Annotated in this window: 55 protein-coding genes (2 of these 55 running past the window's edge); 24 read left to right on the top strand and 31 right to left on the bottom strand. The window is 47.4% G+C overall.

Annotated features, from left to right (window positions below):
• Nucleotides 1–808, top strand: the end of a protein-coding gene (locus A7981_RS02640) for a family 2A encapsulin nanocompartment cargo protein cysteine desulfurase (RefSeq protein ID WP_067263639.1). Its footprint begins 1,019 nt before the window's first position; 808 of the gene's 1,827 nt are visible here — the last part of the coding sequence; its start codon lies beyond the left edge, outside the window; its stop codon occupies nucleotides 806–808.
• 65 nt (nucleotides 809–873) lie between these two features.
• Here A7981_RS02640 and A7981_RS12050 read toward each other — a convergent pair whose 3' ends face one another.
• From A7981_RS12050 to A7981_RS02670, 7 genes are all read right to left on the bottom strand, one after another.
• Entirely contained in the window at nucleotides 874–1,035 is a 162-nt protein-coding gene (locus A7981_RS12050; protein ID WP_165595531.1) for a hypothetical protein, read from the bottom strand.
• Between the two features lie 133 nt (nucleotides 1,036–1,168).
• Complete coding sequence (locus A7981_RS02645) at nucleotides 1,169–1,384, bottom strand: molybdopterin-binding protein (RefSeq protein ID WP_067263642.1); 216 nt, start codon at nucleotides 1,382–1,384, stop codon at nucleotides 1,169–1,171.
• A 69-nt stretch (nucleotides 1,385–1,453) separates the two neighbouring features.
• On the bottom strand, nucleotides 1,454–1,813 hold the full coding sequence (locus A7981_RS02650; RefSeq protein WP_067263644.1) for a DUF2325 domain-containing protein: 360 nt from the start codon (nucleotides 1,811–1,813) through the stop codon (nucleotides 1,454–1,456).
• 69 nt (nucleotides 1,814–1,882) lie between these two features.
• Nucleotides 1,883–2,893, bottom strand: coding sequence for a sulfate ABC transporter substrate-binding protein (locus tag A7981_RS02655; protein ID WP_067263647.1), 1,011 nt, complete (start codon nucleotides 2,891–2,893; stop codon nucleotides 1,883–1,885).
• 32 nt (nucleotides 2,894–2,925) lie between these two features.
• On the bottom strand, nucleotides 2,926–4,359 hold the full coding sequence (locus A7981_RS02660; protein ID WP_067263650.1) for an OprO/OprP family phosphate-selective porin: 1,434 nt from the start codon (nucleotides 4,357–4,359) through the stop codon (nucleotides 2,926–2,928).
• 61 nt (nucleotides 4,360–4,420) lie between these two features.
• Nucleotides 4,421–4,642 (bottom strand): YezD family protein, encoded by a 222-nt coding sequence (locus A7981_RS02665; protein ID WP_067266396.1) that lies wholly within the window; start codon nucleotides 4,640–4,642, stop codon nucleotides 4,421–4,423.
• Nucleotides 4,643–4,875: 233 nt separating this feature from the next.
• Nucleotides 4,876–5,421, bottom strand: coding sequence for a cob(I)yrinic acid a,c-diamide adenosyltransferase (locus A7981_RS02670; RefSeq protein WP_067263652.1), 546 nt, complete (start codon nucleotides 5,419–5,421; stop codon nucleotides 4,876–4,878).
• A gap of 96 nt (nucleotides 5,422–5,517) precedes the next feature.
• Here A7981_RS02670 and murI point away from each other — a divergent pair, with 96 nt between their 5' ends.
• Nucleotides 5,518–6,324: a glutamate racemase gene (gene murI / locus A7981_RS02675; RefSeq protein WP_067263653.1), complete on the top strand. Its 807-nt coding sequence runs from the start codon at nucleotides 5,518–5,520 to the stop codon at nucleotides 6,322–6,324.
• A 130-nt stretch (nucleotides 6,325–6,454) separates the two neighbouring features.
• On the opposite strand, the gene A7981_RS02680 is transcribed toward murI, so the two are convergent.
• The 3 genes from A7981_RS02680 to A7981_RS02690 form a co-directional block, all read right to left on the bottom strand.
• Entirely contained in the window at nucleotides 6,455–7,945 is a 1,491-nt protein-coding gene (locus tag A7981_RS02680; protein ID WP_067263657.1) for an ankyrin repeat domain-containing protein, read from the bottom strand.
• Nucleotides 7,946–8,227: 282 nt separating this feature from the next.
• Nucleotides 8,228–8,419 (bottom strand): zinc-finger domain-containing protein, encoded by a 192-nt coding sequence (locus A7981_RS02685; RefSeq protein ID WP_067263659.1) that lies wholly within the window; start codon nucleotides 8,417–8,419, stop codon nucleotides 8,228–8,230.
• 12 nt (nucleotides 8,420–8,431) lie between these two features.
• Nucleotides 8,432–9,346, bottom strand: a complete 915-nt coding sequence (locus A7981_RS02690) for a branched-chain amino acid transaminase (protein WP_067266398.1) — start codon at nucleotides 9,344–9,346, stop codon at nucleotides 8,432–8,434.
• A 253-nt stretch (nucleotides 9,347–9,599) separates the two neighbouring features.
• Here A7981_RS02690 and A7981_RS02695 point away from each other — a divergent pair, with 253 nt between their 5' ends.
• The 9 genes from A7981_RS02695 (at nucleotide 9,600) to A7981_RS02735 (ending at nucleotide 19,144) form a co-directional block, all read left to right on the top strand.
• Nucleotides 9,600–10,268 (top strand): OmpW family protein, encoded by a 669-nt coding sequence (locus tag A7981_RS02695; protein ID WP_067263662.1) that lies wholly within the window; start codon nucleotides 9,600–9,602, stop codon nucleotides 10,266–10,268.
• A gap of 109 nt (nucleotides 10,269–10,377) precedes the next feature.
• Nucleotides 10,378–10,953 carry an SCO family protein gene (locus A7981_RS02700; protein WP_254258479.1) on the top strand — a complete coding sequence of 192 codons (576 nt, stop codon included), beginning with the start codon at nucleotides 10,378–10,380 and terminating at the stop codon, nucleotides 10,951–10,953.
• Between the two features lie 81 nt (nucleotides 10,954–11,034).
• Nucleotides 11,035–12,474 carry a cytochrome-c oxidase, cbb3-type subunit I gene (gene ccoN / locus A7981_RS02705; RefSeq protein WP_067263665.1) on the top strand — a complete coding sequence of 480 codons (1,440 nt, stop codon included), beginning with the start codon at nucleotides 11,035–11,037 and terminating at the stop codon, nucleotides 12,472–12,474.
• 28 nt (nucleotides 12,475–12,502) lie between these two features.
• Nucleotides 12,503–13,243, top strand: a complete 741-nt coding sequence (ccoO, locus tag A7981_RS02710; protein ID WP_067263669.1) for a cytochrome-c oxidase, cbb3-type subunit II — start codon at nucleotides 12,503–12,505, stop codon at nucleotides 13,241–13,243.
• Between the two features lie 21 nt (nucleotides 13,244–13,264).
• On the top strand, nucleotides 13,265–13,453 hold the full coding sequence (locus tag A7981_RS02715; RefSeq protein ID WP_067263673.1) for a cbb3-type cytochrome c oxidase subunit 3: 189 nt from the start codon (nucleotides 13,265–13,267) through the stop codon (nucleotides 13,451–13,453).
• Nucleotides 13,450–14,388: a cytochrome-c oxidase, cbb3-type subunit III gene (gene ccoP / locus A7981_RS02720; protein ID WP_174545131.1), complete on the top strand. Its 939-nt coding sequence runs from the start codon at nucleotides 13,450–13,452 to the stop codon at nucleotides 14,386–14,388. Before A7981_RS02715 ends, ccoP begins: the two co-directional genes overlap by 4 nt.
• Before the next feature lie 90 nt (nucleotides 14,389–14,478).
• The gene (gene ccoG / locus A7981_RS02725; RefSeq protein WP_067263676.1) at nucleotides 14,479–15,906 is read left to right on the top strand and encodes a cytochrome c oxidase accessory protein CcoG; all 1,428 of its coding nucleotides are present in this window, start codon (nucleotides 14,479–14,481) and stop codon (nucleotides 15,904–15,906) included.
• An 18-nt stretch (nucleotides 15,907–15,924) separates the two neighbouring features.
• Nucleotides 15,925–16,713 (top strand): FixH family protein, encoded by a 789-nt coding sequence (locus A7981_RS02730; protein WP_254258480.1) that lies wholly within the window; start codon nucleotides 15,925–15,927, stop codon nucleotides 16,711–16,713.
• 19 nt (nucleotides 16,714–16,732) lie between these two features.
• Complete coding sequence (locus A7981_RS02735) at nucleotides 16,733–19,144, top strand: heavy metal translocating P-type ATPase (RefSeq protein ID WP_067263682.1); 2,412 nt, start codon at nucleotides 16,733–16,735, stop codon at nucleotides 19,142–19,144.
• A gap of 9 nt (nucleotides 19,145–19,153) precedes the next feature.
• Here A7981_RS02735 and A7981_RS02740 read toward each other — a convergent pair whose 3' ends face one another.
• The 6 genes from A7981_RS02740 to lnt all read right to left on the bottom strand — a co-directional run bounded on the left by A7981_RS02740 (nucleotide 19,154) and on the right by lnt (nucleotide 25,769).
• The gene (locus A7981_RS02740) at nucleotides 19,154–19,864 is read right to left on the bottom strand and encodes a M48 family metallopeptidase (protein ID WP_067263686.1); all 711 of its coding nucleotides are present in this window, start codon (nucleotides 19,862–19,864) and stop codon (nucleotides 19,154–19,156) included.
• A 1-nt stretch (nucleotide 19,865) separates the two neighbouring features.
• Nucleotides 19,866–20,576 carry a 1-acyl-sn-glycerol-3-phosphate acyltransferase gene (locus A7981_RS02745; protein ID WP_067263689.1) on the bottom strand — a complete coding sequence of 237 codons (711 nt, stop codon included), beginning with the start codon at nucleotides 20,574–20,576 and terminating at the stop codon, nucleotides 19,866–19,868.
• A 1-nt stretch (nucleotide 20,577) separates the two neighbouring features.
• Nucleotides 20,578–21,123, bottom strand: a complete 546-nt coding sequence (gene gmhB / locus A7981_RS02750; protein WP_067263692.1) for a D-glycero-beta-D-manno-heptose 1,7-bisphosphate 7-phosphatase — start codon at nucleotides 21,121–21,123, stop codon at nucleotides 20,578–20,580.
• A 4-nt stretch (nucleotides 21,124–21,127) separates the two neighbouring features.
• Nucleotides 21,128–23,221, bottom strand: a complete 2,094-nt coding sequence (gene glyS / locus A7981_RS02755) for a glycine--tRNA ligase subunit beta (RefSeq protein ID WP_067263696.1) — start codon at nucleotides 23,219–23,221, stop codon at nucleotides 21,128–21,130.
• Complete coding sequence (gene glyQ, locus A7981_RS02760) at nucleotides 23,218–24,150, bottom strand: glycine--tRNA ligase subunit alpha (RefSeq protein ID WP_067263699.1); 933 nt, start codon at nucleotides 24,148–24,150, stop codon at nucleotides 23,218–23,220. Before glyQ ends, glyS begins: the two co-directional genes overlap by 4 nt.
• 146 nt (nucleotides 24,151–24,296) lie before the next feature.
• Entirely contained in the window at nucleotides 24,297–25,769 is a 1,473-nt protein-coding gene (gene lnt, locus A7981_RS02765; protein WP_254258481.1) for an apolipoprotein N-acyltransferase, read from the bottom strand.
• Nucleotides 25,770–25,943: 174 nt separating this feature from the next.
• On the opposite strand from lnt, the gene mscL reads away from it, so the two are divergent.
• A complete protein-coding gene (gene mscL, locus A7981_RS02770) occupies nucleotides 25,944–26,357 on the top strand; it encodes a large conductance mechanosensitive channel protein MscL (RefSeq protein WP_067263702.1) in 414 nt (137 codons plus the stop codon).
• 132 nt (nucleotides 26,358–26,489) lie between these two features.
• Here mscL and A7981_RS02775 read toward each other — a convergent pair whose 3' ends face one another.
• The 5 genes from A7981_RS02775 to miaB form a co-directional block, all read right to left on the bottom strand.
• On the bottom strand, nucleotides 26,490–26,855 hold the full coding sequence (locus tag A7981_RS02775; protein WP_067263704.1) for a hypothetical protein: 366 nt from the start codon (nucleotides 26,853–26,855) through the stop codon (nucleotides 26,490–26,492).
• An 81-nt stretch (nucleotides 26,856–26,936) separates the two neighbouring features.
• On the bottom strand, nucleotides 26,937–27,797 hold the full coding sequence (locus A7981_RS02780) for an HlyC/CorC family transporter (protein ID WP_067263707.1): 861 nt from the start codon (nucleotides 27,795–27,797) through the stop codon (nucleotides 26,937–26,939).
• Nucleotides 27,790–28,260 carry an rRNA maturation RNase YbeY gene (gene ybeY, locus A7981_RS02785; protein WP_067263710.1) on the bottom strand — a complete coding sequence of 157 codons (471 nt, stop codon included), beginning with the start codon at nucleotides 28,258–28,260 and terminating at the stop codon, nucleotides 27,790–27,792. The genes A7981_RS02780 and ybeY overlap by 8 nt, the downstream gene beginning before the upstream one ends.
• 11 nt (nucleotides 28,261–28,271) lie before the next feature.
• Complete coding sequence (locus A7981_RS02790; RefSeq protein WP_067263712.1) at nucleotides 28,272–29,252, bottom strand: PhoH family protein; 981 nt, start codon at nucleotides 29,250–29,252, stop codon at nucleotides 28,272–28,274.
• A 1-nt stretch (nucleotide 29,253) separates the two neighbouring features.
• Nucleotides 29,254–30,615, bottom strand: a complete 1,362-nt coding sequence (miaB, locus tag A7981_RS02795; protein WP_067263716.1) for a tRNA (N6-isopentenyl adenosine(37)-C2)-methylthiotransferase MiaB — start codon at nucleotides 30,613–30,615, stop codon at nucleotides 29,254–29,256.
• Nucleotides 30,616–30,830: 215 nt separating this feature from the next.
• Here miaB and cysG point away from each other — a divergent pair, with 215 nt between their 5' ends.
• A complete protein-coding gene (cysG, locus tag A7981_RS02800; protein ID WP_067266415.1) occupies nucleotides 30,831–32,225 on the top strand; it encodes a siroheme synthase CysG in 1,395 nt (464 codons plus the stop codon).
• Nucleotides 32,226–32,247: 22 nt separating this feature from the next.
• Here the strand turns inward: cysG and A7981_RS02805 are convergent, their stop codons facing one another.
• Complete coding sequence (locus tag A7981_RS02805; RefSeq protein ID WP_067263720.1) at nucleotides 32,248–33,525, bottom strand: sensor histidine kinase; 1,278 nt, start codon at nucleotides 33,523–33,525, stop codon at nucleotides 32,248–32,250.
• Between the two features lie 85 nt (nucleotides 33,526–33,610).
• On the bottom strand, nucleotides 33,611–34,339 hold the full coding sequence (gene ompR / locus A7981_RS02810) for a two-component system response regulator OmpR (protein WP_067263724.1): 729 nt from the start codon (nucleotides 34,337–34,339) through the stop codon (nucleotides 33,611–33,613).
• Nucleotides 34,340–34,628: 289 nt separating this feature from the next.
• On the opposite strand from ompR, the gene A7981_RS02815 reads away from it, so the two are divergent.
• On the top strand, nucleotides 34,629–35,222 hold the full coding sequence (locus A7981_RS02815; RefSeq protein ID WP_067263725.1) for an EF-hand domain-containing protein: 594 nt from the start codon (nucleotides 34,629–34,631) through the stop codon (nucleotides 35,220–35,222).
• 28 nt (nucleotides 35,223–35,250) lie between these two features.
• On the opposite strand, the gene A7981_RS02820 is transcribed toward A7981_RS02815, so the two are convergent.
• Together A7981_RS02820 and A7981_RS02825 are read right to left on the bottom strand one after the other, a co-directional pair.
• On the bottom strand, nucleotides 35,251–36,900 hold the full coding sequence (locus tag A7981_RS02820) for an electron transfer flavoprotein-ubiquinone oxidoreductase (RefSeq protein ID WP_067263727.1): 1,650 nt from the start codon (nucleotides 36,898–36,900) through the stop codon (nucleotides 35,251–35,253).
• A 63-nt stretch (nucleotides 36,901–36,963) separates the two neighbouring features.
• On the bottom strand, nucleotides 36,964–37,881 hold the full coding sequence (locus tag A7981_RS02825) for a LysR family transcriptional regulator (RefSeq protein WP_067263730.1): 918 nt from the start codon (nucleotides 37,879–37,881) through the stop codon (nucleotides 36,964–36,966).
• A 123-nt stretch (nucleotides 37,882–38,004) separates the two neighbouring features.
• On the opposite strand from A7981_RS02825, the gene A7981_RS02830 reads away from it, so the two are divergent.
• The 5 genes from A7981_RS02830 to A7981_RS02850 all read left to right on the top strand — a co-directional run bounded on the left by A7981_RS02830 (nucleotide 38,005) and on the right by A7981_RS02850 (nucleotide 42,176).
• Nucleotides 38,005–38,754, top strand: a complete 750-nt coding sequence (locus tag A7981_RS02830) for an electron transfer flavoprotein subunit beta/FixA family protein (RefSeq protein ID WP_067263732.1) — start codon at nucleotides 38,005–38,007, stop codon at nucleotides 38,752–38,754.
• Nucleotides 38,751–39,677 carry an electron transfer flavoprotein subunit alpha/FixB family protein gene (locus A7981_RS02835; protein WP_067263735.1) on the top strand — a complete coding sequence of 309 codons (927 nt, stop codon included), beginning with the start codon at nucleotides 38,751–38,753 and terminating at the stop codon, nucleotides 39,675–39,677. Before A7981_RS02830 ends, A7981_RS02835 begins: the two co-directional genes overlap by 4 nt.
• A gap of 25 nt (nucleotides 39,678–39,702) precedes the next feature.
• Nucleotides 39,703–40,479 (top strand): ferredoxin--NADP reductase, encoded by a 777-nt coding sequence (locus A7981_RS02840; protein ID WP_067263738.1) that lies wholly within the window; start codon nucleotides 39,703–39,705, stop codon nucleotides 40,477–40,479.
• Nucleotides 40,480–40,566: 87 nt separating this feature from the next.
• A complete protein-coding gene (locus A7981_RS02845; RefSeq protein ID WP_067263740.1) occupies nucleotides 40,567–41,703 on the top strand; it encodes a GNAT family N-acetyltransferase in 1,137 nt (378 codons plus the stop codon).
• A gap of 179 nt (nucleotides 41,704–41,882) precedes the next feature.
• Nucleotides 41,883–42,176: a hypothetical protein gene (locus A7981_RS02850; protein ID WP_067263741.1), complete on the top strand. Its 294-nt coding sequence runs from the start codon at nucleotides 41,883–41,885 to the stop codon at nucleotides 42,174–42,176.
• Between the two features lie 67 nt (nucleotides 42,177–42,243).
• Here the strand turns inward: A7981_RS02850 and A7981_RS02855 are convergent, their stop codons facing one another.
• Nucleotides 42,244–43,287 carry an LLM class flavin-dependent oxidoreductase gene (locus tag A7981_RS02855; RefSeq protein ID WP_067263744.1) on the bottom strand — a complete coding sequence of 348 codons (1,044 nt, stop codon included), beginning with the start codon at nucleotides 43,285–43,287 and terminating at the stop codon, nucleotides 42,244–42,246.
• Nucleotides 43,288–43,446: 159 nt separating this feature from the next.
• Between A7981_RS02855 and A7981_RS02860 the strand changes: the two genes are divergently transcribed.
• A complete protein-coding gene (locus tag A7981_RS02860) occupies nucleotides 43,447–44,280 on the top strand; it encodes a helix-turn-helix domain-containing protein (protein ID WP_067266420.1) in 834 nt (277 codons plus the stop codon).
• A gap of 5 nt (nucleotides 44,281–44,285) precedes the next feature.
• Here A7981_RS02860 and A7981_RS02865 read toward each other — a convergent pair whose 3' ends face one another.
• From A7981_RS02865 to A7981_RS02880, 4 genes are all read right to left on the bottom strand, one after another.
• On the bottom strand, nucleotides 44,286–45,470 hold the full coding sequence (locus A7981_RS02865; protein ID WP_067263747.1) for an efflux RND transporter periplasmic adaptor subunit: 1,185 nt from the start codon (nucleotides 45,468–45,470) through the stop codon (nucleotides 44,286–44,288).
• A 23-nt stretch (nucleotides 45,471–45,493) separates the two neighbouring features.
• Nucleotides 45,494–48,667, bottom strand: coding sequence for an efflux RND transporter permease subunit (locus tag A7981_RS02870; RefSeq protein WP_067263752.1), 3,174 nt, complete (start codon nucleotides 48,665–48,667; stop codon nucleotides 45,494–45,496).
• 353 nt (nucleotides 48,668–49,020) lie between these two features.
• The gene (locus A7981_RS02875) at nucleotides 49,021–49,485 is read right to left on the bottom strand and encodes a cytochrome c (protein WP_067263756.1); all 465 of its coding nucleotides are present in this window, start codon (nucleotides 49,483–49,485) and stop codon (nucleotides 49,021–49,023) included.
• A gap of 58 nt (nucleotides 49,486–49,543) precedes the next feature.
• Entirely contained in the window at nucleotides 49,544–51,367 is a 1,824-nt protein-coding gene (locus A7981_RS02880; protein ID WP_082889251.1) for a methanol/ethanol family PQQ-dependent dehydrogenase, read from the bottom strand.
• Between the two features lie 329 nt (nucleotides 51,368–51,696).
• Between A7981_RS02880 and A7981_RS02885 the strand changes: the two genes are divergently transcribed.
• Nucleotides 51,697–53,598 (top strand): sigma-54-dependent Fis family transcriptional regulator, encoded by a 1,902-nt coding sequence (locus tag A7981_RS02885; protein ID WP_067263763.1) that lies wholly within the window; start codon nucleotides 51,697–51,699, stop codon nucleotides 53,596–53,598.
• A 64-nt stretch (nucleotides 53,599–53,662) separates the two neighbouring features.
• Here A7981_RS02885 and A7981_RS02890 read toward each other — a convergent pair whose 3' ends face one another.
• Complete coding sequence (locus A7981_RS02890) at nucleotides 53,663–54,547, bottom strand: PA4780 family RIO1-like protein kinase (RefSeq protein ID WP_067263764.1); 885 nt, start codon at nucleotides 54,545–54,547, stop codon at nucleotides 53,663–53,665.
• A 224-nt stretch (nucleotides 54,548–54,771) separates the two neighbouring features.
• On the opposite strand from A7981_RS02890, the gene A7981_RS02895 reads away from it, so the two are divergent.
• From A7981_RS02895 to A7981_RS02905, 3 genes are all read left to right on the top strand, one after another.
• Nucleotides 54,772–56,529 (top strand): PQQ-binding-like beta-propeller repeat protein, encoded by a 1,758-nt coding sequence (locus A7981_RS02895; protein ID WP_088178041.1) that lies wholly within the window; start codon nucleotides 54,772–54,774, stop codon nucleotides 56,527–56,529.
• Nucleotides 56,530–56,610: 81 nt separating this feature from the next.
• Nucleotides 56,611–56,820 (top strand): hypothetical protein, encoded by a 210-nt coding sequence (locus A7981_RS02900; protein WP_067263765.1) that lies wholly within the window; start codon nucleotides 56,611–56,613, stop codon nucleotides 56,818–56,820.
• 241 nt (nucleotides 56,821–57,061) lie between these two features.
• Nucleotides 57,062–57,671: the 5' portion of a hypothetical protein gene (locus tag A7981_RS02905; RefSeq protein WP_067263767.1), read on the top strand. 392 nt of this gene lie beyond the right edge of the window; only the first 610 of its 1,002 coding nucleotides appear in the window; its start codon is at nucleotides 57,062–57,064; the stop codon falls past the right edge of the window.

Consider the following 57,671-nt stretch of genomic DNA (forward strand, 5'->3'; position numbering starts at 1 on the left):
AGTGGCACCAGTCGATGATAGCGGCCAAGTCTTACTTGCTGAGTATCAACAGCTACTGACTGCTAGAACCAAGCTTGTTTCATTCACGCAGGTGTCCAATGCGCTTGGCACGGTTACGCCTGCGCATGAGATGATCGAGATGGCACATCGGGCAGGTGCGAAAGTATTGCTTGATGGCGCACAGTCAATATCTCACATGCATACTGATGTATTGGGGCTGGATTGTGACTTCTTTGTCTTTTCAGGACACAAAGTGTTTGGCCCAACTGGTATCGGTGCGTTGTATGGAAAATCCGATGTGTTGAACGATATGCCTGCTTGGCAAGGTGGCGGCAATATGATTCAAGACGTCACTTTTGATAAGACCGTTTACCATGAAGCACCAGCAAAGTTTGAAGCAGGTACGGGCAATATTGCCGATGCTGTTGGGCTTGGTGCTGCGCTTGAGTACGTTGAGCGTTTGGGCATTCATAATATCGCCAGATACGAGCATGAATTGCTTGCCTATGCCACTGATGCCATGTGCAAAGTAGCAGGCTTGCGCTTGATCGGAACGGCTAAAGAAAAAGCCAGTGTCTTGTCATTCACGCTAGCAGGCTATCAGAGTGAAGAAGTTGGCGCTGCTTTGAACAAAGAAGGCATCGCTGTTCGCTCAGGGCATCATTGTGCACAGCCTATCCTTCGTCGTTTTGGACTGGAAAATACAGTGCGGCCATCTTTAGCTTTTTACAATACGACTGCTGAGGTTGATGTATTAGTGAACGCCTTGCATAAGCTATCTTCTGCAAAAGCGATCACTGGGTTATAAGCTCAAAAGTTTGTAGATTGTAATCACTAGACATGGCTTACGAGATATTCGTAAGCCATGTTTTTTTACGCCGACTTTTGTGAAATAACAACGCGATGGTGCGTTGCGTGTTGTGAGTATCCCGCTTCTAATGAGCCAGCATAGTGCTGGATGACGGGAATGAAGAATGCTGAGCCAACAGCAAGAAAAGTGGCAGTGTCAGTCAAAAATAGAATAATACGTCGCATATGGTTCTCCAATCATCATTAAGTAAGTGTGTTCGTGAGACATGCAACAACAACTTACTTGTGCTGGAAAACTAATAAGCGCGCTTTGTGTGATTTCTGTTTTCATTATTTGTGATAATTGCTTAATTCTAATTTAGATCTTAGCAATAGAGACTTCAGTCGATTTTACAAGTGCAAGTACTTCTGTGCCTACTTGCAATCCCAGCTCATTGATAGAGCGGGTGGTAATGACTGACGTGACAATGCCAAAGCCTGTTTCAACATCTACTTCTGAAACAACTGGGCCTGGGACGATCTCTTTGATGCGTCCGCGGAATTGGTTACGTACATTGATTGCGTGTATCGCCATGATATTTCTCCTGAATATGGTTTAAATATTAAGCGGCTGCGCTAAAGAAAGTATTTTAGCGAAAGAGGTTTAGTGAAAGCTCAGCCACTGATTGAGTGATCGATTATGTTTGAATGTCTTTCGACAGGCACTCTCCGATACTGTTCGGTCAGCAATGCCTTTCAGGCGTGCACGTAATGCAGCAGGGCCATTGGGGGTATAGACGATCTTTACGCCACGCTTTGCAGCGTTCTGTTTGATCTTGTGTGTGAATGTGTGGCTGATCCAGTCGGTGATCAGTACGATCAATTCTGTATCATGCGGGATAATCTTTTTGCCATCGCCAACCTTGCGGCCAGACCAGTGATTGATATGGGTAATGCCGTGATTTGATAATTCCTGTTTGATGCCATCGATTTGGTCACCACCTACGATTAATGCTGTACTCATTTTGCGAGTCTCCTTAATTGTTGCGGCGAAACCAGATTTTGTCCGGTTCCGCCAGCAGGTTTTTAATGCTTACTTCAGGTAAATCTGGTCAAACGTACCGCCATCTGCAAAATGCTCTTTTTGTGCCTTTTGCCAGCCACCGAACTCTTTGTCGACTGTGATCAAAGTTACTTTAGGGAATTGCTTCTCATATTTCTTGATAGCAGCCTCACCAGTTGGGCGATAGTAGTTCTTACCAGCAATGTCCTGACCTTCATCAGAGTACAGGTACTGCAAGTAAGCTTCTGCTACAGCACGTGTCTTGCGACGATCAACAACCTTGTCTACAACGGTGATGGTTGGCTCAGCCAATATCGAAAGTGAAGGCACGACGATATCGAATTTATCTGGACCCAATTCTTTTTGAGCCAAGAAAGCTTCGTTTTCCCAAGCCAGCAAGACGTCGCCGATACCGCGCTCTACGAATGTCGTAGTAGATCCACGAGCACCAGTATCAAGCACAGGCACGTTCTTCAAGATCTTGCCTACGAACTCTTTAGTCTTGTTTTCATCGTTACCATATTTCTTTTGAGCATATGCCCATGCAGCCAAGTAATTCCAACGTGCGCCACCTGATGTTTTAGGATTAGGCGTAATCACGGAGATACCAGGTCTAGCAATGTCATCCCAATCCTTGATGCCTTTTGGGTTGCCCTTGCGAACCAGAAACACAATGGTGGATGTGTATGGTGCGCTGTTGTGTGGCAAACGAGTCTGCCAATCCTTAGGGATTAACTTACCCTTCTCATAAAGTTGATCAACGTCAAAAGCCAGTGCTAGTGTCGCTACGTCAGCATCAAGACCATCGATGATGGCGCGAGCCTGTTTACCTGAACCGCCATGTGAAGCCTTGATCGTGACATTGTCACCCGTCTTGGCTTTCCAGTACTTCGCAAATGCAGCGTTATAGTCCTGGTAAAGTTCACGTGTCGGATCATACGAGACATTAAGCAATGTCACGTCTGCGGCACTTGCGATGATTGGATTCGCAAGTGCCAGCGCCGCTATCAGTGCGCTTAAGCCTAAAAATAATGTTTTCATTTGTATTCCCTAATGTTAACTAAATAAGTTTTTTAGAACGCTACTTGGAATCGAGTGAACAATGCCTTTTCGTCTGCGCGATCAGCTACGCCAGCGAGTGCACTGTCAAATTTTGTCTGGCTATAAGTAGATTGGATCTTAACGTTCTTGTTGAGATACCAATTCACGCCTAAAGACCAAGTTTCAGCAGATTTTGTGGCTGATGCTGCATTAGCAAATCGCACACCCGCTGCACCATCGAATAACTTATCGTCAAGATTTAGCTCTGAGTAACGTGCACCGATTTCCCATGCACCCCAAGTGCCTTTTTCCAGATCGAATTCACGTTTTGGTGTGATGCCTTTGAACGAGTTGTCTTCACCAGTAAGAAGATAGGTAACGCCGAGTTGCCAGGCATCGTTAGCTATATTTTCTTGACCAAGTGTTACTGTTCCAGCTCCATTCGTTCTCTTGATATCTGACTTAACTTTGGCGTATTCACCTAAGATACCCCATGGACCATTGTAGTAATAGAACTGAGGTACAACGCGAGTTTGCTTGCCATCACCTACGACGTTGGCAGCATATTGATAAATAGTTTGCTGGCCTTCTGATCGGTAGTTTGTATTGGCCAAGCTACCTGCAGTTTTGCTAAAGTCGCCTGTTGTGCCGGCAATACCGAAGCCTAGCCCTTCCAGAAAGCTATCAGTTCCCTTGAATGGCTCAGCAAAAATTCTAGCAGCGTATTCTTTGTCCTTATTGGTATCCCCATTGTTCGAACCGTTGCTGCCAACACTACCGCCATCTGCTTGACCATCGAACACGCCAACGGCATAGGTCAATTTGCTTTCAAGCAAGTCACCATGAATTTGAACACCAGTATCGCGGTTAGGCACTAAAGAGTTTGAAACATAACCACGCTCTACGAAACGAATATCGCCACCGCTTTGTAAACGTTCTAAGCTCACAGGGACCTTGAATTTACCAGCCTGTACCTTGAACCAAGGAAGGAAGCGCGCATTGATGAATGCATCTTGCACGTTTGCAGCGTTTGGCGCGAAATCAGGTGTAAAGCGGAAGTCATACTTGCCAAATACTGTGCCTGAAAAAGTCGGACGAACGCGGCGTAATAGGTAATCGTCGCTTAGGTTGGTACCAGCAACGCCTGCTTCTGTGTCGTCGTCAAAAAATGTACGTTGATCAGCTTGTAACAAGCCGCTTAACTTGAATACGAATTTCTTATCTGCAGATTGCAAACCAAAACCGCTATCGCTAGCTACAACGACGGGCGTTGTTTTCTTGGCGGCTGCAGCCTCTTCTAAAGCGATTTCATTCTTACGTTCAATGATCTTGATCTTTTGGTCAAGCTCTTCAATAGTTTTGCGTAGTGCGTCAATGTCCGCATCCGCCGCGATTGCAATATTGCTACTTAGCAATACGCCGCTGGTAATGAGTGCGTAAGTGATATGTTTGATCTTAAATTGCATGATGAACCCCTTATAAATTATTTACTTCCGGTGGTCCGGTCAGTTCATCGATTTGTAATATTTAGATAGTGGCCGCTGTACTGACGGTATGTTGAATACCAGTAGCAGTAGGCTTGATACGGGTTGTTTCCTGAGCAAAACGTAATTTTTCACGTTTCTCAATCTGGGTAACACGTCCCTCATGAAGAGTGATCTCGATTGATCCATAGCGTAGCTGGCTGATCGCACGCAGAATCTCTTCCACGATTTCATTGCTTACTTGTACTGTGCTTTCGGTTGGCATGGCATTGTCTTTCTTGAAAAATTCATGAGATGAATGCTGCGCACTGTAGCAACGCATTTAAATAAGTAAAAATAATATTTATAGATATGTATATAACTAATTTACATATAAAGAATATGGCAGTGATGCTTTGCGTCTCTAGTGCGATGGGATAGGGTTTGCCGAATGCTGGACATGAAAAAAGCCAAGATTTTTAGTCTTGGCTTCTGTATCTTTTTTACAACAATTGCTGGCTAACTTTTATTTTTCCATAATACATCTGGATGGCCAGCACGCATATTGATCACTCTCGCTATTACGAATAACAGATCAGATAACCTGTTCAGGTATTTGATGGAGGTTGGTGTTACGGGTTCTTCACGATTCATACGTATAAGTTGTCGTTCAGCACGCCGGCAAACAGTACGAGCTAAATGGCAATAAGCTGCGGCCTTGGTACCACCCGGCAGAATAAATTCCTTTAATGGCGTTAGTGACTCATTCAATTTATCCAGTGTTTCTTCCAAGCCATCTATTCTTGATGCTTCGACTTTTACGTAGCCAGGGATGCAAATTTCCCCACCCATATCAAAAAGATCATGCTGCACGCCTGTTAGTGTGTTGATAATATCTTCTGGTAAATGCTCAGTTAGCATCATGCCGATGACAGCATTCAGTTCATCCACTGTGCCCATGGTCTCGACGCGCAAGCTATCTTTATTGACGCGCGTGCCATCCCCAAGGCCTGTTGTGCCATCATCACCTGTACGTGTGTAGATCCTGCTTAATCTGTTACCCATTCTGCCTCCGTTTAGACCATATATTGTAATCTATACAGCGAGTGGTGCATGGCAAGAAATAATGACTTCAGCTACACTGATTAAGATGCGTAGGGGATGTATGTTGTGGGCGAGTTAAATAGTGATGCACCTATTGGGGTGTTCGATTCCGGTGTTGGTGGTATTTCAGTACTGAAGCATATTCATGCGATATTGCCGCATGAGGATCTGCTTTATTGTGCCGATTCAAGTTATGCACCTTATGGCAATAAATCTCCGGAATTCATCTGTGAGCGTGCTATTTATCTGGCCGATTTCCTTATTGAGCGTAATGCCAAAGCCTTAGTGGTGGCCTGTAATACCGCTACGGCAGCAGCTGTCAGCACCCTGCGGAACAATTATCAGATACCCATCATCGGCATGGAGCCCGCAGTCAAGCCTGCAGTCGCCATCACTAAAACAGGTGTGATTGGCGTGCTGGCGACGAGTGGTACGCTTAAAAGTGCGCAATTCGCCGCATTGCTTGAGCATTATGGTCACCATGTCACAGTAGTGACTCAAGCATGCTATGGCTTAGTCGAGGCTATCGAGCACGGTGAGCTTGATGCAGCGTCAACTACGCAGCTGCTAAAGCAATACCTCGAGCCGTTACTGTTAGCGGGGGCTGATACTATCGTGCTAGGTTGCACGCATTACCCTTTTGTTAGTGCTAGCATCCAAAAGATTGTTGGAGAGTCTGTCGCGTTGATTGATACAGGTTCAGCGGTCGCCAAACAACTGCAAAAACGTTTATATGATAAGGCGTTGCTTCAATCGCCTGAATTGAACGGGCAAGTATCGTTCTGGACAAATAGTGATTCGGCGCATGCTGAAGTTGTGATTTCACAATTGTGGGGTCACTCTGTGCAAGTGGAAAATTTTTGAATTCTGTGTGGCGAATCAGGAGTATTGTGGCTGATAAAAGAATTGAGATCACTATGTTATCGAGGCAATGTGTTCAAAATAGTCATGCGTTAAAGCAGCTATTGGCATGCAAATGTCAATAGCTGCTTACTCACAAATGGGCTCCAGCCTTAACCAAGAGATCTATCATGGGGTCAGTGCTTGGCGCTTTTGATGACATTACGGGCAAAGGAGGAAGTGTACGGTAGTTAGGGGGTGACAATCTTCGCCATGTCTCTCCATCCCTTCCCGATGATGGGGCGGTTGCGGGCATTGGACGTTCTGGCATGGGTGCCTGTTCAGGTGTAAAAACCTTTCCGTCGTAAATAATCGGTTTATTTGCGTATGACTGACTATTACTGATGTTTTCGTAGCGTTGCTTGGCATAGAATAATGCGGTATGTCCATTAATATCTTTTGCATTTATATTTGAATTCCACTCAATTAATATACGGGTGAGGTCGATCGCGTTGTTTATTACCGATCTGGTTAGAGGTGTTTGTAATTGAGTATTGGTAATATTTGGGTTAGCGCCGTTAACTAGAAGTTGTTGCATTACTCCACCGTTACCACGCAACGTTGTTAAGAACAATGCCGTATCACCATTATCATTCTTGGCATTCACATCTATTTTTCCTGAAGCAAGCAACAAGCTCAATATTGATGAATTGTTACTAATAATAGCTTGATGTAGCAGAGTCGAACCATTAACTTTTACGTTTAGGTTAGCACCATGTTTAATCAAAAGATTGAATGTTTCTGGATCGTATAGGGAGCTAATAATGACAGTCTGGCCACTGCTATTTGAGATATTGGGATCAGCGCCAAGATCAAGGAGCGCTTCAATCATCGGGTACTGACGGGTCGAGCATGCAATTGTGAGGGCGGTATAGCCAGTCTTTGTTTGAGCATTTACATCGACTCCTGCCTTTACAAGTCCTCTTGCTCGTTCGATCCGGTCGGTTTTGTTAGAGCCGTAATAGTTTTGGGCTATTGCCATAAGGGCAGTGTAACCTTCCTTATTGCGAGACTTAACATCTGCGCCTTTTTCTATTAAATAATCGGCAAGCTCTGTTTGATTCGAGGCGATGGCAGTAAGAAACGGCCCGCCTTTATCACCCTGTAAATTAACATCAGCTTTGTGCTTAATCAGTAAAGTCGCCATTTCTATAGAATGATTAACGCCATCTTTAGATATACCCCCAGATTTTGCTACATACCATAATGGTGTATTACCTTCTTCATCCTGGATATTAATATTGGCGCCTTGCTCAATAAGAGATTTTGCCATGGTTGTCCGTCCTTGACTGGCAGCGCAATGCAACGCGCTCTTAGGCATGCCATCATTTTTACCAGGAGCCGCCAATACATTGATGTTCATGTCTGCCTGAACGAATAATTGGACTGTCCCTTGATCACCATTACATGCACTCTCTACAAATTTTTGTTCGGAGAATGGAACACCTATTTTCTCTAGGTCATGCTTTGCGCTATATATGGTAAAAGCAGGTATTCCGAATTTATATCCGATTGCTAAGATGAGAAGAGTTCCAAGTGCTTTCAGAGCATCATGTTTTGTAAATTTATGTGTTTCTTTTGTCATCGCTTTCTTCCCTGATGGCGTTTATTTTTTGTGAGATAGGTGTGACTTGACACCTTTATCTTGTGCACCATAAATATTTACATCGGTGTACCGATGACTTGATTTAAGAGCTATCCTACACCGAAACTTTTTAATATATACCTGCAGTATACTAAGTTAATAAACGATCAAATAGCTGTTTGCAGTTTACGAGGAGCTAGCAATTTTATGACATTAAAAAAGCGGAGCATTTGCTCCGCTTTTTTAATGTAAGTTCTAAGCTTAAATGACTTTCATGCTATATCAATGGTGACCAATCACTTCGCCCGCTTTTAGCTTGTACTTTGTACCGCAGTATGGGCAACTTGCTTCGCCGCTGGCCGTTAAATCGAGAAACACGCGTGGATGTGAACACCAAAGTGACACCGCATCTGTCGGACAGTGTAGTGGCAGGTCTTTGGCCGATACTTCGATCTCGCGTGATTCGTTAGCCATCGCTTATCTTCCTTAAACTAAAGTCAACCAGTGTGCATGTTTAGCTGATTTTCCTGTGACTGCATCAAAATACATCTTCTGCAATTTTTCAGTGACAGGGCCGCGTTTGCCTATACCAATCGCACGATTATCCAGCTCACGGATTGGGGTGACTTCAGCTGCTGTACCAGTAAAAAATGCCTCATCAGCAGAATATACTTCATCGCGCGTGATACGCTTTTCGATGATATTCAGGCCGATCTCAGCCGCTAATTGAACGATGGTGTCGCGGGTAATGCCTTCGAGCGCACTCGTCAGGTCCGGCGTGTAAAGCTTGCCATTGCGAACGATGAAGACGTTTTCGCCAGAGCCTTCTGCAACAAAACCGTCGACATCCAATAGTAGTGCTTCGTCATAGCCATCAGCAGCGGCTTCTTGGTGTGCAAGAATCGAGTTCATGTAATTGCCATTGGCTTTGGCCTTACACATCGTGATATTCACATGGTGGCGTGAGAATGAGGATGTCTTGACGCGAATGCCTGCTTCTAAGGCTTCTTCGCCCATATAAGCACCCCATTTCCAAGCGCCAACGATCAGATGCGTGGATAAGGTTTTAGCCGAGATGCCCATCGCTTCTGCCCCATAGAACGCCATTGGGCGTATGTATGCAGATTCCAGATTGTTTTCGCGGACAGCTGCTTTTTGCGCTTCTGAGACCGTTGCCTTATCAAATGGCATCTTCATGCCAAGGATGTGCGCCGATCTAAAAAGGCGGTCAGTATGTTCCTGTAAGCGGAAGATCGCTGTGCCTTTATCTGTCTTGTATGCGCGAACCCCTTCAAAAACGCCCATTCCGTAATGCAGTGTGTGAGTCAAGACGTGCGTTGTCGCGTCCCGCCAAGGAACCATTTTTCCGTCATACCAAATCACACCATCACGGTCAGCCATTGTGGCGGCACTAGCCATCTTGTATCTCCATCGGGCAAAAGCGTAATTGTAAACGCAAGGCCTTGTATTTGAATAGCCAAATCGGAGTAGAAGCTGCTGAAATCGTATGAATTATGGAAAAACAATTGTGCGAAAAAGCATTCTTCAAATAATTGACAAGATTACAAGGATATTAACCACTTTTAAATTATGGTTTATAGGCGTAGAATTAAAAACATTATTTTGAAAGTGGTTAATATTAGGAGAAGATAAAATGCAACAGAAACGACTAGCGGTTTTATTGATGAGTTTATTGTTACCCATGACTGCTTTTGCCGAGGCAGGTGATTGGGTGGTAAGAGCGCGCGCCGTCAATGTTAATCCGGATGAGCACAGCAAACTTGGTTCATATACCAATTCTTTATTAGGGGCGGGCGCTGGTTCCAAGCTTGAGGTTGATGGCAATACCATTCCTGAATTCGATATTTCTTATTACCTAACCAAGAACATAGCGCTTGAGTTGGTATTGGCAGTCGGTACACGCCATGACGTTAAAGTGAATGGCGCGAATGGCGTCGTTGATGAAAACCTTGGATCAGTGAATCTGTTGCCACCTACGCTGACTGCACAATGGCATTTCCGTCCAGACCAGACTTTTGATCCTTATTTGGGTGCTGGCTTTAATTACACGCGGTTTATGGATAGCAACTTAAAGTCAGGTGCTTCTGGCAATAACCTTGGAAATATCAATGTCGATCGTAATAGGTGGGGCTTGGCATTTCAGGCAGGTTTTGACATTAACCTGGATGGCGGCTGGCTAATTAATGCTGATGTAAAAAAGATCTGGATCGATACAGATGTGAAGCTGGCGAATGGTACCAAGATCGATCATCTTGATATTGATCCCTGGGTAATCGGTATTGGTTTTGGTAAAAAGTTCTAACCACACTGTTAAGTTGCGTTGCGTACTAGCAACACTAAGTGTCGTTAGCGCTTAATCGGGGTGTGCTTCGTGATAGGATGCGCTGGATTCATTGATTATCGAGACGATCTTGCGCATCTTATTGCTTGGCTTTTTATGTAGCCTATTGTTGGCTTGTGGTTCGGATAAAACCGCACTGAATTTATATAGTAGCGATATCTCTGATGCCGGGCTTAAGAACGAATACAGTTTGACTGACCATCATGGCGTTAAGCGAACAGCAGCAGATTTTGCAGGTAAAGTGGTTGTGCTCACTTTTGGCTATACGTTTTGCCCAGATGTATGCCCGACGACATTATCTGATCTATCGCATGCGGTGAAGGCTTTAGGTCCGCTGGCTGAAAAGGTGCAGATTATCTTCGTGACGGTTGATCCAGAGCGCGATACGCAGTTGGTTTTGTCGCAATATGTGCCAGCATTTAGCCCCAGTTTTTTGGGTTTATATGGTACGCCGGAGCAAACGGTAGAGGTCGCTAAGAACTTTAAAGCGTTCTATGCAAAACAGCAGCGGCCAGATGGTGGGGCGTATTCAGTTGACCACAGTGCGGGGTCATATGTGATAGACCCGACCGGAAAGATAAGACTTTTTATTAAGTATGGCGAGAAACCTGACCATATTACTCAGGATTTAAAGCAATTGCTTTGAGTGTTTTAGGTTGTCGTGAAATATAGATACAGAATATAATCCCTTTTTTGGTTAGTGTTTTTTGGATTAGGAGACGTAGTAATGGCAACGTCGAACGCCGTCATTTCTGGCGAGCAATATAACTACGATATTATTCGCAAGTTCAGCATCATGACATTGGTGTGGGGTGCGGTTGGCATGTTCATCGGTGTTTACATCGCTTCAGAGCTTGCTTTTCCTATTCTCAACTTTGATATTCCCTACATCACTTTTGGTCGTTTGCGTCCTGCGCATACGGGTACTGTGATCTTTGGTTTTGGTGGTAGCGCTTTATTCGCGACCTCGTACTACATCGTCCAGCGTACCTGTCAGGCACGCCTTTTTGGCGAGAAGATGGTGAATTTCACTTTCTGGGGTTGGCAGGCGATCATTGTCCTTGCGATTCTCGGTAACGTTTTTGGTTATAGCCAAGGCCGTGAATATGCTGAAATGGAATGGCCTATCGATCTATTGATCGAAGTGGTTTGGGTCACTTATCTGATTATCTTCGTCGGCACATTGATGAAACGTAACCAGCCACATATCTATGTCGCTAACTGGTTCTATCTGGCGTTTATTCTAGCCACCGCACTTTTACATACTTTCAATAATCTGGCAGTGCCTATCGGCTTGTTCTCATTGAAGTCATATAGCCTGTTTGCCGGTGCACAAGATGCGATGACGCAATGGTGGTACGGTCATAATTCTGTTGGTTTCTTCCTGACAGCGGCTTTTCTGGGGATGATGTATTACTTCGTGCCTAAACAGGCTGGCCGTCCTGTGTATTCATACAGGCTTTCTGTATTGCACTTCTGGGCGATTATCTTCCTGTATATGTGGGCTGGTGCGCATCACTTGCACTGGACAGCTATTCCGGACTGGACATCTACACTGGCTGCAACGTTTTCTATCATGCTATTGCTGCCATCATGGGGCGGTATGATCAACGGTATCCTGACGCTTTCAGGTGCGTGGGATAAGCTGCGCACTGACCCGATCATGCGCTTCTTGATTGTGGCACTTTCATTCTATGGTATGTCCACATTCGAAGGCCCAATGATGTCGCTGAAAGATGTGAATGCACTATCGCATTACACTGACTGGACGATCGGTCACGTACACTCTGGCGCATTGGGCTGGGTGGCGATGATTACTTTCGGCAGTATGTATCACATGATTCCACGCTTGTGGAACACCCCGATGCATAGCCAGAAGCTTATCAATGTGCATTTCTGGTTGGCGACGGTTGGTATTCTGCTATACATCGTGGCGATGTGGATTTCAGGCATCATGCAAGGTTTGATGTGGCGCGCGTTCGATAACTTCGGCAACTTACAATACTCTTTCGTTGAATCTGTTGCCGCTGCGCATCCGTTCTATGTGATGCGTGCGCTGGGTGGTGTGTTCTTCCTAAGCGGCATGCTGATCATGTGCTACAACGTATTCAAAACGATACGTAATGGCAATACTGAACATCAAGCCTTTGTCGGCGCTAAAGCATAAGCACTTAAGGTTATTGGAGTACTGAGAGATGAGTTTTAAGCACGATAATATTGAACGTAACCTTGGATGGCTGCTTGTGCTGACGATGTTAGCCATTAGCGCGGGGGGATTAGTGGAAATCGTTCCGCTTTTCTTTATCAAGGAGACGATAGAAAAGGTCGATGGTGTCAGACCTTACAGCCCATTAGAGCTTCGTGGTCGCGATATCTATCAGCGTGAAGGTTGCTACCTTTGCCACTCGCAGATGATTCGTCCTTTCCGTGATGAAGCACTGCGCTATGGACATTACTCACTCGCTGCTGAATCTAAATATGACCATCCATTTCAATGGGGTTCAAAGCGAACTGGGCCTGATCTTGCACGCGTTGGCGGTAAATATTCAAACGACTGGCACACTCAGCATTTAGAGGCACCGCGTTCTTTGGTGCCTGAATCTGTGATGCCTAACTACCCTTGGTTGTCTAAAAATAATCTGGATTATTCTGACATCGTTGCGCGCATGAAAGCCCTACGCACCACGGGTGTGCCCTATTCAAACAGTCAGGCGGAGTATGAGCGTAACGTAAAAGATTTTGGTGAAGATGTTGCGAAAACATTGCATATTCCTGATGCTGAAAAGAACCTTGTTGCTCAGGCACATTTAGGTAACTACGACACTAATCCAGACAATATCAGTGAGATGGATGCACTGGTTGCATACTTGCAAGTGCTGGGAACCATGGTCGATTTCAAGAAATATGACGACGATTATTTCGTCAAATTCCGTTAAGCGAATAGCGGGGGTTAACTGATGGAATTTTTGTTGTGGTTCACCAAATTTGAGAATACCAAGCCACTGTCATTGGTGATTTTCTTCACCATGTTCTGTGTCGTACTCGTTTATTTATATGGCAATAAACATCGTAGCCAAACGCTAGAGGCATACAAGAATATTCCTCTGGACGATGATGTGATTGAGTTAGGGAATAAAAAGTCATGATTCAGCAAGAAAAGGTAGTGCCCACTACGACAGGACATACCTGGGATGATGATTTACAAGAGCTGAATAATCCACTACCCACTTGGTGGATATGGGGCTTTTATGTCACTTTCATATTTACAATCCTCTATTGGCTGTTTTTCCCCGCATGGCCTATCGGTGGCAGTTTCACAAAAGGCGTGCCCGGTTGGAATGACGTGACTTACACCGCAACAACAGTCGATGGCAAGCAGGTTCAGAAGACGACACACTGGAATATGCGCTCGAAATTCATGCAGGACATGAATGAGCGAGGTGCTGAGCAAAAAGTCTGGTTTGATAAAGTGGCTGCGATGTCTTATGAGGATGTATCAGCAGATGCTGATCTCATGCAATTCGTGAACTCCGCAGGCAAGACTTTATTCTCAGATAACTGCGCGCCATGCCATCAGGCAGGCGGGCAAGGGAAAATAGGGTTCGCACCTAACCTGACCGATGACTATTGGCAGTATGGTGGTACGTATGAGCTTATTCATACGACCATAGCGGGTGGTCGCAGAGGATATATGCCACCGTTCAAGGAAGTACTGACCGAAGCGCAGATCAAGCAATTAGCGAATTATGTATTGAGCTTATCTGATGAGCCACATGATGCTGAAGCCGCTAAGGTGGGCGATACCTTATTCCATAGCGAAACAGCGGCCTGTTTCTATTGTCATGGTGCTGAGGGTAATGGTCGTATCGAATTAGGATCTGCTAACCTGACTGACAAGATCTGGTTATGGGTGAATGTCGCAGATGAGAAGAAACCCGAGCTTAAGTTAAGTGCGGTAGAAAAGGTCATCACTGGTGGCCTGAACCATGGTGTCATGCAGCCATGGGAGCATAGACTCCAACCTGAACAAATCAAGTTGTTGACTGTCTATGTACATGACAGCTTGGGTGGCGGTAAGTAGTGTCACCGATGGTAAATAAAGGCTCACTTTTTGTGAGCCTTTATTGTCTACGATGCCATATTTTTGGTCAGGCGCACTGAACAGGACGCTATGGAAGCAGGTGCAGTAAAGCAGTCCCCGTTGTTTATCAAATCTATTCCCATCGTCACGCGATCGGTTAAGGGAAAATTTCGTAATTTAAAGACAGCAGTGATGCTGTTTGGTTATTCGTTCTACTTCATCTTGCCCTGGATACCTTGGGAGCGAGCTGGTGCGCCTTCACAAGCGGTTTTATTCGATCTTGTTACTCGCCGGTTTTTCATCTTCAACCTGATTGTCTATCCGCAAGACATCTTTTGGCTTGCCATGGTGTTGTTCATTCTGGCTGCCTTGCTGTTCTTCACTACTGGCCTAGTTGGGCGAGCGTGGTGTGGATTTTTCTGCTTTCAGACGGTATGGACTGATCTTTTCATTCGTATTGAGCAGGCGATCCAAGGAGAGCGCCCAGCGCGGCTTAAATTGCAAAAGCAGCCTTGGAATAGCGAGAAGATCCTCAAAGTTGGCTCATCTCATTTCCTCATGGTGTTGGTTTCTTTCTGGACAGCCATTAGTTTTGCCGCATATTTCACCTATGCCCCGAATCTATTGGGAAACCTTATTTCAGGGCACGCGGTAGAGGCGACTTATATCACGGTGATTGTGTTGACGATCACGACCTATGCTGCTGCTGGGATATTACGTGAAAATATTTGTACCTTGGCCTGTCCGTATGCGCGTTTTCAAAGTGTGATGTATGAAGCGGATACATTGGCAGTCAGTTACGATGCACGTCGAGGCGAGGGCACTAAAGGTCGGATTGTGCCTAAGCCAGGCTTGCGCATCCGCGAGGAACGTATTGAACAAGGACATGGTGATTGTATCGATTGCGGGTTCTGCGTACAGGTTTGCCCAACGGGCATTGATATACGTAACGGGCTGCAATATCAATGTATCTCTTGTGGATTGTGTATCGACGCCTGCAATAACATCATGGACTCTGTTGGTTATCCACGTGGCTTGATTAGGTATGACTCGGAAATTAACCTGAAGAGTCCAACACCAACTAAACCAAGCATTCAGTGGATGCGGCCCAAAGTGATCGGTTATGCTTTGTCTGTGTTGTTGATGACGGGCACACTTGCGTACCATATCGGAACGCGGTTGGATACTGAGGTGGCGATCCAGCAGGTGCGGCAACCTTTGTTCATTAAATTGTCTGATGGCAGCATCAGGAACCGCTACCAGATACATTTGGTGAATAAAACTGAACTCGATGAAACATACCAAGTCGGAGTAAAAGGTATTCCAGATGAGGCGCTGGATATGGGGAATATCCCACACCTGAAAGTGAGTGCTGGCAAGGATTTACGTGTGAATGCCAAAGTCAGTCTGAGCCGCGAGCTTGCAGCTAAAACGAAGAAATTTAAATTCATCATTAAACCTTCTTCTCGAGATGAAGCCCCTCTTGAAATAGAGACCAACTTTAATAGCCCGCAGTAATCGATAAGAGATTCAATTTTGCCTCAGATAGCAATGACAGAGACCTTGTTTGGCGGACTACTTTTAGCCGCCTTTTTGTTTTTCACTAGCCGCCGTTTGGGGCTATCCAACTTCTGGGCAGGCATTTTGAGCGGTGCCATCCCTTTTATCGCTTATATCTTCTATAGCACTCGATATTGGCCGGGCGGTGATGTGCTGGCGATCCACTTTGCCGTTTATCTGGCGACTGCCGGCTTATTGATGGTATTCGGCGGTATGCAGCAGAAAAAGCAGCGCATGCATTGGGGACCTAAGTTGATCGTTGGGTTCTTTATTGGTTTAGTCATGTTGAATGCCTCGCTGCTTTCCATCGCTATGCGTGGTTTGCCTGATAGTATCGCCGGGATTTTCCTGCCTAACCCTGATAATCAGACTGTGCATACGACTTTTCCGGGATTGATCCCCCATGATCGTAACAAGCTGTATGAGCCGCATCTGCAACAGATTGAGCAGCAGCGTAATCTCGGCTGGCAGGTTAGCGTGGATGGGTTTGGCGTGATTAAGAGTAAAGTGGGGCAGACCGTTAAAGTGACATTACGTGATGCAAATAACCAGCCTATTCATGGAGCTGATATCACGCTGGCGTTATGGCGCATGGCGAATAGCGCGGACGATAGAAAGCTGAGTTTTAAAGAAACCGGAGATGGTGTTTACACTGCTGAGCTTTTACTGCCAGATGAAGGTCGATGGATCACTGAGCTATATATCCAGCATGGTGAAGATGATTTCCTTAAGAAGCAGTCACTCTATGTCGATGGTAATGACTAGTATGCTGGGTTAACCCCGTATGAATGCAGACATCGCTTGCTATCACTGCGGTTTGCCACTTACGCCGGGCGCAAGTTTTTCTACCACTGTATTTAATATCCCTCGTGCAATGTGTTGTCATGGCTGCCAAGCCGTGGCCGAATCTATTGTGGCAAATGGCCTGCAGGATTACTACACCTACCGGACTGAGCTACCGAAGACTGCCGATGAGCTGGTGCCAGAGGAATTGCGCCAGTTAGACTTGTATGACCATCCTGAAGTACAAAAGAGTTTTGTGCTGGAAACGAATCACGACATCAAGGAAGCTTCATTGATCCTTGAAGGTATTACCTGTGCTGCGTGTATATGGCTGAATGAGCGGCATTTAAAGCAGCTCAAAGGTGTGCGTAACGTGGCGTTTAACTATGCATCGCAACGCGCCCGTATCAGCTGGGATGATCGTGACATCAAACTTAGTCGAATACTTGCCGAGATACGCAAGCTGGGGTATCACGCCCACCCATTTAGTGCCCAACAACAGGATTTATTGCGGCAAGCACAGCGTAAATCGGATTTTCGTCGGCTGGCGGTTGCCGGACTATCTGCCGGGCAGGTGATGATGATCGCAGTCGCGCTTTATGCTGGTGCTGATCAGGGTTTGGAATATGCCACAGGACAACTTTTAAGAGGGCTAAGCCTCGTGTTGAGCCTGCCTGCCATGACATATGCTGCGTGGCCATTTTATAAGGCTGCATGGCGCGGTATCGTGAATCATAAAATTGGTATGGATGTGCCTATCGTACTGGGGCTAGTCACGGGGTTTATAGGCAGTATCTGGGCGACATTGCACGGTGGTGTCGTGTATTACGACACGTTGACGATGTTGATCTTTTTCTTGCTGACAACGCGATATCTTGAGCGTAATGCACGCGAGAAATCTATCGAGGCAGCAGAGAACTTGCTCCGCTTAGCGCCAGCAATGGCAACACGCGTAGATGGCGAGCAACAAACGCTTATTCCTTTGGTGGAGTTACATGAAGGCGATTTGATCTTGGCGCGCCCCGGCGAGACCATTGCGGCTGATGGAATCGTGATGGAAGGCGAAAGTAGTGCTGATGAATCCTTGCTTACAGGGGAGAGCAAGCCATTACGTAAAATTGCGGGTAGTCATGTCTATACCGGCAGTATCAATTATGAGAGTCCGCTGCTTATTCGTGTGACGGGTGTGGGTGAAAATACCATGCTGGCGGGAATATCACGCCTGCTTGATCGTGCACAGGCCGAGAAGCCCAAATTGGCACAAACGGCTGATCTCGTGGCTGCATATTTTACTTATGCTTTGCTGGTGGTTGTCGCCATCGTAGCGACTACTTGGTGGCTGATAGAGCCGCAGCGTGTGCTGGAAATCGTGTTGACGGTGCTCGTGGTGAGCTGTCCCTGTGCCCTTTCCCTTGCTGCGCCCGCTGCGTTTGCAGCCGCAGGCTCACATTTGATCGAACGTGGTGTATTGCTTACGCGAGGGCATGCGCTTGAAACCTTGTCTAAGGTGACACACTTTGTGTTCGATAAGACAGGCACGCTGACTGTTGGCCGTCCCGTGCTTTTGCAGGTTATTCCCTTGGTGGATCTTGCGGTTGATGAATGCCTAAAGATCGCGGCAAGCCTTGAGCAGTCATCTGAACATCCAATCGCCAAGAGTTTTATAGATGCGATGCAGCATCAGCCGTTACATATCGTGGCAGAAAGCCTGAATACACCAAGCCAAGGTGTCAGCGGCGTAATCAATGGTAAAACATATCGTATTGGTAATGCAGCCTTGCATGGTGATATTGGTAAGCATGCTGATGTGCGTTTGGCCGATGGTCAACCCGGTGCAAGTATTGTCTGGTTAAGTGATGCAGAAACGTTGCTGGCGGCATTCGTGCTGGCTGATAGCCCACGACCAGATGCTGCGGAATTGATAGTTGCATTAAAGGCGAAAGGTTTTGAAGTCTCTATCTTGAGTGGGGATGCACCAGCGGCAGTCGCACACTTTGCCAAATCGTTAAATATCGCGCATTGGCAGGCGGCACTTTCGCCAGCGCAGAAATTGAGCACCTTGCAAGAATTACAAAGCCGCGGTGCTGTGGTCGCGATGGTAGGGGACGGTATCAACGATGCGCCTGTGCTCGCCGGTGCTCAGGTTTCGATTGCGATGGGTAGCGGTACACAGATGGCGCGTGCTTCTGGTGATATCGTGTTGTTGACTGAAAAGTTGGTTGAGATTGAACACGCTGTCACGACCAGTGTTTTTGGCATCAGCGTGATCAGGCAGAATTTTATCTGGGCGCTTGCCTATAATCTCATCGCCTTACCTTTTGCTGCTTTGGGTTGGCTATCTCCATGGATGGCAGCCATTGGTATGTCAGTCAGCTCGTTGATCGTGGTGTTGAACGCATTGCGTTTGCGTTGATTTAGCGCATTAATCAATCGCGTGCAGGCTTGCCGATACTGCTTTTAGGTCGTCAGTGATCTTTTTGTAATCTGGGCACAGTGTTTTCACGATAGCCCAGAATCTCGGGCTATGGTTCATCTCTTTCAGGTGAGCCAGCTCATGCGCAACGACATAATGAATGATTGATGGGTGTGCTTGGATTAGGCGCCAGTTAAGTCGTATCTCACCGCGTGAATTGCAACTTCCCCAACGGCTTTTAGCACTGGATAGGCTCACTGGCGGCATGTCTACCCCTAGTCTTTGTGCAAGTAATGCAGTACGGCGGGTAAAGTCCACCAGTGCCTGTTGCTTATACCATTGGATGACTTTGCGCTTGACCAGATTTTTATCGTCAGGTGTGCGGGAGCGTACATCCAGTTTGCCGCCATCAAACTCCACTGCCCGATTCTTCGTATCAGCAGCCAAATAGAGCGCTATCTCGTTGCCAAGTAGCAGCAGTTTTTGCCCGCTTGACCATTGCAGTTCAGGCGCGGCATTCGCTTGCTGTTGATCAAGTTTTTGTTGTATCCACGATATTTTGGATTGAAGCAGGGCATTCAGTTCACGCAGGCTGATACGCATTGGTGCTGATACGATCAGCCCTTCATTGCTAATCCTTAGTCCTATACTCCGGCGTTTCGCACTGCGCTTTAGCGTATAAGATATTTGGGAGCCATCAAGTAAAGCCAATGCCTGCATTTTAATATTGTGGCAGGCGCGTCATTTCCTGCTCTATCCATTGTTCAACGATAGTATTGAGGGCATCCGGTTTTAAGGCTGATGTATCTATGGGCGTGCCGATACTGATAGTAATTATGCCGGGTTTTTTGATGAATGAGTTCTTCGCCCAGAACTCGCCCGCATTATGTGCCACAGGCGTCACCGATGTTTTTGTATGGCTAGCCAACCATGCGCCACCAATATGGTATTTGGCCTTTTCACCGGGGGCGGTGCGTGTACCTTCGGGGAAAATCACGACGCAGAACCCTTTTTTCAAGCGATCTTTACCTTGCGATACGAGTTGCTTTAGAGCTTCACGCCCCGCTGCGCGATTGATGGCGATAGGCGATGTCATCGCTAAACCCCAACCGAAAAAAGGTACCCATAGCAATTCACGTTTGAGTACCCAGACTTGGGGGGGGAATATCTCTTGTAGCGCCAGGGTTTCCCATGCCGATTGATGTTTGGCAAGGATGATGGCTGGTGTGGTCGGGATGTGTTCTTTGCCGATGACGCGATAATGAATACCGCAAGTGACGCGAAGCCACCATAACATGGAGCGTGCCCAACCCGTGATGATGCGATAACGTAATATCGGCGGGAGTGGAAATGTAAGAATCGCTATCATCGCGTAGATCGGCGTGACAATCCATTGGCCGATCGCAAACAGTAAAGAACGTAGCCAAAGCATGTTACAAATGCGTCTCGGTAATGATGCGTTGTGCCGCTTCAGCTAGGTCGGCACAAATCCATGTGTTTTCTGGAAGACCGCCATTGGCAAGTGTCGTCTCACCTTTGCCAGTGAGTACCAATATAGGTTGCGCGCCTCGCGTGACACTCGCTTGCAGATCACGTAACGAGTCACCTACGCTAGGCACATGATTAATATCAGCACCAAAGCGGCGGGCGATCTCATCGATCATGCCGGACTTTGGTTTGCGGCACTCGCAGTTGGCATCTGCGGCATGTGGGCAATAGAACAACGCATCGATACGGCCACCAACCTGCGCTAACGCACGATACATCTTATCGTGAATGCTATTCAGTGCCGCCATATCGAACAGGCCACGCCCTATGCCTGATTGATTCGTTGCCAAGGCAACACGAAAACCATGCTGATTCAATAAAGCGATCGCCTCTAGGCTACCGGGTATTGGTTTCCATTCATCTGGTGTTTTGATGAATTGTGCCGAATCATAGTTGATGACACCATCACGATCTAAGATGACGAGTTTCATGCGCTTAAGATGCCAATTTCGAAAGATCAGCTATGCGGTTCATCGCTTGGTATAACGTTGCTAGCAGCCCAAGTCTATTCGCTTTTAACTTTGGATCTTCAGCATTGACCATCACATGATCAAAGAAATCATCGACAGGCGTCTTAAGTGCTGCGAGTGCTTGTAATGAACCTGTATAATCACCTGATTCAAAAGCTTTATCAGCTAGCGGTTGTACATTGCTGAGTGCAGCCGCTAGGGATTTCTCGGCCGCCTCTTGTAATAAACTGGCATCAATCTGTGCAGTCACAGCTGTTTCAGATTTCTTCAGGATATTACCAACGCGTTTATTGGCCGCGGCTAGGCTTTCAGCTTCTGGCAATGTTGCAAATGCGCGGACTGCTTCAAGGCGTTTAGTGATATCAGCCAACAATTCTGGTTTCAGCGACAACACGGCATCGACTTCTTGCGCTGAGTAGCCTTGCTCGCGTAGATTTACAGCTAAGCGGTCATAAAAGAATGTTTCTAATTCTACAGGGATACCTAAAGACACTGTCGCTGCTGAATCTTGAATCAGACCAGTTAAGGTCAGTGGCAGCTTATTCTCAATCAATAAGCGAATGATACCCAGTGCATGCCTACGTAAAGCAAATGGGTCTTTATCCCCTGTCGGGCGTTCGCCAATGCTGAACAAGCCAATCAGTGTTTCCAGTTTGTCTGCGAGCGCGACTACAATACCCACTTGATTACGTGGCAGGTCATCACCTGAGAAGCGGGGCTTGTAGTGGTCTTCAATAGCATCTGCAACCTCATGATCTAAGCCATCGTGACGTGCATAATAGCCGCCCATAATGCCCTGTAACTCAGGGAATTCACCCACCATATCCGTAAGTAGATCAGCCTTCGATAATTGCGCTGCCTGATCTGCTTTGGCGGCTAAGTGATTGCCGCCAAGTTGCTGACCAATCGATTTCGCAATCGCACGGACGCGTTGATTACGTTCGCCTTGAGAACCAAGCTTGTTGTGATAAACAACTTTATCTAAACTCGCAACGCGAGATTCCAACGTCTTCTTACGATCTTGGTCGAAGAAAAATTTTGCATCCGCCAAGCGGGGGCGCACGACTCGTTCGTTGCCGCCAATCACTGCACTTGGGTCTGCCGGACTGATATTGGAAACGATCAGGAATTTGTTGGTGAGCTTATTGTTGGCATCTAGCAGCGGAAAATATTTCTGATTGGCCTTCATGGTCAGAATCAGGCATTCCTGCGGTACTTCCAGATATTCGGTTTCAAACTGCCCTAGCAATATATTTGGGCGCTCAACTAGAGCTGCTACTTCGTCCAGCAGAGCATCATCATCAATCGGTTTGAGATTCTCTTTTGCTGCCGCTGCATTCAGTTGGCGCACGATTTCGTCGCGTCGCTCATCAAAACTGGCGATAACTGCGCCTTCGATCTTGAGTTGCTCGCTATAGCTGTCGGCATCTTTCAATATTATGGTGTCTACTTTAGCTTCAAAGCGGTGACCGTGAGTCGTATTGCTAGCCTGTAAACCTAGTATATTGATTGCGACCACATCACTCCCATGTAGCGCTACCAATCCATGTGCTGGGCGCACGAAATTGACATTGCTCCAGCCATCGGCCAGTTGATAGGTCATGACCTTAGGGATAGGCAGTTTCGCCAATGTTTCATCCAAGGCTCTTTGCAGGCCTTCAGCTAGTTGCGCGCCAGTTTGCACAATATCGAGAAACAATGATTCAGCCTTGCCATCACTTTCACGTTTGAGCTTGGGAATAGCAGATTCATCAGCGCCTAATGCCGCAAGTCTTTTCAGCAGGGCAGGGCTCGGGTTGCCAGCGGCATCAAAACCTACTGTCACTGGCATTAGTTTTTGCGATAGAGCTTTGTCAGCAGCCTGCGCTGGCACTTGCGTAATATGTGCAGCCAAGCGGCGTGGTGACGCATAGGCTGTGACTTGTGAGTCATCAGTCGTCAGGCCTTGGGATTTAAGTGCTTCAAACAGTACAAAAGAAAAAGCCTCACCCAGTTTTTTTAAGGCTTTAGGCGGTAGCTCTTCTACGAATAATTCGACTAATAGATTCTTGGTGCTCATGCTGCTGCCTTCTTTTCAATCTGTGCCAGTACTTCATCAGCCCAAGCTTTGGGTGCCATTGGGAAACCCAAGCGTGCACGGCTTTCTAGATAGCTGGCAGCTACTGAACGTGCCATATTGCGGATGCGGCCAATGTAGGCGGCACGTTCGGTGACCGAAATAGCGCCGCGTGCATCTAGCAGGTTGAAGGTGTGAGCCGCTTTTAATACTTGTTCATAAGCGGGCAACGCCAGTTTCTGTTCCATCAGGTATAGCGCTTCTTTTTCATGACTGCCAAAAGCACCTAATAGAAATTCAACATCGCTGTGCTCGAAGTTGTAGGCCGATTGTTCTTTTTCATTTTGCAGGAAAACATCGCCGTATTTCACCACGTTATTTTCATGCGATGAATAGGTGAGGTCGTAGACGTTATCCACGCCTTGCAGATACATCGCGAGACGTTCCAAACCATAGGTGATCTCGCCAGTGATCGGTTTGCAATCGATGCCGCCAACTTGCTGAAAGTAAGTGAATTGCGTGACTTCCATGCCGTTGAGCCAGACTTCCCAACCTAATCCCCATGCGCCTAGGGTTGGGTTTTCCCAGTCATCTTCTACAAAGCGGATATCGTTCTGTTTCAGGTCGAAACCTAGTGCTTCGAGTGATCCCAAATACAGCTCTAGGATATTCGCTGGTGCTGGTTTAAGCACAACTTGAAATTGATAGTAGTGCTGTAAACGATTCGGGTTCTCGCCATAACGGCCATCTTTAGGGCGGCGGCTAGGCTGCACATACGCCGCTTTCCATGGTTCAGGGCCGATAGCGCGCAAGAAAGTCGCTGTGTGCGAAGTGCCAGCGCCGACTTCCATGTCGTAAGGTTGTAGCAAGGCGCAGCCTTGTTTATCCCAGTATTGTTGTAGTGTCAGAATAATCTGTTGAAAGGTCAGCATGATCCCATTTCTAAATCACATCTCTAAAATCATCAAAGGCAGCAGCGTATATTTTTATTTATTTGGCTGCTTTTTTCTGCCTTGAGCCGTAAGTCGCGTTTTTTATTGATTTATAAACGGAAATCGGCGCAAAACAGCCTGTAATTCTACTTCTTTTTGCGTACCCATAAAAGGCCAAGTGTACTTAACATGATCAATAAAACAGGCCAATTGCCAAATCGTACATAAGGTGTGGTGCCGCTATAGCTTTGTACGCTTTCTTCCAGTACACCAGTTTCAAAATGCGGTAGCTGCGAGATCACTTTGCCATCGACGCCAATTACTGCTGTGGCACCTGTATTGGTGGCACGGAGCATCATGCGCCCGGTTTCGAGTGCGCGCATCTGCGACATTTGCAAATGCTGGTACGAAGCTAATGATTCACCATACCATGCATCGTTACTTGCATTAATGAGTATGCCCGCTTGTGGTAACTGGCGAATGATCTCTTCGCCGAATACATCCTCATAGCAAATATTTAATGCGGCTTTCTTGCCGGATATCTGAATCGGTTGCTGGTGGATATCACCGCGCGCAAGGTCGGTAAGCGGGATATTGAGCCAGTCTCGATAGATCCAGCCGAAAACACTTTTTAATGGAATAAACTCGCCGAATGGTACTAAATGGGATTTGCGATAGACCTGCGTCTCGGCACTGCCGATACTCAGCATGCTGTTGTAATACTGCTCGTTTTCATACTCAACCGCGCCAATGATGATATCTCCCTGATTCTTTACCGCATGTGCCTTGAGGGCTGCAATATAAGCTTCCGGTAGTTGTGTGACTAGCATCGGAAAGGCCGTTTCCGGCATCACGATGATGCTGGCGTTTGAAGCGGTCACCAAAGCATAGTATTTATCTAGTGTCCGTTGTACTTCTGCTGCATCCCACTTCATATCTTGCGCGATATTACCTTGCAATAATGCGACAGAGAATTTGTCTCCCTCAGGTTTAGACCACGTGACATATTGAAGTGAGATACCTGAGATGAAAAGAGTCGTGAGTGCAATAGCGGTTTTTTTACGAGTCTGGGTATCTAAAAAAAGCAATATGAGGCTAGCGACCAATGCCGTTAGGAGTGATACGCCATAGACCCCGAGTGCAGGTGCGAATCCGGCTAACGGGCTGTAGGGTATCTGGGAGTAACCTACATTTAGCCAAGGAAAGCCCGTGAATATCCAGCTGCGTATCCATTCTGCAACTACCCATAGTATGGGCAAAGCAATCGCAGGGTGAGGTAGCTTCTTGCTAATAAAACCTACTGCCGCAGTAAACAACGAGAGGAATGCGCAAAATGCAAAAGTAGCGAATGCTGCCATAGCGAATGGCATGCCACCAAAATCATGCAGGCTGATGTAGATCCAGGAAACACCTGCACAGAAGAATCCTAAGCCAAAACTAAAGCCTAACCATGCGGCTTTGGTAGCGGAATCACTTTTCTGAATGTAGTAAAAGAGTGTGGTTAAGCTGATGATCGGTAATGGGTAAAGATAAAAGGGGGCGTATCCAAGAATGGATATGGCGCCGGCCATCACCATGAGCAATAGCGGCAAACAGGGCTTTAATAATGAGGTACGCAATAAAATCCCCGTAAAATAAATGTGGAACGTAGCTGGACGAATACTGAATCTTTTTGCATTATAACGATTACGGTTGGCTTGATGCATGTAATAGCTGGTTGTAAATGCATTGCGTGCATTAAGCTTAAAAAGCTCGCAATTAGAAGATTCGATCAACAGGAGGTGTTAAACAGCATGCTAAAAGAATTTAAAGCGTTTGCGATGCGAGGCAATGTGGTCGATATGGCCGTTGGTATCATCATCGGCGCTGCATTCGGGTCTATCGTTAAATCGTTGGTAGACGATGTCATCATGCCGCCTATCGGCTTGGTATTAGGTAATGTCGATTTTAGTAATCTGTTCTTTGTGCTGAAAGAGGGTGCAGTAGCGGCTCCTTACACGTCAGTTGCGGCAGCGAAAGCCGCTGGTGCAGTGACGTTGAATTACGGTTTATTTGTGAATGCTGTCGTCAGTTTTATGATCGTTGCTTTTGCGGTATTCATGCTTATACGCACAATCAATCGGTTAAGGACTGAACCACCGCCACCTGCTGCGGTGACTGAAGATGTATTATTGTTGCGCGAGATTCGTGACTCGCTAAAGAAGTAGGGCAGAATAGCCGGAATGAGAAAAGCCAAGGGCGGATAATCCGCCCTTGGCTTTTATAAAAGGTTTTTCATGCATGCCTCTTCAAGCTTTATAGACCCGGAATAATTTCTGGTTTACTTTTCTGACTTAACTTTAGTCGTGGGTTTCATTTGGCGTCTTACTTTCAGGCGCATCGCCATCGTGATTCATGAATACCACCATCACGACCTTGTCATTAACGAAATCAAGTTCCGTGGTCTGGTAATACGCACCTTCCAGATTGGTATTGATGTAGTGATATTGCCAGACAGAGGCAAACACTTCGCCTGACTCTGATTTGAAATCATTTTTCTTACTTGGCTCACCAAACTGCTCAACAATCTTTTCTTTTGCAACATTGTTGATCTGGGAGATGAATTCGTTCTCAGTAGTGGGGATTTCTCCATTACCACTTATTGGTTCATTCGCGCTGGCCGTAATCGCGACAAACAAAGGCAAGGCCAAAAGCATGATCTTCATGGCTGGCACTCCTACAAACAGGTAATAGAAATATTACCTGAATTTTGACCCTTAGTAATGGCGGATAGTTCCGTAAATGCTTTACGTTTCAATATCTTCGGTAACTTCAGGTGCAGGCTCGACCAGTACGGAATGTAAGCGCCTACTATCAGCGCGCACTACTGTGAAATTGAAGCCATCAAAGCTGATCTCATCACCCCGTTTGGGCAAGTGGCCAAATTTGTTGACGATCAAGCCGCCGATGGTGTCGAACTCTTCATCGCTAAATTCGGTATCCAGCGCCTCATTAAAATCGGCGATCTCAGTGAGTGCTTTGACGCGATAACGCCCATGGCTATCGCGGATGATATTGTCCTCTGTCTCATCCAGATCGTATTCATCTTCAATATCACCGACGATCTGCTCGAGTACATCTTCGATTGTGACCATGCCAGCGACGCCACCGTATTCATCCACTACGATAGCGATATGGTTGCGGTTACTGCGGAATTCTTTCAGCAACACATTGAGACGTTTTGATTCGGGAATGAATAAGGCAGGGCGCAGCATCTCGCGCGCATTAAAGTCATCGCTGGCATAGTAGCGCAGCATGTCTTTTGCCAGCAGTATGCCGATGATATGGTTCTTGTCTTCATCGATCACCGGAAAGCGTGAGTGAGCGGTTTCAATGACGAAAGGAATGAATTTCTCAGGTGGTGTGCTGATGTCGATCACATCCATTTGCGAGCGCGGGATCATGATATCGCGTACTTGCATCTCAGACACTTGCAATACGCCTTCGATCATTGCCAGACCATCTGCATCAAGCAGGTTGTTCTCGTATGCGGAATGTAAAAGCTCGATGAGTTGTTCGCGGTCTTCTGGCTCGCGTAGTAAAAAGTGACTCAGGCGTTCAAGCCAATGTCGCTTCTCGGATATATTTTTCTTGTCGGCTTCAGCCATGATGCTTGTTCTCAGTCCATTCCATTTTTTCTGTCAGGTACGGGTCAGGATATCCCAGTCTCGTGACAATTTCAGTTTCCAACGATTCCATCAGTTCAGCTTGAGGTTCCGTCTCGTGGTCATAACCATGTAAATGCAGTACGCCATGTACTGTCAAATGTGCAAAATGTGCATCCAGTGATTTGTGTTGTGCGGCAGCCTCACTGGCAACGACAGGTGCACATATAATGATATCGCCCATTAAATAGGGTTCTTCAGTCAGCGGGAAAGTCAGCACGTTGGTCGCGTAATCTTTTCCGCGATAATCACGATTCAGTGTGCGGCCTTCTTCTTCATCCACGATGCGTAATGCAATCTCGGTATCGATACGTAACGCCGTTCTCGCCCATTTGCGAAATTGGGTCGCACTCGGTAACGGTTGAAAATTAGATGCGATCTGCACATCCATTGATAACTTAGGCATGGTCGTCCGCGCTAGATATTTTTTGAGGCGTGCGATGATGTTTCATTCGCATCCTTCTCACCATCATATTTTTCGTAGGCATTGATGATCTTTTGCACAAGTGGATGCCGTACGACATCCTCAGAGATAAAGTGGGTGAAAGCCAGACCGCGTACTTCTTTCAATATTTTTTGCGCTTCAATCAAGCCACTTTTCTGGCCGCGACCGAGGTCGATCTGTGTGACGTCACCCGTAATCACTGCTTTAGTGCCGAAGCCGATACGCGTGAGGAACATCTTCATCTGTTCGGGTGTTGTGTTCTGAGCTTCATCCAAAATGATGAAGCTTTGGTTCAATGTACGTCCTCGCATATAGGCGAGTGGCGCTACTTCTATCGCACCACGTTCGAACATCTTGTTGACCGAGTCATAGCCAGCCAAATCATACAACGCGTCATAAAGCGGGCGCAGGTAAGGGTCGACTTTCTGCGAGAGATCACCCGGTAAGAAGCCGAGCCGCTCGCCAGCTTCTACAGCCGGGCGTACTAAAACGATTCTTTTCACGCGATCACGCGTCAATGCATCTACAGCACTGGCCACAGCCAAGTAGGTTTTTCCTGTGCCAGCCGGGCCAATACCGAATGTGATATCAAAGTCTTGTATCTGTTGCAGATAGCTGACTTGCCTTGGTGTACGGCCATGTAGATCTTGACGGCGTGTCATCAATACAGGCATTGATGATGTCGCAACAGATTCTGGGCTCAAGCGATCAATCTCGACTAGCCCCAGTTGAATATCTTCTAAGCCTATTGGTTTTTTTGAGCGCGCATAGAAGTTCTCAATCAGTTGCGCAGCGAGCTGCATGTTCTGCTTTTCGCCAGAAAAACGGAAATGCGCGCCTCGCCTTGCAATACCGACATCAAGCGCGTCTTCGATCTGTTTGAGGTTCTCATCCAACGTGCCGCACAGGTTCGCTAAACGGACGTTATCTTCAGGCTGTAAGGTGATTTCCATGCTAATTGACCAATTCGCCGCGCAGACTATGGCTGCGAGCTTCGGTTATAGATACATCGATGAATTGACCAATCAGGTCATGGCTGCCAGCGAAATACACGATGCGGTTATTCTCTGTCCTGCCTGCTAGCTCGGCTTCGTCTTTGCGTGATACATGTTGTACTAGTACACGTTGCATGGAGCCCACCATTGCTTCGCTGATCGCTTTTACCTGCGCATCATTCACTGCCTGCAATCGTGCCAGACGTGCAGCTTTGGTATCTTCAGGCGTGTCGTCATTCAAATATGAAGCGGGCGTGCCGGGGCGTGGGCTATAAAGAAAGCTATAGCTCAAGTCGAAGCCGATATCATTTACCAGCTTCATGGTGGCTTCAAAGTCGGCATCTGTCTCACCGGGAAAGCCGACGATAAAGTCCGACGTGATCGACATATCCGGCCTGATCGCGCGAAGTTTACGGATCGTCGATTTATATTGCAGCACTGTATAGTTCCGCTTCATCGCCATCAGTACCCGATCAGAACCAGCCTGCACAGGTAAGTGCAAGTGGGAAACCAGCTTGGGGATGCGCGCAAAACAATCGATCAGCGCTGCGCTCATCTCATTCGGATGTGAAGTCGTAAAGCGGATGCGCTCTACTTCTGGAATCTCTGCGATATACTCGATCAGCAATGCAAGGTCTGCGTTCTCGCCAGTCGATGTCTCGCTACGATAAGCGTTCACGTTCTGACCTAGTAGCGTAATCTCTTTCACGCCTTGCGTAACCAGTTGTATGGCTTCTGTGAGGATGTCATCAAATGGGCGGGAAACTTCATCTCCACGCGTATATGGTACAACGCAGAACGTGCAATATTTACTGCAGCCTTCCATAATCGATAAGAATGCGGCGGCACCTTCCACACGCGGTGGTGGTAAGTGATCGAACTTCTCAACTTCAGGGAAACTGATATCGACTTGCGATACACCTGTGCGTTGCTTGCTTTTGATCATATCTGGCAAGCGGTGCAGTGTTTGCGGGCCAAATACCACGTCTACATAAGGCGCACGCGCGACGATATTCGCGCCTTCTTGGCTGGCGACGCAACCTCCCACGCCGATCACAAGATTCGGGTTCTTTTCTTTTAGTGGGATGAAACGGCCCAGATGGCTGAATACCTTGTCTTGCGCTTTTTCACGCACAGAGCAGGTATTGAGCAGAATGACATCTGCATCTTCCGGGTTTTCTGTTGCTTCCATGCCTTCGGTAGCATGCAACATGTCTGCCATGCGTGACGAATCATATTCATTCATCTGGCAGCCGAAAGTTTTAATAAAGACTTTTTTCGGCGCGTTTTGCTTTGCGTTTTGTTTCTCTTGCGAACTCATGGCGTAAGAAAAACGGCAGTTTGTGTGTTTGGTAAAGTGTATGAAGGGTGCAAAATATCTTAAAAAAACAGTATGCTAAGGGTGAATTGTAGCGTATTCCACTTTGAAATCAAAACGACACCATTAAAATCTCAAATCATCACTTCTTCATTGCAAACCCAATGGTGTGATTGTCGTTATCTATAAAGCTGTAAATCAAGGGTAAAATGATGCCCATGCATGCACTCCCAATCTTCATGAGTTTACAAGGTCGCCGTTGTGTCGTCGTCGGCGGCGGGGATGTGGCTACGCGCAAAGTCACCATGTTGTTAAAAGCTGAAGCTGCGGTTGATATAGTGAGCCCTGAATTGTGTGCTGAACTTGCAGAGTTGGAGAGCCAGCAGAAGCTCTCGCATATTCCAGCATTATTCTCGCCGGAGCACTTAGATGGCGCTGTGATCGTGATTGCTGCGACTGATGATGAGGCAACCAATATTGCTGTATCTGTAGCCGCTAAAGCGCGCAATATCCCGGTGAATGTCGTCGATGCTCCGGCACTTTGTACTTTCACCACGGCAGCCATTGTTGATCGCTCACCTATTGTGATCGCGATTTCGAGTAGCAATGCATCGCCTGTTTTGGCGCGGTTGATACGTACCAGAATCGAAACAATGATTCCCTCGACTTATGGGCGCTTGGCAGCACTGGCTGCAGACTTCCGTGACCGGGTAAAGCAACGTTTTTTAACTACGCAGCAACGCCGTATCTTTTGGGAAGATGTCCTGCAAGGGCCGATCGCTGAACAAGTGCTTTCCGGACAGGAGCCTGCTGCCAGATTGGCATTGGAAAAACTGCTTGAGCATGAGTCGCCAATGCAGAACAAAGGCGAGGTGTATCTCGTCGGGGGCGGCCCGGGTGATCCTGATCTGCTAACTTTTCGTGCGCTGCGACTGATGCAGCAGGCGGATGTTGCGATTTACGATAAATTGGTCAGTAAAGAAGTGTTGAATCTCGTGCGACGCGATGCCGAGATGATCTATGTCGGCAAGGCACGTGATCAGCATACCTTGCCGCAAGATGAAATCAACCAACTGCTGCTCAGGCTGGCGAAAGAAGGCAAACGTGTGTTGCGGCTAAAAGGTGGCGACCCTTTCATTTTTGGCCGTGGTGGTGAAGAGATAGAAACCCTGATGGAGCACGGCGTTCCATTTCAAGTTGTCCCCGGTATTACCGCGGCGACAGGTGTTTCGAGCTATGCGGGCATCCCGCTCACGCATCGTGATTATGCACAATCATGCATATTTACCACGGGACACTTAAAAGACGGTACGGTTGATCTTGATTGGCCAGCCTTGGTGCGCCCTAAACAGACGGTTGTTATTTATATGGGGTTGGTAGGTATTGAACAGATATGCCAGCAACTCATCGCGCATGGATTATCGCCCGACATGCCTGCGGCGGTGGTGCAACAAGGTACGACATCCAAGCAGCGTGTGGTCGTGGCTGATTTGGCGACTTTGGCTGAAAAAGTCGGTCAAGCGGAAATGAAGCCACCTTGTTTAACGATTGTCGGTGAGGTCGTGAAACTGCGTGAAAAGCTGGCGTGGTTCGATCCTGATAAATCCAACTAACCCCAGCTTAAAGACTCATCGATTAGTTAACCATATGGATAGGCAGGGTGAGTCTTGCCTCAAGGCCGCCTTCAGGGCGGTTGAGCAAGGTAAGCTCACCTTTGTGCAGTTTTGCGATGCGGCTTGCGATTGCCAAACCAAGTCCGCTGCCACCTTCATTACCACGCGCGGTATCCATTCTTTCAAAAGGCCGCAAAAGCCTGGCCATTTGTGCGGCTGGAATTCCCGGGCCTTTATCCAATACGCTTAATATGATCGAACCTGCCGTGATGACCGTCGTCACCGTGACTTCATTACGGCTATAGGCAAAAGCGTTATCGATCAGGTTATTCAGCAGTCGCTGAATCGCCAATGGGCGCAATGGAACAAGATGGGTAGGGGAGAGTTTGAGCACAAGGTTACGGCCCGCGCGGATATGGCGGTCATAGATCGATTTAAGTAGCGAGTTGATATCGATCATCTGTGTTGGCTCACCTTCTATGCCACGTACAAAATCCAGGAACTGGTGGATGATGTTATCCATATCGCTGATATCTTGCACCATGCCTGCTTTCAGGCTGCCGCTTTCTTCATCCGGCAACATCTCGACAGATAGCCTCAAGCGGGCGAGTGGTGTGCGTATATCGTGTGAGATGCCTGCTAGCAGTAGTGTGCGTTCAGCATCTAGTCGTGCCAAGGCTTCAGACATCTCATTGAATGCGTGGCTCACCTCGCGTAACTCATCCAGACCTTCTTCTACCAACCTCGGGGGGTGTTCGCCTTGACGTAAGCGGTTTGCAGCCTTGACTAGCAAGCTTAATGGCCGGTTAATACGCTCTGCAATCAGGAATGCGCCCAGTAGTGCCAGTGAAATGACCAATGCGCCCCAGCCCAGCCACTGCCACGGCACTGCACGCTCCGCTTGGACGCGTGGGATGACGACCCAAAAGTCATCTTGCCCAATGCTAAAACTGACCCATAGGCCCGGTATGCCGAAGTGGTTGACCGTTACGATTGTTTCTTTGCCCAAACGATTGTGCACTTTTTCGACGACTAGCCTAATGAACGGGTCTTTGGGGAGCGGTTCTATCTCTTCGAGTAGGTCTGCGCTGTAAATGCGCACGCCTTCCGTGCCTGATAGCTCAGTCAACAGCGCCATACGGCGGTCGGCGTGAGATGCTAAGAGTGCTGCTTTGGTGTAATTGACGACGGTGATGGCTTGAACGGCTGCGGCAACAGCGCGGGGTTCACGTTCGAAATACTCGAATATGCGGAGCGCAGCGAATTGGCCGATAGCCATCAGAATGGCAATCAGAACCATTGCCCTTGCTAGCAATGTGCGGGGAAACAATCTCACTACTAGCTCGCTTTACGGGGTGAAGTGTTGTGGTCGGTCGCCACCGTATCTAGTTCTTGACGCTTTCGCCATCAGGAATAAATACATAGCCGAACCCCCACATCGTTTGCAGGTAGCGTGGATGTGCCGGATCAGCCTCAATGAGGCGTCTCAAGCGCGATACCTGCACATCAATACTGCGGTCAAACACATCCAGCTCGCGCCCACGGGCAAGCTGCATGAGCCTGTCGCGTGATAAAGGCTGGCGCGGATGATCTACGAATACTTTTAATAGCGCATATTCGCCGCTGGTGATCGTAATGCTTTCACCATTCTTGGTCAGGGTGCGGGTCGATAAATCAAATACTAGATCACCAAATGTGATGATCTCTTCTTCACGTGAAGGCGAACCTGGCACAACACGTTCCTGGCGGCGCATGATCGCGTTGATTCTCGCCAAGAGTTCGCGTGGGTTGAATGGTTTTGGCAGGTAATCATCCGCGCCCATCTCGAGCCCGATGATTCTATCGACTTCATCGCCGCGCGCAGTCAGCATGATGATAGGCATCGCATTGCCTGCTGCGCGTAACCTGCGACAGATGGCTAGACCATCTTCTCCTGGCAGCATCAAATCCAACACTAAAAGGTCAACGTGTTCTTGCGCCAAAGCGGTGTTCATTTCAGCGGAGTCTGATGCAGTACGGACGTTAAAGCCCTGCTCTCCAAGGTAGCGCTGCAGCAATTCGCGCATTCTGAGATCATCATCTACCATTAATATTTTTTTTGCTGGTTCTTGCATATCGTTCTTTATTCTAAGTGCTTAGATTTAAGTGCCGAGAGATTAAAAGTTAAATGTTTACAAAGAGTAACTAATTCTCACAAATTATTCCATATACATTATACGGTTAGATTCCTGTAATGGAACTATATATTATTTCGTTACAATTTATTACAAACACGTATTTTTATGAAACATTCGATTTACATTCATGCGTCATCATTGCGCCTCCCACACTATGGATTTAGTTGGTAAGTATAGGGCGCGACGTATAAAAGACCTTAGCTTGCTAACAGTATCATAATCATTTATGCAAGCAGCAAAAATGAAGGTCATGACATTGAAGAGAGGGGCATTTTCTACCTCTTTTCAGCAGCGTACATTCCTGACGGTCTGTACGCTTTTGGCATTCAACGCACCTCTGTTGGCGGCACCTGATGATGTTTCTGTAGCTAAGCCTGTGGATGCGGCGGGCGCTCAATCATCCTCTTCAGGCAAACCATTGAAGTCTCTCATTAGTATTGAGGAGAGCATCAAGCTGCGTAATGACATCAATGAATACTCACGTACAGTAGACCCCGCGCATGTGCAGATCGAAGAACGTCGGCGCGTCATGCATCAGCGGTTGCAGAAACGTTTTCAGCAGGCCGATATCGATAATAGCAAATCGATATCGCGTGATGAGGCGGCACTTTATATGCCGCAGATCGCCCGTCATTTTGATTCTATCGATACCAACGATGATGGCGTGATCACATTGGATGAGCTTGAGGCTTTGCAAGTGAGGATTCTAGAACGTCAGCGTAACGATGCTGAGCGAAAAGTACTGGAAGATCTTGAGCCTGCACCAAAACCCAATGAGACAGTAGAGAAGTCCGCCCCTGCCAGCAAAAAACGTCCTTAAATTCGTTTTTTTGCCATTCTTCTAACAATCACATATTGATGTAATTCGGTCCACCGCCGCCTTCAGGTGGCTGCCATACAATATTCTGTGTTGGGTCTTTGATATCACAAGCTTTGCAATGGATGCAATTGGGCGCATTGATCTGCAAATGCTCCTCTCCCGCAGCACCAATAATCTCATAAACCCCTGCCGGGCAATAACGTTGTTCCGGAGCATCATATAAGGCCAAGTTGATCCTGACCGGCACGCTGCCATCTTTCAAACGCAAATGGCAAGGTTGATCTTCTTCATGCTGTACGTTTGAAAGATAGATAGAAGATAGGCGATCAAAGGTAATCTTGTTGTCTGGCTTGGGGTATGCGATTTTCTCGACTGAGGTGATGGGCTTCAGTGATTCATTATCTGCTTTGCCATGTTTGATCGTCCACGGTGTACGCAAGCCCAGACTGCCCAGCCACATTTCAAAGCCGCCATATACGCTACCGAATATATTGCCGAATTTCGAGAGTGCAGGTTTTACATTGCGTACTTTATCTAAATCTTGCCAGATCCACGACGCGCGCAGTTTTTCAGGGTAGCTCACCAGTTCATCATGAGATCGATTGGCTGAGATGGCCTCGAATACGGATTCCGCTGCCAGCATGCCGGATTTCATCGCATTATGGCTGCCCTTGATGCGCGGTACATTGACAAGTCCGGCAGAGCAACCGATCAATACCCCGCCGGGGAATGTCAGTTTGGGCAGTGATTGCAGTCCGCCTTCGTTGATCGTGCGTGCACCATAAGAAAGGCGTTTCGCATTTTCGAGCATAGGCGCGATCTTGGGATGCGTCTTGAAGCGCTGAAACTCTTCAAATGGACTGAGGTAAGGATTTTCATAATTGAGGTGTACGACAAAACCGACCGCAACGACATTGTCTTCCAGATGGTAGATGAATGAACCGCCACCTGTTGTTGCATCCAAAGGCCAGCCTTGAGAATGTATGATGCGACCAGTTTTATGATGCTCTGGCGAGACTTGCCAAAGCTCTTTAAAACCAAGGCCATATTTCTGTGGTTCTGCATTTGCACGTAGATCAAACCGGCTTTCAAGTTTGCGGGTCAGTGAGCCGCGTGTGCCTTCAGCGATCAATGTGTAATTGGCATGGAGCTCCATGCCTAAGGCAAAGCCGGATTTTTCGCTGCCGTCACGTGCTAAGCCCATATCGCCAGTGACAATGCCTTTAACCGCGCCATTGTCATCGTATAAAAGGTCAAAACCGCTAAACCCCGGGTATATCTCTACCCCTAATGCTTCAGCTTGCTCACCTAACCAGCGGCATAGATTGCCAAGGCTGATGATGTAATTGCCTTGATTGCTCATGAGCGGCGGCATCAGGAATTCAGGGATATGCCAGCTCTTTTTTTCTCCAAGTACAAGAAAATGATCTTCTGTCACTTGATTGCTGAGTGGCGCGCCTAACGATTTCCAGTCGGGTATCAGTTCATTTAAAGCGATGGGGTCGATCACTGCACCAGATAATATATGCGCGCCAACTTCGCTGCCTTTTTCAAGGATGCAGATACTGATCTCCTTACCTGCTTCAAGGGCGAGCTGCTTCAGCTTGATCGCAGCAGATAACCCCGCTGGGCCAGCGCCGACAATCAGTACGTCATAATTCATCACATCACGTTGCATGGTCGTTTCTTTATCGTCTTATTTAATAGTGCGCTTTAATATTTTTTTACCTGATCTCAACACTCAGGTGATATTGATCTCATTAGTGTGGTGCACATCTGCTGTCATCGTCTTGCAGTAGTCCAGAAACGCTCGCATGCTGGCTGTCTGGTATTTCTTTTTATGCCAAACAAACATGAACTGACGGCGTAAATCAAGCATGGGTGTCACTAGCGGTATCAGGCTGCCCCGCTTGAAATCATCGCGCAAGGTCAGACGGGAGATGCAGCCGATGCCAAGACCAGATTCTACCGCACGTTTAATGGCTTCGGTATGTTCAAGTACCAGCCTGATATTCAGCTGGTGTTGATGATGCCGCAATGCGTGGTCGAATGTCTCACGTGTGCCGGAGCCAACCTCGCGCAGTATCCATGTTTCAGTAAGCAGATCATTTAATGTAATGGTCTTCTGGTTCGCTAATGGATGGTCTGGAGCACAAAAAACCACTAATTCATCATCCATCCACGGTTCCGCTGTGATATCAGGATGCTGACAATTACCCTCAATTAAGCCTAAATCTAGGTCATAGTTGGCGATTTGTTGTAAAATCGCGTTGGTATTTTGCACATGTAGTTGAATTTGGCATTGCTGATGCGCTTTCATGAAAGAACCGATCAGGAGTGTGGCGATATAGTTGCCCACCGTGAGAGTTGCGCCTACTTTTAGAGAGCCTAGAGTGGCATTGCCTTGCAGCATATTCTCGACTTCTGTTGCCTGGTCCAGCAAAGCAGCTGCTACGGGTAACAGGCTACGACCCAAGTCGTTTAATTTGAGTATCTTGCCCATGCGGTCGAACAGTTTGCAGTCGAACTGTTTTTCGAGTTCAGCAAGGGCGGTGCTGGCAGCCGATTGAGAGAGCGACAACGCCTCTGCCGCGCGCGAGACATTTTCTTGCCGCGCGATGGCAACAAATACTTCAAGTTGTCTTAGGGTGTGCCGCATGCGAGGGGCCTCATGAGATAGGCTTTATATCTACTATGCAGATATATGTTATTTGAATAATTAATTTAATAGATATTCTACCGCCGATTAAAATACACGGCAATTAAGTTTGGGAGTTGATTAATGAAGGTTTTGGTGGCAGTTAAGCATGTGTTGGATTACAACATAGCACCACGCATCAAGCAGGATGGTTCGGATGTCGATATTGCCGGCGTCAAGATGGGCATCAACCCATTTGATGAGATCGCAGTCGAAGAAGCCGTTCGCCTGAAAGAGCGCGGCGTTGCGACTGAGATCGTAGCAGTCTCTATTGGCGGTGAAAGCAGCAAAGATACTTTGCGCCATGCATTGGCCATGGGTGCGGACCGTGCTGTATTGATTCAAACAGATGTTGTGATGCAACCGCTGGGCGTTGCTAAACTGCTGAAAGCTGTTGTCGATAAAGAAGCACCTAGTTTGATCATTCTTGGTAAGCAGGCGATTGATGATGATGCAGGCCAAACAGGCCAAATGCTCGCAGCCTTGCTTGGCGTTGGGCAGGGTACATTTGCTTCTGCAGTGACAATCAAGGATGCTGAAGTGGAAGTCGCGCGTGAAGTAGATGGTGGTAGTGAGACGGTTGTCTTGAAATTGCCTGCTGTCATCACAGCTGATTTACGTTTGAATGAGCCAAGGTTCATCAAATTGCCTAACCTGATGATGGCAAAAAAGAAACCTATCGATACATTGGCCGCTACTGATTTGGCTGCTGATTTTAGCCCGAGACTTAAACTGGCTAAAGTAGCGGAGCCACCAGTGCGTAAGGCTGGCGTGATCGTTGGTAACGTAGCTGAGTTGGTAGAAAAATTACGTAGTGAAAAGGTAATCGCATGAGTGTATTGATTCTGGCCGAGCATGACGGCAAACACCTAAAACAATCTACCCGCCAGGCAGTAACGGCTGCTACGGCATGGCAATTACCAATCCACATCGTGGTGACTGGCAATGCCATCGATGCGATTGCACAAGAAGCTGCAAGCATCAGTAATGTCGCACGTGTGATCAAGGTTGATGGGGCACAATTCGCCCATCCATTGGCTGAGGATGTGGCTAATGTGATCACCGCAATCGGTAAAGAATATAAAGTCATACTGGCTGCGCATACTGCTTTTAGTAAGAGTGTGTTGCCACGTGCAGCTGCGGTATTAGATGTCGCGATGATCTCGGATGTGATCTCTATTACCGCACCAGCAACTTATGTGCGCCCTATCTATGCGGGCAATGTATTCGCAACCGTTGAAAGTGCTGATGCGCTGCAAGTGCTGACAGTGCGTGCGACATCATTTGATGTGGCTGCCAATGGAGGCAGTGCAGAAATTACGAGTCTTGATGCACCAGTTGCAAACACACAAAGCCGCTGGGTGAGCGAAGAGAAAAATGTATCTGATCGTCCTGAACTGGCATCAGCACATGTTGTCATCTCTGGAGGGCGTAGCCTTGGTGAGCGCTTCAATGAATTGCTCGACCCGGTAGCGCTTAAACTGAACGCTGCGCTGGGAGCGACGCGTGCTTGTGTCGATGCCGGTTTTGCACCGAACGATATACAGGTCGGTCAGACGGGTACGATCGTTGCACCTGAGTTATATATCGCGGTCGGCATCTCTGGTGCGATGCAACATATCGCCGGTATCAAGGATAGTAAAGTGATCGTGGCGATCAATCATGATCCTGATGCACCTATTTTCAGGTACGCCGATTATGGTTTGGTTGCTGATCTGTTCGACGCTTTGCCGCAATTGAATGCGGCGCTTAATTAATCACAATATTCTGGAAAGCTGAAATATGGCCTCTTTTTACACCGAGAAAGTCTTATCGGTAAAACATTGGAACGATAGTTTGTTCACCTTCTCAACTACACGCGACGATGCGTTACGTTTCGAGAACGGCCAATTCGTGATGATCGGCCTGGATGTGAATGGCAAGCCACTGATGCGTGCTTACAGTATTGCCAGTGCAAACTATGCCGAACATCTTGAGTTCTTTAGTATCAAAGTGCCTAACGGCCCATTGACTTCACGCCTGCAACATCTAAAAGTGGGTGATGAGGTTCTGGTCAGCCGTAAGCCTACAGGGACTTTGCTCTTATCTGACTTGAAGCCTGGAAAGAATCTTTATCTGCTATCTACTGGTACTGGTTTGGCGCCATTCATCAGTTTGATACAAGATCCTGAGACGTATGAGCGTTTTGAAAAAGTGATTCTCGTGCACGGTGTGCGCCGTGTGAATGATCTGGCTTATGAAGAGTTCATCACTAAAGAACTGCCACAAAACGAGTTCTTTGGTGAGCAAGTGCAAAAGCAGCTAATTTACTATCCGACTGTAACGCGTGAACCATTCAAATATGAAGGTCGCCTGACTGACTTGATGGCAAATGGTAAGTTATATGCTGATATCGGTTTGCCTCCGCTGAACCCTGAAACTGATCGTGCGATGTTGTGCGGTAGCCCCGGCATGCTGGAAGATACCTGCAAGATTTTGGATGCAGCAGGCCTTAAAGTGTCTGAACGTATTGGCGATATCGGTGACTACGTGATCGAGCGCGCATTCGCTGAAAAGTAATTAATTAGTATGTTGAAGAACGGCAGCTTGCAAACGAGCTGCCGTTTTTTATTTGTACTCGCGCATGATTTCAGATAGTTTAGGCTCATGAGTTTAGAGATAGCCATCGCCACTAGTTTTTCACAGATCGATGCCGGTGAATGGGATGCCATCAGCGATGGATCGCCAGTATTAAGCCATGTATTCCTCAGCACATTGGAAGAATCGCATTGTGTCGGTGAAGGTACAGGTTGGCAGCCATATCCTATTGTCGTGCGAGAGTCTGGCATATTGGTAGGCGCGGCTCCGCTATATCTTAAAAGTCACTCCTACGGTGAGTATGTGTTCGACTGGTCATGGGCCGACGCATACGAGCGCAGCGGGCTATCTTATTACCCCAAGTTGCTTGTCGCTATCCCATTCACGCCAGTGACTGGGGCACGCTTACTTGGCTCTCGCCCTGAAGTTCAAACGTTATTAGTACGCGTGCTAGAGCAGCAGATGCAAGAGCACGATCTTTCATCTGCACATGTATTGTTTACCGATGATACCTCGTCTAATGCATTGCAATCTGCTGGATGGCTGTTGCGTGATGGCGTGCAATTCCGCTGGGAGAACGATAGCTTTAAGGATTTTGAAGATTTTCTCAGTCGGCTTGCACACGACAAGCGCAAGAAGATCAGGCAGGAACGTAAAAAGATCATCAATGCCGGTGTGACTTGTAAACAGCTAAGAGGAAATGAGGCCAGTGAAACTGATTGGGATTTCTTCTTCCAGTGTTATGAGCATACTTACCGTGAACATCGATCCACGCCATATCTGAATCGAGCGTTCTTTCGGTTACTGGCGCAACGTATGCCAGACAATATCTTATTGATTCTTGCCGAACGTGAAGGAAAACCTATTGCAGCCGCGCTGAATTTTTATGACGAACAGGCTTTATATGGGCGCTATTGGGGTGCGATGGAATATGTGCCTGCATTACATTTCGAGCTGTGTTATTACCAAGCACAAGCGTTTTGTATAGCGCAGGGTATTCGTTATTTTGAAGGAGGTGCGCAAGGTGAACACAAGCTAGCGCGCGGCTTTTTGCCTAGAGCGACACGCTCATATCACAAAATCGCGCATACTGAATTCGAGGCCGCTATTAAAGAATATGTCAGACGCGAGTCGCGAGGGATGGCGGTATACAACAATGAGTTGGAAGAGCGCGCGCCCTATAAACATCTCGATGATATTCCCTAGTTAAAATCATTAGGCGTTATCAGATAGCGCCTACAGTCGAATCCTCCATCTTCTGATGATCGGGATAAGTGATAAGTCATAAGCTGGGCTATTGGCTAATATCATCTCGGTATTAGTGAATGAATAAAAAGGTATCTCCTATGCGGGATGCTCATTATTAATATCTGGAGGATAAGAAAATGCGTAAATTGATAGCAGTATTGTTTGCATCAAGTTTGTTATCTAGCCCGTATATGGCATCTGCGGCATCTAAAGAAGAAACGCCGCAAGCGCCTGTACAGTCTGCAACCAAACCGGGTACCCCTAATACCAATGCTAAACCAGAGTATCTTGAAGCTCAGCCTGAGAACGTGATGCCTAAAAATGATGGCACTACTGATTCAAAGAGCAAACATGGCGATAGCACCAAGAAACTTGAAAAAGGTAAGAGCCACAATAAAAAGCCAGATGCTGGTGGCGTAGAAGTGAAATAGTTTTTGCAAAGCAGAAAAGCCCGATTTAGTCGGGCTTTATTTATGGGCAAAAACTGATAAATAAAACCTAAGCGGAGGTTTTGTCTAATTCTTGATGGAGCTCTTCATGGAGTTCGGCAACGATCTCAAAAGAGCGTAAACGCGCGGTATGGTCGAATATCTGTGCTGCAACCATGATCTCATCAGCTTCGGTCTCTTCTATGATGCGTTGCAAACCCTCTTTCACAGAGGCTTTATCCCCTACGATAGAATAATTCAGCGTGTGTTCGATGCCTACGCGTTCACCGGCATCGAGGATGCTATTCACATCATCTACTGGCGGCAAAAGTTTGGTCGGAGTGCCACGTCGCAAATTGATGAATTGCTGTATGAGCGATGTGAATAGTTTGCGGGCTTCAGTAGTCGTGTCTGCGGCGAACACATTGGTCGTTACCATCGCATAAGGTTTTTGCAGGTGTTCGGATGGCCTGAATTGTGAGCGGTACATATCCAGCGCTTGCATCAATGCGGCTGGTGCAAAATGTGCTGCAAATGCGAAAGGCAAGCCCATCTCGGCGGCTAATTGCGCGCTATAAAGACTGGAACCTAATAGCCATATTGGTACATTCAACCCACTACCGGGAACTGCCCGCACTTGGCGGCCATCTTCAAGATATTGGTTCTCGACCTCTGCTTCTTCAGCCGAAAAGTAGCGTTGCAACTCAGATACATCATTCGGGAAGTTGTCTGCGCTACTGGCAAGGTTACGCCTAAGCGCACGTGCGGTCTTCATATCAGTGCCGGGCGCACGACCAAGGCCAAGATCAATGCGGTCTGGATAGAGAGATGCCAACGTGCCAAACTGTTCTGCTATCACTAAAGGTGCATGGTTCGGTAACATCACACCACCAGAGCCTACACGTATCGTCTTTGTGCCATTGGCTACATGGCCTATCACTACTGCGGTAGCGGCACTGGCGATGCCTGGCATATTATGGTGCTCTGCAAGCCAGTAACGTTTGTATTGCCAACGCTCGGCATGTTGTGCGAGATCCAAACTATTGCGGAAAGCATCTGCCGCAGTTGCACCTTGTACGATGGGTGATAAATCCAGTACGGAAAAAGGAATCATGGTATTAATATGGAGGTTGAAATATAGGAAAGCAAGTATTTGCACTATAAAATAGGGCTATAGTGCTTTCTGGAATGCATGCGTTGGTTTGCAAAAAATCACTTTCGAATGATTGGTTTAATTAGCGTTGACCAGTCGTTATTACTTGCCTGTATGAATATGAAAAATTCTGCTATCACTGTTGCAATGCCTGATTGCGTTTTTACGAATGCTAATGGCCTGACAGTAAACCCTGATACATCGGAACGGCCTGTCGTTGCCGTGGCTGTCAGCTATACAAAAGGCCACGCAGTCAACGCACACTCGCATAAGCGTGGGCAGCTCATGTTCGTTATCTCCGGCAGTATGCGTATCGATACTGAAGAGGGATCTTGGGTAACGCCACCCGGGCGTGCATTCTGGGTGCCGAGCAATATTCCTCATAGCGTTACCTATACACAGGCCGCGCAGTTACGAACTGCTTATGTGCGCGCTGATTTACTGGCATCACTCCCCGTCAGATGTTGTGTGCTGAAACTTTCTACATTATTACGTGAGCTGGTCATCAGCGCCGTGGATATTGGCTGGGATTACGAAGATCGAAGCCGTGAATATCGCTTAATGGAGGTGCTGGTTGACCAGATCGCCATTGAGAACGAAGCACCATTATTTTTGCCTGAGGGTCGCGATCCGCGTTTAAAGAAGATAACCGCGGCCTTGCATGAGAACCCCGGTGATAACCGACCTATCGAAGCGTGGTCTAACTATGCTGGTGCAAGCCCGAGAACCTTATCCCGGCTTTTCCTTAAAGAAACGACGCTGACTTTCTCAGCGTGGCGACAGCAGCTTTGCCTGATTCGTGCAGTCGAGATGCTGGTGGAAGGGCATAGTGTGACCAAGATTGCCTTTTCACTTGGCTACAGTAGTACGGGCAGCTTTACCACGATGTTCACTCGCGTGATGGGTGAGCCGCCGACTGTTTATCTTAATCGGTGGGATCACCCTTCACACTAATCTGATTAGCCTGCTTTCGCTGGGCTGACATCTTCTTTTTTGATATGGACTTCTTCACCATCGACGATTCCGTCTGGCGGGTTGTCAATCACGCGGTCATCCGCATTGACCCCAGAACTTAACTCGATGACTTTGCCCAGATCACGGGAAATCTCTACCGATTTTAATGCCACCTTGTTGTCGGCATCCACGGTTGCAACGCGTAGACCTGATTTATCTAAGATCAATGCGCTGGATGGGATATTCAGCGTAGCCTGATTAGAGGGTAGGTCAAATGTCACTTTTGCATAGCCACCGGGCAATAATTCACCGGCGGCATTGTCTACAGCAAGTTGCATCAATGTGGTGCCTGACGATGCATCGACTGCCTTTGAAGATGAGGCAACGATAGCCTTGAAGCTCTTGCCGGGGTACTCAGGCACTGAAATACTGGCTGTGCTGCCAGTCTTGATACTCGCAGCATAGCTTTGCGGCACGCTGACATACAAACGTAGCTTCTTGGTGTCTGAGACAACGAACAACGCAGGGCCACTGCTGCTGCCAACATTGATCAATGCGCCGATATCCGTTGTACGAGCAGTGACGATACCATCGAATGGCGCAACGATACGAGTGAAAGCTTTGGTTGCCTGAATACGGTCAAGGTTGGCCTGTGCAGATTGCAGCAATGCTTTTTTAGTCGCTAGGTCACCCGCTTTATCATCGAATTCCTGACGTGATACCGAGTTAGAATCGAGTAATGATTCGATGCGTTTTGACGTGATGGCCGCTAGATCGACATTTGCTTGGTAGCTTGCCAGATCTGCTTTCGCTTGCAACAGTTGCTGGTCGAGGTCGGGTGTTTCGATCTCACCAAGTAGTTGGCCCGCTTTTACTGGCGTGCCAATATCTACATTCCAGCTTTTGAGATAACCGCTGACGCGTGCATAGATCGGGGCATTCGCGAATGCTTCGAATCGGCCGGGTAGATCAAGATTGCGCGACTCCCCCGTATTGCTGGGAGATATTACGCTAACGGTAGTGATGGCTTGTTCTTTTGTCCATTCATTGAGATGTTTATCCGTGCTGGCACGTGCCGTGACCCCTATGACAACGATGGTCAGTAATACGATGACTGCACCAATGCCGACGATTTTTAACGTTCGGTGTGACGGACCCTTGTTGGCAGAACCAACGGGATTAGATGACATGAGTTTCTCCATTCATAGACTTCTTATACTGTTTCTTTGTGATATTTGGCATGTACCATACTGAAAACGACAGGTACGAATATCAATGTTGTGATGGTTGCAAAGATCAGGCCGCCAATCACAGCACGTCCTAAAGGTGCATTCTGTTCACCACCTTCACCTAAGCCCAATGCCATAGGCGCCATACCGATGATCATGGCCAATGCAGTCATCAACACAGGGCGGAATCGCACAAAACCGGCATCTATCGCTGCGGCGGTAGCGTTGCCTAGTTCATTAAGGCGTTCACGCGCAAAGCTGATCACCAGTACGCTATTGGCCGTTGCCACACCCATACACATGATAGCGCCCGTAAGCGCCGGAACAGAGAGTGGCGTAAAGGTGAGAAACAGCATCCAGATGATACCCGCGATCGCAGCTGGTAACGCACTGACAATCACGAATGGGTCACTCCACGATTGGAAGTTCACCACGATCAGCAGGTAGATCAATACGATCGCGCCAAGCAAACCAAAGAGCAGGCCGGAAAATGCTTTTTCCATCGTGCCGACTTGGCCTAATAGGGCAATGGTCGAACCTTTTGGCACATCTTGCGCGGTTGCATCCAGTATCTTGCGAACATCTTTGGCTACACCACCAAGGTCGCGCCCTTGCGTTGCAGCATGGATCTGTACCATAGGCTGAATGTCATACTGGCTGAATAGCGCGTAATTGTTGCTGCGTTGAATATTGGCAACACTCCCCAGTATCGCTTGATTGCCATTACTGTCGGCACTGCTGACAGGGGTGTTCTCAAGTGATGTTAACGATGAAAGTGCATACTGCGGGGTTTGCATCACGATAGGGTATGAGACGCCGTTAGCTGGATTCAGCCAATATGTCGGTGCGACCTGGCTGCTACCCGCAAGATTGACCACCATATTATTCGTGACATCCCGTGCGGTTAGGCCAAGATCCTGAGCACGAGAGCGGTCGATATCTACCTTGAATACAGGTGTCTTGCGTGATTGCTGTATGCGTACATCGGCGATGCCCGGTATCTCACGAATCTGTTTTAGTATCTTGTTGGCATATTCATAGTTAGCTGCAATATTGCTCCCACGTATTTGTATATCAATAGGCGCAGGTGAACCGAAATTCAAGATTTGACTCACGATATCCGCAGGTGGGAATGAGAAGGTGACCCCGGGGAATTCACGAGGTAAAACCTCACGCAACTGCTTCACATATTCAGCAGTGGGGCGGTGGTCTTCACTTAATGCGATCTGAATATCGCCATCCTGTGAACCCATCACACCGGTATTGTTGTATGTCAGGTTGATCGAGCTTGAAGGCAGGCCGATGTTATCGACCATGGTAACGATCTCTTCTGCCGGAATCACGCGACGAATCGTTTGCTGTATGGCTGCGAATTTTGCAGAGGTATCCTCAAGACGTGTACCGACTGGTACACGTGCGTGCATCAATATCTGCCCGCCATCTACCGCCGGGAAGAAGTTTCTACCGAGGAATGGAATCAATGCAGTTGAAAGCACGATAAAACCAAGGAACACGATCACGAATAATTTGCGGTGGGTGAGTGCTAGTTCGAGGATTTCGCGATATCCACCACGGAAGCTCTCAAACCTTGCTTCAAAGCCGCGCTGGAAATTCACCAATGGGTTACGTGAAGGCGGCAAGGTCGCTGCAGTACCGTGTATGTCTGTGTGGGCTGCATGTTTCTTGAGCAGGTATTTAGCCATGGTCGGCACAAGCGTACGTGACAGTATGAATGAACTGATCATCGCGAACATCACAGCTTCTGCCATCGGTACGAACAGGAATCGGGACACACCTTCAAGGAAGAACATCGGCACGAATACAATACATATACATAACAACGAAACGAATGCTGGTACGACGATTTGGCGTGCACCATCCAGAATCGCAGGTTCTACATCCTTGCCTTGCTCCAAGTGCCAGTTGATGTTCTCGATGGTTACTGTTGCGTCATCTACCAAGATGCCGACAGCCAACGCCAAGCCGCCTAGCGTCATGATGTTCAGCGTTTCGCCTGTGATGGATAAGCCCACAATCGCCCCGAGTATCGACAATGGGATCGAGATCGCTATGATGACCGTCGAACGCCAGCTACCCAAGAACAGCAGAATCATGATGCTGGTCAATATCGCGGCGATCACACCCTCGATCGCAACGCCTTTGACGGCAGCTCGCACGAAGACGGATTGGTCGTTGATAGGTACTGCGTTCAGGTTGTCTGGCAGTGTAGGCTTGATCTCCTCAAGCTTAGCTTTTGCCCCGGATACGATATCCAGAGTAGAGGTCGCACCATTTTTCAAAATGGACATCAGTACGGATTTTGAGCCATCCACGTGAACCACATTGGTCTGTGGTGGATTGCCATCTCGCACGTTCGCTACATCGCGTATATACACCGTCGCACCATTCACGACTTTGATAGGCAAGTCGCCGAGTTCTTCAAGTGGACCAACAGAGTTATTCAACTGTAGCGTATATTCAAACGAACCGATCTTTTGCGTACCAATCGGCGTGATCAAATTTTGTGCTGCAAGAGCATTAGCAACATCCTGTCCTGATAAACCACGTGCTTGCAGTGCCGCAGGGATAAGATCGATCTGTGCCTGACGGGTCTTGCCACCAAAAGGAAAAGGTACAGCAGCACCCGGTACAGTCACCAAGCGAGTGCGGATGATATTCAAACCCAGATCGGCAAGCGCCTGTTCAGACAAGCCTTTGCCTGAAAGTGCGATTTGCAGAATAGGCACAGTCGATGCGTTGTAATTCAGGATCAGCGGCGGTGTGGTGCCAGTCGGCAACTGCCTTAATAGGGTTTGGGCGACTGCGGTCACCTGCGCATTCGCTGTGGCGATATTAACGCCGGGCTGAAAGAATATCTTGATGATGCCGAAGCCGGTATAAGAGTTTGCTTCGATGTGTTCGATATCGTTTACCGTTGTCGTCAATACACGCTGGAAAACGGTAGAGATACGGCCAGCCATTTGGTCTGGTGGCATACCGGTGTATTGCCATGCAACCGCGATTACTGGAATCTTGATTTCAGGGAAGATATCGGTCGGCATCCGTAGCGCCGACAATATACCTGTGATGAGGATCAGTATCGCCAGCACAACGAATGTGTATGGGCGCTTTAATGCAACCTGAACGATGCCTAGCATTGGGGTTTCCGAGAAAGCTTGTTAGTTATTATCTGAAAACGGTGTTTCAACTTGATGTATTTTCAGTACTTTATATTTTTAACGCTATGTTTAGGATATACAGTGTGCGCCAAAAGTTGCAAACAGACTTTGGCAAACCTGCCATTCTTTTCTTTATTTGCGTTAAGTATCCATCATCAAGTTGCTGAGTTATAGCTTGCTGCTTCAGTATGCCAAAATCATCGACTGCAATAAATGGAAATAATCCAATTAGACAATTCCATATTTGTGAATTATTGACGCAAAAAAAACCAGACACTGGGGAGATGTCTGGTTAAGCCTCAACACAACTAGGGAGAGTGGAGTTTGGTTAATTACTTGGTTGCATTGCTACGTAAAAATGCGATGACTTTTAGTAACTCATCCGGGGTCAAGCCTTCAGAGGGGTCATCCGGCAACATCACGCCTTTGCCTTTTGCGCCCATGCCAGCGGCTGTACCACCCCAGATGGTTTCGAATATGCCTTGATCCGTAGTATTCTTGGGATAGTTCCAACGATCATCGATCAGGTTAGGGCCAACGGCACCTTCACCTTTAGCACCATGGCAAGCTGTGCAGCTATATAGCTGGAATATCTTTTTGCCCGCCTTGATCGCATCTGCATTGTCGGTATAGCTATTCTTGCCTGTGCTAAAGAATTCTTTAGCAGCGGGAGTAGCAATCAAATCAGCCGGGACTTTCAATGGCTTTCCGTCTATCGTAGATTTGAGTGATATATCCGCATGAGATATCGCGGGTAGCAGCGCTACCAATACAATTGATAAAAAACGTAGATTCATGGTGTAAGTATCCTTTTGATCAGGCTCCCTTGGTTTAGAAGGGAGCCGTTGATCTCATTTATAGGCTGAATACGTTCATGGTTCCGCCGCCTGGGGCAGCGTTCCACTTGGTAAGTTCTTTATAGCCGCCAGCAGCGCCAAGGCCGTCAGTTTCGTTCTGCAAACCAAGGTTCATCGCAACGCCCGCCCAGCCACCAATACCCGATAACACACCAACATATTGCTTGCCTTTGTGCGTGTATGTCATGGCATTACCCACTACGCCTGAACCTACTTGGAATTTCCAAAGCTCTTTACCTGTTTGAGCATCCAGCGCCTTGAACCAGCGATCCAATGTGCCGTAGAACACGAGGTCGCTAGAGGTTACAAGTACACCACCCCACGCAGAGAATTTCTCTTTGTTATACCAAACGGATTTACCTTTTAGTGCATCCCAAGCCATGAAGCCACCCATCACGCCTTCGGGGCCTGCAAACATAGTGAGTGTGGAACCTACCCACGGTTGCCCAGCGATGTATTTGGATTCAACTGGCTCGTAAGTCATGCAAACGTGGTTGAGCGGCACATAGAAAAGCCCGGTCTTTGGTGAGTATGCTGCCGGCTGTTCATCCTTTACGCCCAATGCTGAAGGGCAGATGCCTTTCGCGTTGTAATCCTGGTGTGTCGAATACTTAGGGTCTTTGTTAGGTACGCCTGATTTAAGATCGACACTCGTTGCCCAGTTGGCGAACTTGTTCATCTTCTCGGCTACCAGCAATGTGCCGTTAGTGCGGTCGAATGTATAAGCAAAGCCATTGCGGTCAAAGTGGGTCGCTAAGTTCTTGCCTTTAGCATCCCATAGGATGATCTCGTTCATGCCGTCATAATCCCACTCGTCATGCGGCGTCATCTGGTAGCCCCAGCGTGCCATGCCAGTATCCAAGTCACGGGCGAATATCGTCATGGACCATTTGTTATCGCCAGGGCGCACATCAGGGTTCCAAGTGCCTGGGTTGCCGGTACCGTAATACATCAGGTTAAGCTTAGGATCATATGAGTACCAACCCCATGTACCGCCACCGCCGTGCTCCCAGCCGTTTTTGATCGCTTGTGGTTTAAGCCATGTCTTAACGCCTAGATCAGACTCTGGAAACTTGAGCTTGTCTTTTGGTAATGCTTTGAAAGAACCACCTTCAGTATTGCCGCCGTTCACATCCTCATAAACAGAAAGTGCGCTGTAATGTGGGTTCTCTTTGTTAAAATTGGCACCAATCAATACTTCACTATCCGGGCCAGAGCTATATGCACGCCATGCCAGTGAGCCGTCTTTGATGTTGTATGCGCTGATGTAGCAGCGAACACCAAATTCACCGCCTGCACAGCCGGTGACTACCTTGTCCTTGAATACATGCGGTGCATTCGTGGTTGATGCACCTTGCTTGGTATCAACAACTTTCACATCCCACATCTTTTCGCCAGTCTCAGCATTTAGGGCAACCAATGTGCCGTCATTCTGCTGCAGGAATATCTTGCCATCACCGTAGCCTAAACCACGGTTTACGTTGTCACAGCAGAGCAATGCTTGTACTGATGGATCTTGCTTAGGAAAGTAAGACCATTTGATCTTCTGGTTTTCATTCAGATCCAACGCGTAAACGTTATTCGGGAACGCGGTATGAATATACATGGTGTCGCCGATGACTAATGGCGCACCTTCATGACCACGGTTAACGCCAGTCGCGAATGACCATGCAAGTTTTACATTGCGAACATTGCCTTTGTTGATCTGTGAAAGCTTGCTGTAACCAGTGTTGCTATAATCCTTACGTGCCTGTGTCCACTGGTTATCATCCTGCGTCAGCTTCAATACTGCATCATCAGCAAACGCTGAGAGCGATATCATACTGAGCAGGCTTGCGCCTAAAGCGACTTTTAATTGTTTGGTTTTCAAGGTACATCTCCATAGAATTAATTATAAAAACCGGGTTCTTTGAACCGCATGCATTACCATCTGCATAGTGAATATGGCAATCGTCATGCCAGACATTGTGGGGAAATGAGACAGTATTGCGAGAGCGGCTTCTGATAAGGCTATTAAGGCGATCTACCCGTTGCAGCAAGCTTGAAATAAGGGCTGCAAAATCCCCCTTACGTTGTATACCCGGGTGACAGGTGTTACATTAGGTAAACACAATTTAGACCTTAGCTTCATCTGCCCATAGGTGATTTTTTATGCTTGATCCATCAAAATCGGTTTCACAAGCCCGCAACGAATTCCTGACCAATGGTGAAGTGCGTCAGGGCATCGTCGCCGAGGCGATTCAACGTTCTTGGCAGCGCTGCCTCGATCACGGCTTGGATAGCATCTCTCCAGTCAACAGCGAACTGTTGACTCAGCATGAGTTCGAGCGCCGTTGCGACCAGAACCACTTGCTGCTTTCCTATGCCAAGCCAGAAATGGCGACGTTGAACGAGCAGATAGCGCATACCAGCAGTATGGTGATCCTGACCGACAGCGAAGGCGTGATACTGCATAGCTCAGGTGATAACTATTTTTTGAATGATTCGCAAAAACTTTCGCTGAAGCCGGGTAGTTCCTGGCATGAGGATCATCGCGGTACGAATGCCATTGGCACTGCCTTAACTGAACGTGCAGCGATCAGCGTGCAAGGCGCCGAGCATTTCATGGAGCGCCATCACGTATTGAGTTGTTCTGCCGTGCCTATCTTCGGCGGAGGTCGTGAGCTGATAGGCACACTGGATGTATCTAACGACTTTTTGCTGCCGCAGCAGCATACGCTGGCACTGGTAAAGATGGCCGCGCAGATGATCGAGAACAGGATATTCCGTGCCAGCCACAAGAGTGAAGTGGTACTACATTTCCATGCCCGCCCCGAGTTCATCGGCACCTTATGGGAGGGGCTAGCCATGTTCTCGAAAGATGGTCAGCTCCTTGCGATCAACCGGAGCGGTCAGTTCCAGTTTGATATTGATGCGCAGATGGGGGATATCCATTTCGACCGCATGTTCGATCAATCGCTCAGTGCAGTGATGTCAGGTGTCGGCGGCATCCACAATATGGTCTTTCCGCTCAGGTTGAGCAATGGTGCGCGCATATTCGCCAAGATGGAATTCGATGCGGCACTATCAAGCAATGCTTCTCAGCCGATAGCTCCAGTGATGGCACCAGCCAAACGTAGTTCGGCTGCTACATTAGATATGCTGGATAGCGGCGATATGCAAGTGAAGCAGGTGATCGAACGTATCAAGCTTGTACTGAATCATGATATCCCCATCCTCATTGAAGGCGAGACAGGGGTAGGTAAAGAGTTATTCGCGCGTGCGATCCATGATGCAAGTGACCGTGCAGAGGGCGCATGGGTTGCCGTTAACTGTGCGTCACTGCCAGAGGGGTTGATCGAGTCTGAACTGTTTGGTTATGAAGAGGGTGCTTTTACCGGCGCACGTCGTAAAGGTAGCCTTGGCAAACTTGAGCAAGCCAATGGTGGCACGCTGTTTCTGGATGAGATTGGCGATATGCCATTGCAGCTACAAGCCAGATTGCTCAGAGTTTTGCAGGAAAAATCAGTCACACCGCTCGGTAGCAGCAAGGCTAAAAAACTTGATTTCATGCTGGTGAGTGCAACTAACCAAAATCTGCGTGAAAAGGTGAAGTGCGGCGAATTCCGTAAAGATCTTTACTATCGCCTCAATGGTCTTGGTGTGAATCTGCCAGCCTTAAGAGAGAGAAGCGATCTTGATGCATTGATCAAGCTCATATTACAGACCGAGCACGTGCCGCATAAACAGATTTCTGCCGAGATCATGGCGTTGTTCAAGGTGCATCCATGGCCGGGAAATATCCGCCAGTTACATAATGTGGTGCGCACGTCACTTGCATTATCTGCGGGTAATGTAATCGATAAAAAGCACTTGATGGATGATTTTCTCGACGATCTCATGGCTGAGCCAGCTGTTACAGATACTGATCCACTATCTGCCGGTATGCTCACGGCTGAGATGGTGAGTAATGCGATGCAGTTTCATGCCGGTAATGTCTCTGCCGCAGCCCGCCAATTGGGTATCAGCCGTAAGACCTTGTACAGCAAGTTAAAACTGATGGGTTTGAATTAACATAAGTTATATAGCGGTTTTATTCTTAAAGCGTTTTGTTCGTAAAGCTACAAAGCCCGTCTAGTTAATAGGCAGGCTTTTTAACTTTCTTCTGGTCTTCTGCAATCGCCTCTTGAATCGCTTTCTGTTTTCTTTCTTCCGCTATCTGCACTGCACGTATCTCGCGCATCACACCTGAGACATCCGCTGATTTCTGGGTTGTCTGGAATCTTCCGGTCAACTGCGATTCTGGTGTGAGCAAACCGTGCTCATACAAATGCCATATCTCCAAACCATATTGGCTATTTAACAGCTGCGGGGAAAACCTGCCAAAATAGCTGGCAAGATTGCTTACATCCCGTTCGAACATGCTTTTCGCATTGTTATTTGCAGCAGCATCTACCGCTTGCGGAAGATCAATGATCACTGGGCCATCTTCGCCAAGCAGAATGTTGAACTCAGACAAATCACCATGCACGATGCCCGCACATAGCATCTTGACTACCTGTTGAATCAGCAAGGCGTGATAGGTAAGCGCATCTTCTGCTGATAGCTCTACATCATTCAACCTTGGCGCCGCGTTGCCATCGGCACCGGTGACCAACTCCATGAGCAGCACGCCTTCATAGAAGTTATGTGGTTTAGGTACTTTGATACCCGCCGCTGCCAGTTTGTAAAGGGTATCCACTTCGTGGCTTTGCCAGGCTTTTTCTTGCTGCTCACGCCCATACTTGCTGCCTTTTTGCATCGCACGGGCCTGACGGCTGTTTTTCACGCGACGGCCTTCCTGATACAAGGCATTATGCTGAAAACTGCGCTGTTCGACTTCTTTATAGACTTTCGCGCAACGCACTTCATCACCACAGCGTACAACGAATACAACAGCTTCTTTTCCGCTCATAAGCTGGCGTACGACTTCATCGATCAAGCCATCTTCTACCAGCGGAGCGAGTCTTTTGGGGATTTTCATAGTGCATATTGTAGCTGGTATTTGGCTGTTTTAAGGTGTCAGTCAGCGGTTGCATCTAGCTTTTTATGGATAGTTTTAATCACTTATCTTTTGCCTGCCATTATGTATACTGAATGCTTGCGCAATCTATGCTTTTCATTTAACTATCTAAATCATATAAGCCAATGAAAAACCCCTTGATTGGAAAGCTATTTTTAGCGGTGCTCTTTATTGGGCAAGTCGTTATGTCAGGGTGCACACAATCCCCTCCTAAACATGATGCAACAACCGCTAGCATCGTAAAACCTTCCAATAAAGATTGGCCCAGTTTTGGCCGTGATTATTCTAACCAGCGCTTTTCACCACTAGCGCAGATCAATCGTGACAATGTTAAAGCCTTGGCACAAGCTTGGATTTATAAAAGCGGCGTCACTGCCAGTTTTCAGGCAACCCCTATCGTGGTCGATGGTGTCATGTATCTCTCGCTGCCATATAACCATGTAGTCGCGCTGGATGCTAAAACTGGCAAGTTGTTATGGCGTTATGAACATCAGCGCCGCAAAGATTGGAAGATGTGTTGCGGCCCCGCAAATCGTGGTGTGGCTGTTGGGTATGGCAAAGTATTCATCGGCACGGTAGATGCCCGCCTGATCGCGCTAGATGCCAAGACAGGTAAGATCGTTTGGGATATCGATGCTGTGGATAATGCAGTCACGACTGAGGGGCAAGAGTCTCTCAATAGTAATGACCCGAATAGCCACGCCAAGACAACAGGCGGCACAGGGATTGGCATTGCCATGGCACCTGTGGTTTATCACGGTAAAGTCATCGTCGGCATCACCGGTGTCGGCTATGGCCTGCATATCGATAATCCACATCCAGATGCACCACTTGGCGCGGTCATTGGTGTTACTGGCTTATATGGTCGGCCTGGTTTCCTGGCTGCGTTCGATGTGAATTCCGGCAAACGTGTATGGCAATTTGATACTATCCCCACCCAAGGTTGGGAGGGCGATTTTGTCACCAAAACGCCAGATGGTGTGGCGCTCAATCGTGATGTAGCGACTGAAAAAGCCAAGCTTACCGAATACCCGGATGCCGCACGCTTTGGTGGTGGTTCCGCATGGACAACACCCGCAATCGACCCAGTCTCAGGTCTGCTTTATTTTGGTACAGGCAACCCTTCGCCGCAGATGAACGATATCTCTCGCCCAGGCGATAATCTCTACACTGTGTCTTTGGTCGCGCTGGATGCCGATACCGGCAAGCTGCGCTGGCATTATCAGCAGGTACCGCATGATCTATGGGGCTATGATCTGGCAAGCCCGCCTATCCTGTTCAATCTGCATCGTGATGGCAAAGATATCCCCGCCGTTGGTCAAGCAGGTAAAACGGGTTGGTTCTACGTGAACGACCGCTTAACCGGCAAACTGCTGCTCAAATCCGATGCTTTCGTCCCACAATCCAACCTATTTGCAAAACCAACATTAGAAGGCACGCGTTTATATCCCGGCATTCTCGGTGGCTCAAATTGGTCACCAGCAGCAATTGATGAAGTCACGCAAAATGCCTATGTCGCAGGTTTGCATGCGCCTGTAAATTACACGCTGCATGAAACACCTGCAACAGCCGATAAGCCCGCAATTCGTTACGCCAGTTCAGAGCTGGCTGATGAACCGCGTTGGGGGGTGTTAAGTGCAATTGACCTAAGCAACGGTAAAATCCGCTGGCAATATAAAACCGATCAGCCTTTAATCGGTGGTGTACTCGCCACGGCTGGTGGATTGTTATTCAGCGGAGAAGGCAACGGAAACTTTGATGCCTACGACACCACAACAGGCAAGCTATTATGGCAAACCAAATTTGATGCTGGTGTGAATGCGCCACCTATTACCTATGAGATCGACGGTATTCAATATATTGCAGTCGCAGCTGGTGGTAATGCCATCTTCGGCTATAAGCAAGGCGATAGCATTGTTGTTTATGCCTTACCTAAACGATAATGCTGAGCCTGTATTGAAATGCCATGACTTTTGCAAGGTTGCTCGGCTCACTATCACCATGAATAAATCACTGGAGACTATATGAAAAAAATCAAGAAACTGTTGTTCTACGGCTTCGGTGCTGGCGGCTTGGCTTTTCTAGCCTATCTAGTCATTTATGCAGGCATTATCTTTGCCTATTTATCAGCACTCTATATGGATGTAAGAGACGGCAATTTCTTGTGGTTTGTGGTCGACTTCTTTATTCCACCTATTGGTGTTATCCATGGGATAATACTATTGCTTTCATAGGCTTAGTCCGTATTTTTAGTCAAAGGTTAAGGGGCTTGCAATGAAAAAACGTATGGTGGCATTACTGATTGAGTCGCTTTCAAGTGTGCCTATGATGGTATCCAACTGACATCACCAAGAAAAATATTCAAGCTTACATGTGTACGATATGTTTAATTTACTCATAGCAGCTCCTATATCATTAAAGATTAGAAAAATAAAAAATAATCTGATTTAGATTCCGCTTTATAGTGTGTAAATCATGACCAAGCCAATAAGAAAAAGAGATGCAGCAGGTGGTTTTGAATTAGAGGGTGGAACAGGTGGCGTCACTGCATTTTGCAGTATGGGTGATGTTCTGGAAGCTTATAAAGTGGATAGGACATTTAGAATTAAAAGCCCACAGTCCATTGACCCTGAAGATTCAAATCCTGATGCACCTTGGGTAATAGCTCCTAGCTCTAAGGTAGGGAGTGGAAATTCAATTGTAGCGAGAGTATTGCTTCAGTCCGAAGAAATACTAAAAACGCTTATGTTTGAAGATACCTCAAAAGACAAGCTCCCTATTTTAATTCATATGCATTCATGTAAAGAGTCTCTGCTGATATGTGAATCCAATGCCAACAAGATAATTGACCAGATAGATTCTATTATTGAGCTAATAAACAATAATGGTTTAACCAAAACACAGGGCGGTAGGGGCATTAATCCCTTTCCCCAAGTGGATGGCTTAGAAGAAGCTTGTAGTACATTTTTGATCAATGCTAATAAGTCTGTCAGATTGATGAGTGCGATTCCTCAAAAGTTTTTTGGATTGTCTGGCACCATTAAGAATTTGGAAATATTACACAAGAAGCTTGTCGAAAGATTTG

Source organism: Methylovorus sp. MM2, from assembly GCF_001648895.1.
In the GTDB taxonomy this organism is placed as follows: Bacteria; Pseudomonadota; Gammaproteobacteria; order Burkholderiales; family Methylophilaceae; genus MM1.

Bases quoted from the DNA above. Each gene is read 5' to 3' on its own strand.
- A7981_RS12050 (WP_165595531.1), bottom strand. From the start codon at position 1,035: ATGCGACGTATTATTCTATTTTTGACTGACACTGCCACTTTTCTTGCT.
- A7981_RS02645 (WP_067263642.1), bottom strand. From the start codon at position 1,384: ATGGCGATACACGCAATCAATGTACGTAACCAATTCCGCGGACGCATC.
- A7981_RS02650 (WP_067263644.1), bottom strand. From the start codon at position 1,813: ATGAGTACAGCATTAATCGTAGGTGGTGACCAAATCGATGGCATCAAA.
- A7981_RS02655 (WP_067263647.1), bottom strand. From the start codon at position 2,893: ATGAAAACATTATTTTTAGGCTTAAGCGCACTGATAGCGGCGCTGGCA.
- A7981_RS02660 (WP_067263650.1), bottom strand. From the start codon at position 4,359: ATGCAATTTAAGATCAAACATATCACTTACGCACTCATTACCAGCGGC.
- A7981_RS02665 (WP_067266396.1), bottom strand. From the start codon at position 4,642: ATGCCAACCGAAAGCACAGTACAAGTAAGCAATGAAATCGTGGAAGAG.
- A7981_RS02670 (WP_067263652.1), bottom strand. From the start codon at position 5,421: ATGGGTAACAGATTAAGCAGGATCTACACACGTACAGGTGATGATGGC.
- murI (WP_067263653.1), top strand. From the start codon at position 5,518: ATGTATGTTGTGGGCGAGTTAAATAGTGATGCACCTATTGGGGTGTTC.
- A7981_RS02680 (WP_067263657.1), bottom strand. From the start codon at position 7,945: ATGACAAAAGAAACACATAAATTTACAAAACATGATGCTCTGAAAGCA.
- A7981_RS02685 (WP_067263659.1), bottom strand. From the start codon at position 8,419: ATGGCTAACGAATCACGCGAGATCGAAGTATCGGCCAAAGACCTGCCA.
- A7981_RS02690 (WP_067266398.1), bottom strand. From the start codon at position 9,346: ATGGCTGACCGTGATGGTGTGATTTGGTATGACGGAAAAATGGTTCCT.
- A7981_RS02695 (WP_067263662.1), top strand. From the start codon at position 9,600: ATGCAACAGAAACGACTAGCGGTTTTATTGATGAGTTTATTGTTACCC.
- ccoN (WP_067263665.1), top strand. From the start codon at position 11,035: ATGGCAACGTCGAACGCCGTCATTTCTGGCGAGCAATATAACTACGAT.
- ccoO (WP_067263669.1), top strand. From the start codon at position 12,503: ATGAGTTTTAAGCACGATAATATTGAACGTAACCTTGGATGGCTGCTT.
- A7981_RS02715 (WP_067263673.1), top strand. From the start codon at position 13,265: ATGGAATTTTTGTTGTGGTTCACCAAATTTGAGAATACCAAGCCACTG.
- ccoP (WP_174545131.1), top strand. From the start codon at position 13,450: ATGATTCAGCAAGAAAAGGTAGTGCCCACTACGACAGGACATACCTGG.
- ccoG (WP_067263676.1), top strand. From the start codon at position 14,479: ATGGAAGCAGGTGCAGTAAAGCAGTCCCCGTTGTTTATCAAATCTATT.
- A7981_RS02735 (WP_067263682.1), top strand. From the start codon at position 16,733: ATGAATGCAGACATCGCTTGCTATCACTGCGGTTTGCCACTTACGCCG.
- A7981_RS02740 (WP_067263686.1), bottom strand. From the start codon at position 19,864: ATGCAGGCATTGGCTTTACTTGATGGCTCCCAAATATCTTATACGCTA.
- A7981_RS02745 (WP_067263689.1), bottom strand. From the start codon at position 20,576: ATGCTTTGGCTACGTTCTTTACTGTTTGCGATCGGCCAATGGATTGTC.
- gmhB (WP_067263692.1), bottom strand. From the start codon at position 21,123: ATGAAACTCGTCATCTTAGATCGTGATGGTGTCATCAACTATGATTCG.
- glyS (WP_067263696.1), bottom strand. From the start codon at position 23,221: ATGAGCACCAAGAATCTATTAGTCGAATTATTCGTAGAAGAGCTACCG.
- glyQ (WP_067263699.1), bottom strand. From the start codon at position 24,150: ATGCTGACCTTTCAACAGATTATTCTGACACTACAACAATACTGGGAT.
- mscL (WP_067263702.1), top strand. From the start codon at position 25,944: ATGCTAAAAGAATTTAAAGCGTTTGCGATGCGAGGCAATGTGGTCGAT.
- A7981_RS02775 (WP_067263704.1), bottom strand. From the start codon at position 26,855: ATGAAGATCATGCTTTTGGCCTTGCCTTTGTTTGTCGCGATTACGGCC.
- A7981_RS02780 (WP_067263707.1), bottom strand. From the start codon at position 27,797: ATGGCTGAAGCCGACAAGAAAAATATATCCGAGAAGCGACATTGGCTT.
- ybeY (WP_067263710.1), bottom strand. From the start codon at position 28,260: ATGCCTAAGTTATCAATGGATGTGCAGATCGCATCTAATTTTCAACCG.
- A7981_RS02790 (WP_067263712.1), bottom strand. From the start codon at position 29,252: ATGGAAATCACCTTACAGCCTGAAGATAACGTCCGTTTAGCGAACCTG.
- miaB (WP_067263716.1), bottom strand. From the start codon at position 30,615: ATGAGTTCGCAAGAGAAACAAAACGCAAAGCAAAACGCGCCGAAAAAA.
- cysG (WP_067266415.1), top strand. From the start codon at position 30,831: ATGCATGCACTCCCAATCTTCATGAGTTTACAAGGTCGCCGTTGTGTC.
- A7981_RS02805 (WP_067263720.1), bottom strand. From the start codon at position 33,525: ATGGTTCTGATTGCCATTCTGATGGCTATCGGCCAATTCGCTGCGCTC.
- ompR (WP_067263724.1), bottom strand. From the start codon at position 34,339: ATGCAAGAACCAGCAAAAAAAATATTAATGGTAGATGATGATCTCAGA.
- A7981_RS02815 (WP_067263725.1), top strand. From the start codon at position 34,629: ATGCAAGCAGCAAAAATGAAGGTCATGACATTGAAGAGAGGGGCATTT.
- A7981_RS02820 (WP_067263727.1), bottom strand. From the start codon at position 36,900: ATGCAACGTGATGTGATGAATTATGACGTACTGATTGTCGGCGCTGGC.
- A7981_RS02825 (WP_067263730.1), bottom strand. From the start codon at position 37,881: ATGCGGCACACCCTAAGACAACTTGAAGTATTTGTTGCCATCGCGCGG.
- A7981_RS02830 (WP_067263732.1), top strand. From the start codon at position 38,005: ATGAAGGTTTTGGTGGCAGTTAAGCATGTGTTGGATTACAACATAGCA.
- A7981_RS02835 (WP_067263735.1), top strand. From the start codon at position 38,751: ATGAGTGTATTGATTCTGGCCGAGCATGACGGCAAACACCTAAAACAA.
- A7981_RS02840 (WP_067263738.1), top strand. From the start codon at position 39,703: ATGGCCTCTTTTTACACCGAGAAAGTCTTATCGGTAAAACATTGGAAC.
- A7981_RS02845 (WP_067263740.1), top strand. From the start codon at position 40,567: ATGAGTTTAGAGATAGCCATCGCCACTAGTTTTTCACAGATCGATGCC.
- A7981_RS02850 (WP_067263741.1), top strand. From the start codon at position 41,883: ATGCGTAAATTGATAGCAGTATTGTTTGCATCAAGTTTGTTATCTAGC.
- A7981_RS02855 (WP_067263744.1), bottom strand. From the start codon at position 43,287: ATGATTCCTTTTTCCGTACTGGATTTATCACCCATCGTACAAGGTGCA.
- A7981_RS02860 (WP_067266420.1), top strand. From the start codon at position 43,447: ATGAAAAATTCTGCTATCACTGTTGCAATGCCTGATTGCGTTTTTACG.
- A7981_RS02865 (WP_067263747.1), bottom strand. From the start codon at position 45,470: ATGTCATCTAATCCCGTTGGTTCTGCCAACAAGGGTCCGTCACACCGA.
- A7981_RS02870 (WP_067263752.1), bottom strand. From the start codon at position 48,667: ATGCTAGGCATCGTTCAGGTTGCATTAAAGCGCCCATACACATTCGTT.
- A7981_RS02875 (WP_067263756.1), bottom strand. From the start codon at position 49,485: ATGAATCTACGTTTTTTATCAATTGTATTGGTAGCGCTGCTACCCGCG.
- A7981_RS02880 (WP_082889251.1), bottom strand. From the start codon at position 51,367: ATGATATCGCTCTCAGCGTTTGCTGATGATGCAGTATTGAAGCTGACG.
- A7981_RS02885 (WP_067263763.1), top strand. From the start codon at position 51,697: ATGCTTGATCCATCAAAATCGGTTTCACAAGCCCGCAACGAATTCCTG.
- A7981_RS02890 (WP_067263764.1), bottom strand. From the start codon at position 54,547: ATGAAAATCCCCAAAAGACTCGCTCCGCTGGTAGAAGATGGCTTGATC.
- A7981_RS02895 (WP_088178041.1), top strand. From the start codon at position 54,772: ATGTCAGGGTGCACACAATCCCCTCCTAAACATGATGCAACAACCGCT.
- A7981_RS02900 (WP_067263765.1), top strand. From the start codon at position 56,611: ATGAAAAAAATCAAGAAACTGTTGTTCTACGGCTTCGGTGCTGGCGGC.